Origin of the sequence: Bacteroides sp., assembly GCA_036351255.1 — a bacterium.
In the GTDB taxonomy this organism is placed as follows: domain Bacteria; phylum Bacteroidota; class Bacteroidia; order Bacteroidales; family UBA7960; genus UBA7960.
In genome coordinates this window covers 1-47,143 of record JAZBOS010000102.1, presented here as the reverse complement: position 1 = coordinate 47,143, position 47,143 = coordinate 1, and the positions used below count along the sequence as shown (strand labels likewise).

31 protein-coding genes and 3 tRNA genes are annotated in these 47,143 nt (G+C 47.9%); 14 read left to right on the top strand and 20 right to left on the bottom strand.

All coding sequences use genetic code 11. The features are described from left to right. The first annotated feature begins 55 nt into the window (after positions 1-55). On the top strand, positions 56-2,791 hold the full coding sequence (locus V2I46_10145; GenBank protein ID MEE4177858.1) for a TonB-dependent receptor: 2,736 nt from the start codon (positions 56-58) through the stop codon (positions 2,789-2,791). A 320-nt stretch (positions 2,792-3,111) separates the two neighbouring features. Here V2I46_10145 and V2I46_10140 read toward each other — a convergent pair whose 3' ends face one another. Beyond that, positions 3,112-5,541, bottom strand: coding sequence for a prolyl oligopeptidase family serine peptidase (locus V2I46_10140; GenBank protein ID MEE4177857.1), 2,430 nt, complete (start codon positions 5,539-5,541; stop codon positions 3,112-3,114). An 81-nt stretch (positions 5,542-5,622) separates the two neighbouring features. Continuing rightward, positions 5,623-6,414, bottom strand: coding sequence for a hypothetical protein (locus V2I46_10135; GenBank protein ID MEE4177856.1), 792 nt, complete (start codon positions 6,412-6,414; stop codon positions 5,623-5,625). A 196-nt stretch (positions 6,415-6,610) separates the two neighbouring features. Here V2I46_10135 and V2I46_10130 point away from each other — a divergent pair, with 196 nt between their 5' ends. From V2I46_10130 to V2I46_10100, 7 genes are all read left to right on the top strand, one after another. Continuing rightward, entirely contained in the window at positions 6,611-7,927 is a 1,317-nt protein-coding gene (locus V2I46_10130; protein ID MEE4177855.1) for a pyridoxal phosphate-dependent aminotransferase, read from the top strand. 216 nt (positions 7,928-8,143) lie between these two features. Then, a tRNA-Ser gene (locus tag V2I46_10125) sits at positions 8,144-8,230 on the top strand. Positions 8,231-8,251: 21 nt separating this feature from the next. Further along, positions 8,252-8,326 (top strand) — tRNA-Pro (locus tag V2I46_10120). A 127-nt stretch (positions 8,327-8,453) separates the two neighbouring features. Further along, on the top strand, positions 8,454-9,353 hold the full coding sequence (locus V2I46_10115; GenBank protein ID MEE4177854.1) for a cation diffusion facilitator family transporter: 900 nt from the start codon (positions 8,454-8,456) through the stop codon (positions 9,351-9,353). A 329-nt stretch (positions 9,354-9,682) separates the two neighbouring features. Further along, positions 9,683-10,384, top strand: a complete 702-nt coding sequence (locus V2I46_10110) for an outer membrane beta-barrel protein (GenBank protein MEE4177853.1) — start codon at positions 9,683-9,685, stop codon at positions 10,382-10,384. Continuing rightward, positions 10,381-10,758, top strand: coding sequence for a DUF4810 domain-containing protein (locus tag V2I46_10105; protein ID MEE4177852.1), 378 nt, complete (start codon positions 10,381-10,383; stop codon positions 10,756-10,758). The genes V2I46_10110 and V2I46_10105 overlap by 4 nt, the downstream gene beginning before the upstream one ends. Beyond that, entirely contained in the window at positions 10,755-11,435 is a 681-nt protein-coding gene (locus V2I46_10100) for a GNA1162 family protein (protein MEE4177851.1), read from the top strand. The genes V2I46_10105 and V2I46_10100 overlap by 4 nt, the downstream gene beginning before the upstream one ends. 229 nt (positions 11,436-11,664) lie before the next feature. On the opposite strand, the gene V2I46_10095 is transcribed toward V2I46_10100, so the two are convergent. From V2I46_10095 to V2I46_10070, 6 genes are all read right to left on the bottom strand, one after another. Beyond that, positions 11,665-13,596 (bottom strand): T9SS type A sorting domain-containing protein, encoded by a 1,932-nt coding sequence (locus tag V2I46_10095; GenBank protein ID MEE4177850.1) that lies wholly within the window; start codon positions 13,594-13,596, stop codon positions 11,665-11,667. 194 nt (positions 13,597-13,790) lie between these two features. Further along, positions 13,791-14,420 carry a methyltransferase domain-containing protein gene (locus tag V2I46_10090; protein MEE4177849.1) on the bottom strand — a complete coding sequence of 210 codons (630 nt, stop codon included), beginning with the start codon at positions 14,418-14,420 and terminating at the stop codon, positions 13,791-13,793. A 4-nt stretch (positions 14,421-14,424) separates the two neighbouring features. Continuing rightward, the gene (locus tag V2I46_10085) at positions 14,425-14,706 is read right to left on the bottom strand and encodes a hypothetical protein (GenBank protein MEE4177848.1); all 282 of its coding nucleotides are present in this window, start codon (positions 14,704-14,706) and stop codon (positions 14,425-14,427) included. 105 nt (positions 14,707-14,811) lie between these two features. Further along, positions 14,812-16,410: a T9SS type A sorting domain-containing protein gene (locus V2I46_10080; protein ID MEE4177847.1), complete on the bottom strand. Its 1,599-nt coding sequence runs from the start codon at positions 16,408-16,410 to the stop codon at positions 14,812-14,814. 44 nt (positions 16,411-16,454) lie between these two features. Then, positions 16,455-18,266: an aldehyde ferredoxin oxidoreductase family protein gene (locus V2I46_10075; protein MEE4177846.1), complete on the bottom strand. Its 1,812-nt coding sequence runs from the start codon at positions 18,264-18,266 to the stop codon at positions 16,455-16,457. 60 nt (positions 18,267-18,326) lie between these two features. Continuing rightward, entirely contained in the window at positions 18,327-19,004 is a 678-nt protein-coding gene (locus V2I46_10070) for a 4Fe-4S dicluster domain-containing protein (protein ID MEE4177845.1), read from the bottom strand. Between the two features lie 217 nt (positions 19,005-19,221). Here V2I46_10070 and msrB point away from each other — a divergent pair, with 217 nt between their 5' ends. Next, on the top strand, positions 19,222-19,827 hold the full coding sequence (gene msrB, locus V2I46_10065; GenBank protein MEE4177844.1) for a peptide-methionine (R)-S-oxide reductase MsrB: 606 nt from the start codon (positions 19,222-19,224) through the stop codon (positions 19,825-19,827). 11 nt (positions 19,828-19,838) lie between these two features. Here msrB and V2I46_10060 read toward each other — a convergent pair whose 3' ends face one another. Continuing rightward, complete coding sequence (locus tag V2I46_10060; GenBank protein MEE4177843.1) at positions 19,839-21,356, bottom strand: family 10 glycosylhydrolase; 1,518 nt, start codon at positions 21,354-21,356, stop codon at positions 19,839-19,841. A gap of 146 nt (positions 21,357-21,502) precedes the next feature. On the opposite strand from V2I46_10060, the gene V2I46_10055 reads away from it, so the two are divergent. Both V2I46_10055 and V2I46_10050 read left to right on the top strand, forming a co-directional pair. Then, positions 21,503-21,579, top strand: a tRNA-Arg gene (locus V2I46_10055). Between the two features lie 176 nt (positions 21,580-21,755). Next, positions 21,756-24,161, top strand: a complete 2,406-nt coding sequence (locus V2I46_10050; GenBank protein MEE4177842.1) for an FtsX-like permease family protein — start codon at positions 21,756-21,758, stop codon at positions 24,159-24,161. A gap of 78 nt (positions 24,162-24,239) precedes the next feature. On the opposite strand, the gene V2I46_10045 is transcribed toward V2I46_10050, so the two are convergent. Next, positions 24,240-30,701: a S8 family serine peptidase gene (locus V2I46_10045; GenBank protein MEE4177841.1), complete on the bottom strand. Its 6,462-nt coding sequence runs from the start codon at positions 30,699-30,701 to the stop codon at positions 24,240-24,242. A gap of 127 nt (positions 30,702-30,828) precedes the next feature. After that, a complete protein-coding gene (locus V2I46_10040; GenBank protein ID MEE4177840.1) occupies positions 30,829-33,318 on the bottom strand; it encodes a T9SS type A sorting domain-containing protein in 2,490 nt (829 codons plus the stop codon). Positions 33,319-33,609: 291 nt separating this feature from the next. On the opposite strand from V2I46_10040, the gene V2I46_10035 reads away from it, so the two are divergent. After that, complete coding sequence (locus V2I46_10035) at positions 33,610-34,443, top strand: aminotransferase class IV (GenBank protein ID MEE4177839.1); 834 nt, start codon at positions 33,610-33,612, stop codon at positions 34,441-34,443. On the opposite strand, the gene V2I46_10030 is transcribed toward V2I46_10035, so the two are convergent. After that, positions 34,437-35,417 carry an alpha/beta hydrolase gene (locus V2I46_10030; protein ID MEE4177838.1) on the bottom strand — a complete coding sequence of 327 codons (981 nt, stop codon included), beginning with the start codon at positions 35,415-35,417 and terminating at the stop codon, positions 34,437-34,439. The genes V2I46_10035 and V2I46_10030 overlap by 7 nt on opposite strands. Positions 35,418-35,505: 88 nt before the next feature. On the opposite strand from V2I46_10030, the gene V2I46_10025 reads away from it, so the two are divergent. Next, on the top strand, positions 35,506-35,862 hold the full coding sequence (locus V2I46_10025) for a DUF3127 domain-containing protein (GenBank protein MEE4177837.1): 357 nt from the start codon (positions 35,506-35,508) through the stop codon (positions 35,860-35,862). A 127-nt stretch (positions 35,863-35,989) separates the two neighbouring features. Here V2I46_10025 and V2I46_10020 read toward each other — a convergent pair whose 3' ends face one another. The 6 genes from V2I46_10020 to V2I46_09995 form a co-directional block, all read right to left on the bottom strand. Further along, positions 35,990-37,255, bottom strand: coding sequence for a prolyl oligopeptidase family serine peptidase (locus V2I46_10020; protein ID MEE4177836.1), 1,266 nt, complete (start codon positions 37,253-37,255; stop codon positions 35,990-35,992). Positions 37,256-37,481: 226 nt separating this feature from the next. Next, positions 37,482-39,338: a hypothetical protein gene (locus V2I46_10015; protein ID MEE4177835.1), complete on the bottom strand. Its 1,857-nt coding sequence runs from the start codon at positions 39,336-39,338 to the stop codon at positions 37,482-37,484. A 392-nt stretch (positions 39,339-39,730) separates the two neighbouring features. Then, entirely contained in the window at positions 39,731-40,258 is a 528-nt protein-coding gene (locus tag V2I46_10010) for a hypothetical protein (protein MEE4177834.1), read from the bottom strand. A gap of 525 nt (positions 40,259-40,783) precedes the next feature. Further along, positions 40,784-41,788: a potassium channel protein gene (locus V2I46_10005; protein MEE4177833.1), complete on the bottom strand. Its 1,005-nt coding sequence runs from the start codon at positions 41,786-41,788 to the stop codon at positions 40,784-40,786. Positions 41,789-42,389: 601 nt separating this feature from the next. Further along, positions 42,390-43,517, bottom strand: coding sequence for a linear amide C-N hydrolase (locus tag V2I46_10000; GenBank protein ID MEE4177832.1), 1,128 nt, complete (start codon positions 43,515-43,517; stop codon positions 42,390-42,392). Positions 43,518-43,724: 207 nt separating this feature from the next. Further along, positions 43,725-44,516 (bottom strand): tetratricopeptide repeat protein, encoded by a 792-nt coding sequence (locus V2I46_09995; protein ID MEE4177831.1) that lies wholly within the window; start codon positions 44,514-44,516, stop codon positions 43,725-43,727. A gap of 113 nt (positions 44,517-44,629) precedes the next feature. Between V2I46_09995 and V2I46_09990 the strand changes: the two genes are divergently transcribed. Further along, a complete protein-coding gene (locus V2I46_09990; GenBank protein ID MEE4177830.1) occupies positions 44,630-44,995 on the top strand; it encodes a hypothetical protein in 366 nt (121 codons plus the stop codon). A 126-nt stretch (positions 44,996-45,121) separates the two neighbouring features. On the opposite strand, the gene V2I46_09985 is transcribed toward V2I46_09990, so the two are convergent. Next, on the bottom strand, positions 45,122-46,117 hold the full coding sequence (locus V2I46_09985) for a carbon-nitrogen hydrolase family protein (protein ID MEE4177829.1): 996 nt from the start codon (positions 46,115-46,117) through the stop codon (positions 45,122-45,124). 491 nt (positions 46,118-46,608) lie between these two features. Further along, on the bottom strand, positions 46,609-47,143 hold a 535-nt coding region (locus V2I46_09980; GenBank protein ID MEE4177828.1), incomplete at its 5' end, for a hypothetical protein.

Here is a 47,143-nt window from a genome sequence, read left to right as displayed (position 1 = left end):
GTTTCTGGTTTCCATAGTTTTCTGTTTCTCTGTTGGTTTACAAAGCCCCGGAGCCATGGCTCAGCAGGCTCAGGATGTGACGATCAGGGGCACCGTGATTGATCTCAGCGATCAAAGTCCCCTTCCCGGTGCCCACGTCACCCTGATTTCGCAGCGCGACACCACGCGCCTGGTACGTGGTATCACCGACCTTAATGGAAAGTTCAGTCTGAGAGCTGTTCGTGGCAATTACTTGTTGCGGGTGAGTTATATGGGTTTTGAAACAGTGGAACAAAACATCCGCGCCAGCGAGGCGGTCAACGAGACAGGGCGCATAGGCCTGGCACAAATCAGCGAGGTGCTGGGCGAAGTAATCATTTCGGGCGTCGCACCTACCACGCACCAGCGGGGTGACACCACAGCCTACAATGCTGCAGCTTTTAAGACCAACCCTGACGCCAATGCTGAAGACCTTATCCGCAAGATGCCCGGCATCACCGTCGAGGCAGGACAGGTGACCGCCCAGGGTGAACAGGTGCAGCGCGTGCTGGTCGATGGCCGCGAGTTCTTTGGCGATGACCCCAACATTGCCCTTCGTAACCTCCCCGCTGAGATGATCGAACAAATTGAAGTCTTCGACCGTCAAAGCGACCAGGCCCAGCTCACTGGCTTCGACGACGGGGAAGCTGAGAAAACCATCAACATCGTCACCCGGCAGGATCGCCGCAACGGACAGTTTGGAAGGGCCTATACCGGCTATGGCGATCAGACCCGCTACCAGGCCGGACTGGTGACCAACATCTTTATGGGCGAGCGCCGCATTTCGATCATGGGGATGAGTAACAACATCAATCAGCAGAATTTCTCCTCCGAAGACCTGTCCAGTTTCTTTGGCAGCTCGGGACGTGGTGGCAGGGGCGGACGGGGCCCGGGCGGCTTCGACCGCAACGAGTTTTTTGTCGGGCAGGTCAGTGGCCTCAACAGTACCAACTCCCTGGGGGTGAATTATTCTGATAACTGGAATGATAAGGCAGAAGTCAGCGGAAGCTACTTCTTCAACCACATGAAAAACAATAATGAAAGCTTCAGCGACCGGCAGTATTTCCTGGGCGATGATGCCTCGCAACTTTACCTGGAAGAGAACCGCTCCGACAGCCGCAATATGAATCATCGCCTGAGCGGAAGAATTGAATATGAGATCAACGAGAACAACACCCTGATCTTTTCGCCGCGCTTTCGTTATCAGGATTCACGGGCCAACAGCTATAACGATGCTTCCAGTTTTCTGCCCGATATGCAATTCCTGAACCAGTCTGTTACCGACTATGAGCGAAACTGGGATGGATATTCCATCAGCAATAACCTGAGCTACCGCCTGCGGCTCAATGAAAACGGCCGTTCCATCTCGTCAAGGGTTAATTTCAATGTCAATAACAACAAGAACCTTTACCTGCTGGATGCCCTCAGTGAATACTACGAAGGCCCCGTGATCGTAGAGGACCTCATCGACCAGCAGAGCGACTCGAAAACCCGTAGCACGGGCGTTTCGGGCAGCCTGAACTATAACGAGCCCATTTCCGAAAAGAGTATGCTACAGGTTTCCTACAACCTTTCTTATTCCGATAACGAATCGAATAAGTTGACAAATAGCTGGGACGTCCAGAGCCAGGGTTACACCTTGTTTGAGAACGAACTGTCGAGCGAGCTGACCAATGGTTACCTGACTAACCGCGGGGAGCTGAGCTACCGTTTCCGCGACGAGAAGTTCAACATCCAGGCCGGGGTATCCTATCAGAATGCCAGCCTGTCGGCCCTTCAAACCACCCCTTATTTTGCCGACCTCAGCCGGACTTACCAAAGCTTGCTGCCCAGCTTCAGGATGACGTATAACCTTTCGAAGACCAGGAACATCCGCATCCAGTATCGTACACGCACCAATGCCCCTTCGGTAAACCAGTTGCAGGATGTGGTGGACAATACCAACCCCCTCTTGCTCAGCACCGGTAATCCCGACCTGGAGCAAACCTACAGCCATTATGCCAACATCCGCTTCAACCTGGCCAACCCGGCCAAGTCGCGCACCTTCCTGCTGTTCCTTTTTGGTAACCTGAGCAACGACTTCGTGGCCACCTCCACCCTCATTGCCCAGACCGATACCATCCTGCCCAACGGGCTGGAATTGCCGCGCGGGGGGCAGTTCAGCCAGCCGGTGAACCTCGACGGCTACGGGAGCATCCGCTCGATGGTGACCTATGGTTTTATGTTCAACCCCATCAAGACCAATATCAACTTCAACGGGGGCGTCGGTTATACCCGGAGCCCCGGCCTGATCAACGGGCAGGAAAACACCGCCAACACCATGAGCCTGTCAGCTGGAGTGGTGTTCAGCAGCAACATCAGCGAGAACCTTGATTTCACCCTCCATTACAGGGGCAATTACAATGTAGTGGAGAATACTCTCAGACCCCAGCTCAACAACAATTACTTCTACCACCTCAGTGGGGCCAAGGTCTCCTGGATCTTCCTGAAACACTGGGTGCTGCGCAACGACCTTTTCAACTATATGTATACCGGTCTGGGTGAGGATTTCAATGAGAATTACTGGCTTTGGAACGTGAACTTCGGGCGCAAATTTCTGGCCAATGATCAGGGCGAGCTGACCCTCGGGGTGAACGACCTGCTCGACCAGAACAAGAGCGTGTCGCGTAACGTCACCAGCAATTACGTGGAGGATGTTCGATCCAATGTCCTCAACCGCTATTTTATGCTCACCTTCACCTATAAGCTGCGCAACTTCGGAGCAGCCCGCTAAAGGGTAGGACGTTTTATCATTTTTAAGCCTTCCAATACCTTGTCATCCTGAGCGAAGCGAAGGATCAAGATTCTTCACTGCGTTCAGAATGCCAGCTCCCTAATGGTTCAGACGTATCAAAGTCGGGGTTTATACGGTTTAAACCGTATAAACCCCGAGGATGGTATGGGCCTGGTAAGAGGCTGGAAGGTCCCTGATTTCTGATGCCTGACATCAAAAACGCGGGTTCAACCCCAAACTCCAAACCTCAAACCTTAAATCCGCTGGTTAGCGGACAAGCTCTTGAACCTTGAACCTTGAATCTTGAACCTTGAACCATCTTACCTTTCCACAACCCGGTTCTTCACATATTTATCCAGCCAGTTAATCCACTCCCAATGCATGTGGAGGACCGATTCGCGGGCTGAATAGCCGTGGCTTTCGTGGGGGAGCATCACCAGACGGACGGTGGCGCCGTGACCGCGCAGGGCGTCGTAATAGCGCTCGCTCTGGATGGGGAAAGTCCCCGAGTTGTTGTCGTCGATGCCGTGGATGAGCAGCATGGGTGCCTTGACCTTGTCGGCATTCATAAAGGGCGACATGGTATTATACACCTCGGGTGACTGCCAGTAGGTGCGTTCCTCGCCCTGGAAGCCGAAGGGGGTAAGGGTGCGGTTGTAGGCGCCGCTGCGGGCGATGCCGGCGGCAAAGAGGTCGCAATGGCTCAGCAGGTTAGCGGTCATAAAGGCTCCATAGGAGTGCCCTGAAACGGCTACGCGATCGGGATCGGTGACGCCCATCTCCACCAGCTTGTTGATGGCGGCTTCAGCATTGGCTACGAGCTGCTCGACAAAGGTGTCGTTGGGTTCTTCATCGCCTTCGCCCACGATGGGGAAGCTGGCGTTGTCGAGCACGGCATAGCCCAGGGTGGCGAGCATTACGGCGGAAGTGGCTCCTACGCGGGTATAGGTGTAGGGCGAACCACTGACCTGTCCTGCTGCGTCGGCGCTTTTAAACTCGCGCGGATAAGCCCATAGCATCGTTGGCAGGGGGGCATCAACGCCCGGCTGGAAGCCGTCAGGCAGGTAGAGCGTTCCCGAAAGGGGAATGCCATCGGCCCGTTCATAATGGACCAGTTCCTTCTGGAGCTCACGCAGTTTGGGCGAAGGATCGGGGAAATGGGTGATCTGTGTGAGGCGGTTTCGCCGCAGGTCGCGCATATAATAATTGGGTTGTACGTCGACCGATTCGCGGCGGGTGATCAGCAGGCCGCGGTCGGCATCCACCAGGCTGACAGGGATTTCATACCATGGCGCCTCGCTCTGCCACAGGCGCTTGGTGAGGCCTGTACGCAGGTCGTATTCATCGAGGAAGGGCTGGTTGCCTTCGGGCGATGCACCCTGGCCGGTCAGATAAAGGAAGCGCTGACGGCGGTCAAATTGCAGGACCCTCCGCCCGTATTCGTTCAGGGTGGTCTCGAAGCGGCCGGGATCGTTGTAGCGGTCTTCCATCGAGCGGTCGAACAGCAGGCTCATCGCCAGGGAAGCGTCGCCCGGATTGAAGGAGCTGAGCTTCATTCTGCGGGTGGCACGCCAGCTTTCGGATACCATTGCGAAGTCGTCGCGTCCCCAGGTGATGCCGCCATAGCGCAGTTCGAGTTGCAGGCTCGGGGTGGGCTCAGCGGTGAAGGGAGCCTCGAGGTAAAAGAGCTGATCGCGGTATTCGGCTTCCACGGCGGGGTCACCACCGTCGAGGGCTTCTACCCACCAGAGCGAAGCGGGTTTGTCGGAACGCCAGGTGTGGCTGCGGGCGCCGGTTCTTACGGAACTGAAGCCCTGGGGCAGGTTGTCCGTCAGGGGCACCTCAACCAACAGGCGGACCAGGCGACCGTTCATATCCAGCAGTTCTATTTTCTGGGGAAAACGATACATAGGCACGATATAGGAGTAGGGTTTCTGTACCGTGGTGGTTAGCAGGTATTGTCCGTCGGGCGAGGGGTTGAAATAATAAATCACTCCGGGCTCGCCGATCTTCTGGCTATTGCCGTCCAGATCGATCTTCACCAGTTGTGAAGTAGCGTAATAGTCGAAAATGGCTTCATCGTAAGGATCTTTCAGGAGGTCCTGAAAGGTCCGCACTGCCGCCCTGCGGCCAATGCTTTCCTGCACCACCGGGCCATCTGCAACAGTGGGACGGGTGGGAGTGGGGCCACGCCCTTCGGGAATGGCTGAATAGACGATGGTCTTGTTGTCGGAAAGCCAGGAGAAGCTGTTCCCCAGCACATCGTTGATCACCTCGCCGGTGAGTTTGCGGGCTGTAGAGGTTTCCACATCAGCTACCCAAAGTTCAATGCCTGTGCCGGTGGTGTGGGTAAAGGCCACCATCTTTCCGTTGGGCGACCAGGAAGTGTTGCTGATCTTGGGGCTTTTGGGCAAGCCTTGAACAGGACGCTCATTGGTGCCGTCGAGGTTCATGAAACGTAGTCCGGTGCCGAACCTTCCGCGGCTTCCACCGTTGGTTACCGGGTTGAACCTGAGGCCGGCCAGACGATATTCAGGGGCGGCCAGGTCTTCAATGCCGGGCAGATCGGGGTTGTCAATCAGCAATACCGTTTGGTTGTCGGGGCTGATCACCATCGAAGGTGTGGAGGGGGCATCCACCAGCTCAATGATCTCCTCAGGAGGAAGCTGATATTGAATCTGGGCGAACGTCATCCCTGACAGGAGCATCAGGGAAAGGGCAAACAGAAATACAAAATTGTTTTTTTTCATTTTAGTTTGTTTGGATGGTTGAATTTTAACACGCCAAAATAATAAGAAAAAGCTTACCCGCAAGGGCTTTCGGCGCTTTTGTTATTTGCTTCGGTCAAAGAGGGGTTTTAAAAGCCAAACCCACAGGGAGGCAATGATAAAACTGATGATCGAGCCCCAGGCAAGTCCGATTCGCGGAAACAACAAGCCGGTAAAATGGCCGTAAATGATGATGTTGGTAGATGCAAGGAGCATGATCTTTCCGAGGGCGCGCGCAAAGGCGGGGCCTGCCGAGAGGGTGAGGATGACCATAGAAGATAACATCACGGCGGGGAAGGTGGAAAAGATGCCGGTCCAGAATGCCGACCCGCTGCGGCCGATGAGCACGGCGGTACCCACGACCGATCCGGCAAAGGCGGCCCGGATCAATACCTGCCACCAGGTATAGCGCCTGCCCGTTTTGGGAGCTGACTGGATCTTCAGGACCCTTTCAGCGATGAGCCAGCTGCCGATGGCTACTGCAAAATAGATGAGCGTCCAGGTGAGCCTGCCGGTGTCCTGGAAAAAGGAGGAAAGGATGGCAAAGCCCACCCAGGTCGTGATGCTTCCTGCCAGGGCCCAGCCCAGCCCCAGGGGGATCAGCAGGATAAAGGCAAACAGGAAAAGCGTGCTGATGGTCATCCCCAGCGGGACGGTCACTGTGGCTTGGGCGGCAAATTCAGGACTTTGGGTGATGCCGATAAACAGCAGCGACACCAGGATGGTGCTGGGCAGGTTGCTGATCATCCCGCCCAGGCGCGAGCCCAGGCGTTCGGACAGAAGCGTGACCCCGCCGATCCACAGACCAGCTATCACCACCGACAAGATAAGTTGCTGGAGAAAAAGTGCGCCCATCTTATTGACTTTGCTGGGGCAAATATAGAGGGAATTTATTTTCCGCTCAGGTTTTTTTATACGCGCGGAATTTCTTATTTTGCAGCGCAATCAGCCCGATGATCAGCCGTCATCACAGATGGCTGGGAAACATACCTAATGGAGCATCTTACAAAATAAAATAAGCATATAAACACCAAAAAAACATTGACGCATTATGAAAGATACGCCAGTTCCATATGAGAAGGTACAGGAAGAAGTAAAGCGAATGGGCCTTCCCAGCGTAGGGAAGGCCTCTATCCGTGAGATCAAGCGGCTGATTGACAACATTGAGCAAGCCACCGGCATTCGTTATGTCAGGATGGAGATGGGCATCCCCGGGCTGCCTCCCACCCAGATCGGTGTGGAGGCCGAGATCGAGGCGCTGCGCCGGGGCGTGGCCGCCATTTATCCTGACATCGATGGTATTAAGCCCTTGAAAAACGAAATCTCACGTTTCGTGAAAATGTTTATGGATGTTGACGTGGATCCCCGCGGCTGCATCCCCACGGTGGGCTCGATGCAGGGGAGCTTTGCCGCCTTCACCACCATTAGCAGGATGTATAAGGAGAAGGACACCATCCTGTTCATCGACCCGGGCTTCCCGGTACATTATCAGCAGTGCAAGGTGCAGGGCATCCCCATCGACCGCTTCGATGTTTACGACTTCCGGGGCGAGAAACTTCGTGAGAAGCTGGAAGAGAAGCTTTCGAAAGGAAATATCGCCGGGATGCTTTATTCCAATCCCAACAACCCGTCGTGGATTTGTTTTAATGACCACGAATTGCAGATCATCGGCGAGTTGGCCACCAAATACAATGTGGTGGTGATGGAGGACCTGGCTTATTTTGCGATGGATTTCCGCCAGGACTATTCCAAGCCCGGGGTGCCGCCCTACCAGCCCACGGTGGCAAAATATACGGGCAACTACATCCTGTTCATCTCGAGTTCAAAAGCCTTCAGCTATGCCGGTCAGCGCATCGGGATGATGGTGGTGAGTGACCATCTGTTCGAGAGCCAGGCGCCCGACCTTTGCCGCTATTACAACTCGAGCAAGTTTGGCAATGCGATGATCTTTGGCACGGTCTATGCCCTGAGCTCAGGTACCTCTCACTCGGCCCAGTATGCCCTGGCTGCCATCCTGAAAGCAGCCAACGACGGGACGTTTAACTTTATCGATGTGGTGAAGGACTATGGCGAGAAGGCCAAAGCGATGAAGAAACTCTTCACCGAAAACGGCTTCCACATCGTTTACGACAAGGATGAGGACAAGCCCCTGGCAGACGGCTTCTATTTCACCATTGCCTATCCTGGCTTCCAGGGCGCAGAGCTCATCGAAGAGCTGGTTTATTACGGCATCAGTGCCATCTCACTGGCCATCACCGGCAGCGAACGCCTCGAAGGCCTCCGCGCCTGCGTATCGCTGGTGCAGCGTGAGCAGTTTCCGGATCTCGAAGAACGGCTGAAAAAGTTTAAGGCAGACCACCCGGTTTAATGGCATGGGGCATGGAGCATGGAGCAGACCCGAAACCTTAAACCTTAAACCTTAAACCTTAAACCTTAAACCTTAAACTTTGAACCCCTAACCTTCTTCCTTTTTTTTCAGGAATTATTTGGCGTGAATGATGTTTTGACTATCTTTGCACTCTCAAAAAAAAACGATCTTTCTATTTCTTGCGTTTTCAAAAAAGAAAGATTCAGCACAGGACACGGAGAGGTGGGTGAGTGGCTGAAACCAGCAGTTTGCTAAACTGCCGTAGGGGTAACCCTACCGGGGGTTCGAATCCCCCTCTCTCCGCTCTTTTTTCCATACGATTTTCGGGGTGTAGCGTAGTCCGGTTAGCGCGCCTGCTTTGGGAGCAGGAGGTCGGAGGTTCGAATCCTCTCACCCCGACAGAAATAAAAAAATACTACTGTATATCAATAGATTGCAGTAGTATTTTTTTTAATATCAGGCACTTTCCCTTAATTTTGTATAATCCTCAGCAAGGCGGGAATCGTTTTTCTGCTCACTTAAGATTATGATGGCACATTCAAACGGACATGCGGATGAAAGGAATGGAGGCTACCGAAAGGCTTTTGCGCTGGGCATTGGATTAAATGTGAGCTTCATTGCGGTTGAAGTCATATTCGGTATAATGGCCAATTCCTCGGCCCTGCTGGCGGATGCCGGACATAATGCCAGTGATGTGCTTGGGCTGGTGTTTGCCTGGACGGCCATATGGCTGGCTTCCATAAAACCCAGGGGCAAATATACCTATGGGCTTCGGAAAACCACCATTCTTGTTTCCATGCTGAATGCCTTGTTGCTGTTTGGCGCTGTAGGATTCATTGCCTGGGATGCCATTGGTAAATTCAGAAGTCCCGAACCTGTTGCCGGCAGCCAGGTGATGGTGGTGGCAGCCATTGGGGTAGTGATCAATACCCTTACAGCCTTGCTGTTCATGAAAGGCCAGAAAGCAGACCTGAACATCAGGGGGGCTTTCCTTCATATGGCCGCTGATGCCGGTGTATCGCTGGGGGTTGTCGTGGCCGGCTTGTTGATCAAGCTGACCGGCAAGCAATGGATTGACCCGGTAACAAGTTTCTTCATCATTGCTGTCATCGTTTGGGGCACCTGGCGTTTGTTCACCGAATCGCTGGATCTGGCCCTGGATGCCGTGCCCAAACACATTGAGCTTGATAAAGTCAGGGAATTCCTGCTGGCGCAAAAAGGCGTGGAGAGTGTTCACGACCTGCATATCTGGGCCATGAGCACCACCAAGGTGGCCTTAACGGCTCATTTAATCATTCCCGACGGGAGTGATGACCATTTTATTTCCAACCTGCAGCATGCACTTGACCATCAATTTGGCATAAACCATACCACGCTTCAGATAGAAAATAAGCAGATTGAAGAAGGGTGTAAGACAGATTGTTAGAACTGTTTTTTTCTTCAAGGAGAATAATTTTTCAATCCTTATACTTTCATACCAATTTATTCGCTTCCCCATTCCTAAAATATTTGGAGATGCGTTTTTTTTCGTAAATTTCCGTTTTAAATTTATGTTTAAAAAAACTGCCCGGGAATGACTTATCTTTTCGTGAAAGGAAGGGAGGTAAGAGGCACGAGAATGTCTGGCTAAATAAGGCTTTGATACCGGCGGGTTCTTTGTTGCACGTTAAGCCTGGTGCACCCGGGAATTTTTTGAATGGTGCAAAAGTGAAAGCCGAAAAACTAAAGAGTAGGCACCATTAAAAACATTATGTGATGAAAAAGTTGTTGGTCCTGGTTTTAATGCTTGGGCTGCTGCCCGTTACCTCCGGATTTGCACAAACCACTAAGGGAAACACCCTGCTGGGCGTTTCTTCGCAGTTTAGTCTTCTTCCCTTGGAAGAAGGGATATCCATGTCTGGTCTTTTGGGCATTGGGTTTGGCAATTTTAAAGTTAAATCAGATGGTGGAGAGGAAAATGACAATGAAACGAAACTAAGAAGTTTCAATTCCTCACCCAGGCTTGGATTTTTTGTTGTCGATAATCTTGCCCTGGGGGCTGATCTCAATTTTTCCAGTGTAAAAATGAAGAACTCTTTTGACGAATACGAATACGAAGGCGAAAGTGAAAACACTATGTCGCTGTTCGGTTTCGGGCCGTTTGCAAGGTTTTATTTCCCTACCGGAAAAATGTTTCCATTTATTGAAGCAGGTGCCCTGTTCGGGCAGGTTAAAAACAAATACAAATGGGAAAGTAACTGGGGTGATGGTGAAGAGGAAGAAAAAATAGGTGTCAGTGGTTTTAACGCGGGTGCCGGGGTTGGATTTCCTCTGGGTGAAAAGGCCGTCCTGGATCTGGCCCTGGGTTACCAGTCAATGGCTTTCAAGGGCAAGGAAGACAACCCGGATAACGAAAGGACCATCGTGGGGACCTTTGGATTAAAAGTTGGCATCGTGGTTATCCTTGGGAAGAAATGAGGCGGTTCATCATTCTGCTGGTGGGGTTGCTGCTGTTTGCCTGCATGCCTCTGAGAACCGGGAGCAATTACCAGGGGGTGCACCACAAAATTCCCTTGTATTCAATGGAAGGGTTGGGGAAAACGTATGCCAATTATCTGGAGAAGGCGGATGGGAAAGCCGCTGCTGAGCTTACGGGGGCTTTTCAGAAGATCATTCAGAGCCAGACCGGCGTCCTGGGCAGAGTGCCCCCGGGCATTTATGCCGATTACGGGGTGCTGATGATGGGCCAGGGAAATGAGGCTGCGGTCAGAACCCTGATGGAGAACGAAATGGGTCTTTATCCAGAGGCCCGGACCTACATCCGGCAATTATTAAAACCCATTGAAGAATGAGAACAAATCTATTTTCTGCGCTTGCGGGTTTTTTTCTGGCGGCCTGTACTGTTCAGCCCCCGGTACCGTTACCCGACAGACATGCCACCTATCCTGAGCTTTTTGAAGAAAACCCAACGACCATCGTAGTGCTGCCGCCCGCCAACTTCACCAATTATCCGGAAGCCACCCATGCCTTTTATACCACCCTCTTTGCCCCCCTGATCAATGCAGGCTATTATGTCATCCCGCCCCTGGCGACGATGCAGATCCTCAGGCAGGAACAGCTCGACACTGTTGACCTCTCAGAGCGGTCCGCCGAGATGAGAGAACTTTTTGGGGCCGACCTGGTGGTGCATACCTACATTCAGCAGTGGGGAAAATCGTTCGGGCTGGATACGGGCGAGATCGTGGTGGAAGCAGAGTACTTTATCGTTTCAGCCGAAACCGGCAGCACGTTGTTTTACCGCAAGACGATGGGCTACTGCCAGGTGACGGCCGAGGTGGAGGGGAGTTGGGTCCTCACTTTGGCCGCATCGACGCTGCGTACCGCCGCCATCAGTCCTGAAAGGATCGCTGCCCTGTGCAGTGAAAGCACCTTTTTCGACCTGCCTTTGGGCCCTTACAGCCCGCAATACCGCACTGACCAGAATATGAAGGCAGGCCCTGCGGAAATGTTGCTGCGATGGGGAGAATAATTCACTAGTTTTTTCTTGAGGGTGATATATTGTTTAAGGTTCAAGGTTTAAGGTTTAAGGTTCTGGATCAACCCCAATAAAACCGGACAATTTTCCTTGGTTGTTAATCAGGTTACCTCCTTTGAACCAGCAGTTTCCGTGGGCTATTTTTTTTGAAAGAAAACAAAATCCCCCTGACCAGATATTACGGCCAGGGGGTTGATTTTATGCTGGTAAGGACTAAAGGACCTTATTGGATGATGAGGCGGTGGACGATGACTTGTCCGTAGGTGTATAGGTGCAGGAAGTAGTATCCTGAGGGCAGGCCTTCGACGGAAAGAGTGGAGGCAGGGCTGTCCCAACTGCGGACGAGGACACCCTGGAGCTGACGCAGCTCAGCTTTTTGTATGGTCTGGCCTTCGATCCTTACATAGGATGATGCGGGATTGGGGTAGATGCGGAATCCCTGAAGTTCGGTAATGCCAACGGTGCTGGTGATGGTCACCGGGATGGTGAGATCCTGTCCGTCAACAACCACATCGCCTGTGGCAGTGGTGAAGTCTGTGGCCGTGACTTCAAAGGGATAAGTGCCATTGGTGAGGGCGATGAAAGCCTCTCCATTGGCATCTGTGGTAAGGGTTTGTCCTGAAATGTCGATACTTGCTCCTTCGACCGGGTCTGTTCCATCGGTCACCTCAAAAGTGACGGTATAGGTGATCTCACTCATCTGGATGGGGATTTGGATAGCTTCCGTGCCCAGGGTGAAGGAGCCGCTGAAGTCTTCATAGCCTTCGAGGGAGGCGGTGAAGGTGTATTCGCCCTGCATAGTGATGAGATCGGCCAGGCCTTCCACATCGGTGCTCAGGAGTGTTTCCAGGCCATCCACGGCTATGCTGACGCCTTCGAGGGGGGTGGTTTCGCTGTCAGTGGCCTCAAAGGTGGCCTTTTGTGCAGCGGGCCAATAGTAGACCAGTCCGAGGGTGCTTATATCCGGCTGGTGGGTGATGACGGTTTCGATGCTTGCCTCATCCTGGACTGCCACATCCCAAAGGTTGCCCATGGCATACTGGGTCACCGGCCCATTGTTGTAGAGGTCGTAGGTAACGCCCCCGTTGCCGTTGCCGCTGAACACGTTGAGGCCAGGGTTGTAATCCTCGGGGTCATTGTTGCCCATATTCACCACGGGGTAGCCGATGATTGTGATGCCCCAGAGGTTGCCGGTGATGATGTTGCCGGTGACCATGGCATGCTGATAGGTAGAAGCAGATGAACCGGTGAAGTTAAGGCCGCTGCCCCCCAGGTTGGGTTCGTTCTGGATGTTATTGTCGATCACAGTGTTGTAGCGTATCCAGGCGTTCATTCCTGAGCCGGTGAGGGCGATGCCATAGCGGTTGGCTTCTACGTAGTTGGAGTCGATCACCACATCGCCTTCCACCCCCAGCAGGGAGGAATAGGCGATGCCACCCGAAGAGGTATTGCCATTACCGATGACGGTGTTGCCGACAATGTAACTGGTATTGCCAGGTCCGGAAGGTCCCAGGTTGATCTGTGGGCGGTTAGAGTTCTCAGCTGTATTGCCAAAGAGGTAGTTGTTGCGGAAGATGATGGGGCTACTGGTGTTAGAGGCTGTGCCAATAGCAGCGCGCTGGTTTTCGTATATCTCGCTGTTGATAATGGTTGCTGGTCCCGTGATGTCGAGTGCACCGCTGGAAGTAAAGGAAGCACCTGACTGGTAGTAGTTGTAGCGCAGGGTGCAGGCGTCCATATAGAAGTTGCCTCCGTTGCCTACTTTCAGTCCACCGCCATATTCAAAAATGGCGTTGCGCAGGTAGGTATAGTGGCCTTCGTAAAATCGGATGCCACGCCATTTATCCGTTGCTTGGTGATCAAAGGCTGAGAAGACCATTTGATCAGGCGCATCCACGATCAGCGTTCCATAAGACTCAATATAAGAAAGACCCATAAAAAGCAGGACTCCGTCAGAGAGGATTTCAAGGGTGTCGTTGGCGCTGATCACAACGCTGCCGCCCATTACATAGTTGGCGCCGATCAGTGAAATGATCCCTTCAGAATTCGCAGCAAGGGTTTCCAGGTCCCATTTTACACCCGTACCAGGGGTGACATACTGGGATTGTGCTACCAGGGCTGAAAAAATGAAAAACAAGGGTAAAAGTCTTTTCATGATAAAAAATTTGAATGATAATTAGGGGTAAAATGGGTAGGTTTTAAATTCCTTCTAGAAATGTAAAGTTAGTCATTGTTTTCCAGATTAAAAAGAAAAGAAAGGTGGGAAATGCAGTCTGGAAGCCTGTTTGCGGGTAACTTCCAGCTCATAAACATCGGCTGGTTTAGGTGGTTCGCAGATCAGAGCTGGTCTTATGCTCCAAAGCGGAACAGCAGGGAAAGGATTCGGGGAATGTTTCCCTGGTCGTTTTCATCGAAATATTCCCGGATATCCAAAATGGAAAAGCCATGGGATTTGGCAACCTGTGTGAAATCGGAGATGTTGTGAGTAAAGCAGCTAAGCACCGTTGTGCCTTTGGTGTTTTCAAAACGTGCCTTTGAGCCGGTGTACTGCTTGAAGGGATGGAGCTCGCCAAGGTAAAGGAAGCCATTGGGTTTCATTCTCAGGCTGGCCTCGCTGAAAACGTGGTTCAAGTCTTCAATGTGTTCGAGGACCAGGCTGAAGGTGATCAGGTCAAAGGCCTGGGTAGCGATATTCCAGGGTTTGGCGATATCAGCCTGGATGAAGTTCACGGGCTGCTCTCTGAGTTTCTCCCTTGCGATGGCCAGCATTTCCTTAGAAAAGTCCACCGCCACGACCCTTGATGCCCGGGAGAGCAGGAAGCGGGTGTTCTTGCCGGTTCCGCATCCCAGTTCGAGGCAAGAATCAAACTTTAGCTTTCCGATGGCATTGCTCAAGGCAAAGGCTTCCAGATCGCGGGTTTTGTTTTCGCTGCTGTCGTATTGCCAGGCCCAGGCATTATAGTCCTCTTGTACAGGCATATTGTCAAGAAGGCTTTTCTTTCTTTTTTAACCATTCACGGTAGCGGTCGTCGTTCTGATACCAGAGGATGATGGAGAAAAGGGATCCTGACACGAAACTGCCAGCCAGCACAGGCCAGGTGTTTCGCCAGATATTGATGTCAGGGTTTCCGCATAATTTGATCAGCAGGCTCAGGATGGTCACCCCCAGGGCGAAAAGCAATCCGGAGGTGATGCAAAACAGGAATATGGGCTTATTTTTCCACCAGGCCCATTTATGGATGTTTTGTTTGCTGTATAAAATCATAATGTCATGTTTTTTATTGAATGTCATGAAGATTGCGGAAAAACATGCTTTTTATTTCTGACATTTCAGTCATTTTTCGTGACATTACCTGACAAAAAAGCCCTGTCATTGTTTCAGGATTTTTTTTGTCACGAAAAACCTGTGTTCAAAGATCAGGGTGATAAAATACAATCCGGGGTTCCCTTCCAGCGGCAGTGTCTGAAGGTTATTTCCTGCAGCCTGATTTGTAAAGAAGCCTTTTTTGATGATCCTGCCATCGGTGTTTGTGATAAAATATTCAGTTGAAACGGGGGAGGGCAGTTCATAACGGATGTTCACCTGGTCTTTTGCTGGCTGAGGAAACACTTCCACCTCATACGGGTTTTGCCCGTTAACGGGAAAAACCCCGGTGGCGGAATCCCTGATCAGCCATACTTCAAATATGGAATAATCGGCTTCGGTTTCCCCGGTCTGGTTAAAGCTAAATGGGTTTGCTGAGGAGCTGAAGATGCCGCCCACCACGTGGCCGAGCAGAATGGTGTCGGCCTTGATCTCGCTTAATTTGATCACTTCATTGGGGAAGTGGGGCAGCTCACGGTTGGGGATAAATTCAGCGCTGGCGCCCTGAAAAAAAGGCATATCAAAGGGGAAGCGGAACTCGTGCCAGGTGCCGTTGGATAAACGGGTAAGTCGGCTAATGGTTTGCACAAAAGGCACCAGGTCATCCTGCATCATTTCGTCGCCTTCGTAATAATACTGGCTGATTCCCCCAAAGAATAAGGAATGCATTTGATTCTGCTGGCTGTCGTGTAAACTAACCTTGGCTCCGTGGTAGTTGCTCAGGTATTGGTTAAAGCTGGTAATGGGTGTATAACCATCTTTCCTGATTTCAACAGGGTAGAGGAAGGGCAGGTCGAAATTCAACTGGAAGACTCCGGAGGAGATGGTGTAACCCAGGGTGCCATCTTCAAAAACCTGGGGCAGCAGGTTGTAATCCCTCCGCCTCAAATGAACAGGATCTGTAATGGCTTCGTAATGACTGAAAACGGGTGAGCTGCCGCTATTATCGATGGTGAACTTGCGGATCTGGTTGGTGTATTCCTGAATAAAGGTCGGGTTGTTCATGGGGTTGTATCTACCATCGAAACGCTGGCCGCCCACAAGGTAAAAAGTATCGTCAATTTTCCCGAGCTGGCCGCCCGTCACGGCAAAGACCTCGTCACTGGTTTGTTTGAAAAAGCCCTGGATGGGTTCGTCGTTTATGATGGCATTGATTAGCCCTGAGACTTCCACAGTGGTTAAGTCAGGGAATGTAATGTGATCGCCGGCGCTTTCAGCATAGGCATAACCGCCGATGAGGTAAAGGGTATCGACATCCTGGAAGAAGTTCATATTCGTTGATTGCAACTGTTCACGCAGGCCGATGGACAAGGTGTTAACGGAGGCAGACCAGGTTTCAAGGCTAACCACATCAATCACCAGCAAATCGGTGTTGTTAGCCTGTGCCGGAAAGCTTGCCCAGGGCTGGCGGGCATGGATGCCTTCACTTCTCCCACCAATCAGCAGCCATTTACCGTTGTGCTGGCCAAAGGCGTAAGAATGCAAACCCGAAAAATCTGGCACATCGACAGGCACTAGACTGAGGGAATAATCGAAATCGCTTTGGCCGGAGATCCCGCAGCTGAACAGCAACGCAAGGAGAAAATACAGTAGTTTTTGTTTCATGTCAGCTTAGATCAGCCTAAAAAGTCAAATTCATTTGGTTTCTGTCAGCCCAAAAGAAACCCCAGATCCAGTTCTTCCATTTTTTCTTTTCCCGGGGATGCAGTATCCGTATTCCAGCCGCGCTGGGTGTAGTATTCATCGAGCATTTTGTTAAAAGCTTCGCGATCCACGGTCATCCCGTTGGAAGGTCCGCTGGTAGGGGCGTCCTCGAAGAAACGGTCGGGGATCCAGTCGTCGTGCCGAGAGAAGCCTTCCCTATGGTTGAAATGGCGTTCGAGGTTGATAATGCGTTCGCCGGCTCTTTCAAATGACTCTGCAGTCCAGTCGATGCCGGTGATGGCATTCATAAAATGATGGAAGGCCAGATCTTCGCGGAACCAGCTGCTGGCGAAGCTGCAGGCGCCGATGGAGTCGCGAAGGGCCAGTTGGTTCTGAGCAGAGGCATTTCCACCGTGCATGTGACAAGCCCCCCGGTTACAGGTGGCGTAGGAGATACCAAACCAGCCGGGGTTCTTATGTACGTTCCAGGCAGCCAGCTCGTGACCTTTCACGTGGATGGCAAACTTCTCAGAATCTTTTCCGATAATGCCTGCAAGGTGTTTGACCCCTTTCGAGGCATCCTTGCCGATGCCTTCCATTTTGCCCATCCGGTGGATCATTTGAATGGCAGCATCTGCATTGCCCCAGTTCAATTCAATGCCTTCAAGGAAATTCTTGTCGATAAGATTTTTCTCATAGGCTTCTGTCAGGAAACCGATGGCGTTGCCCACCGAGATAATATCCATTCCATAGTCGTCGGTAATGCCGATGGCGTAATTGAGGGCGTTGAGGTCATCTATCAGGAGATTTGCGCCCAGCATGGTGCCGGTTTCGTATTCGGGGCTGTCGTGGACCAGTCCTCCATATGCGCCTTTGGCGTTGCCGCTTTTCTTACAGGCAAGGGGGCAGCAGTAACAGGAAAAATTACGTTTCCACACCTGCTCGCGAGCTGTTTTGGCACCAATTTTGTGGATGTGTTCGAAGGAACCTTCCTGGTAATTTTTTACAGCCTGGGTGCCATTTTCGCTCGATGAGGTCAAGGCCCCTGCAGTGCCTTCCTCCCTCCAGTTGTCGCGCCTTTCGGTGTTCTCGGCAAAGGCTCTTCTGGATTTCTGCAGTAGTTCCTGAAAGCGTTTCTGGTCTGCGATATTTGGCATACCGGTTCCCCTGACAGCGATAGCTTTAAGGTTTTTGGATCCCATCACACAGCCGGTGCCTCCCCGGCCTGCAGCACGGGCAGCGGTGTTGATGATGCAGGCCATGGGGTTGAGCTGCTCGCCGGCGGGACCTATGTAACAGGTGCGAAAGCGACGGTCGCCAAGGTGCTCAATGAATTTTTTGTCGAATGTATCGGTGCCCATTCCCCAGAATTCAGTGGCATCGCGGATTTCTACCTTGTCGTTGTTGATGTAAAGGTAAACCGGATGATCGGCTTTACCCTGGATAATAATGCCATCGTATCCTGCAAAGCGGATCTCGGGACCAATGAAGCCACCCATACTTGAGTAACTGATGGAGGATGCGTTGGGGTGGGGTGACTGGATGGGGGAGGTGCGGGGTGATTTGCAGATTACAGTGGTGCGTGAAGAAGAGGGTATGGGCAGGCCAGAAAAGGGTCCGGGCATGATCATCAGGGGATTGACCGGATCGAGGGGGTCGATGCCTGGTTCCGGGAGTCTGTCCCACAGGATCTTCATCCCCAAGCCTCTTCCGCCCACAAAGAGCCTGAGGTCTTCCTCGGGGACCTGGAAACGGTTTATCTGGCGGGTGGAGAGATTAACATCCAGTAAAATTCCGAAATATCCTTGGGTGCTCATAAGTTCTTTGATTAGTTTGATGAATGAAAAGGGGACATTGAAACATCCGGCGAAATCGTTCTACAAGTCCATATCGTAGAACTGCTTGATGAGGATGCGTGCAATGGCATCTGGCGGTAAGCCCCTGAAATTCTGGTTGCCGGTGTATTCAACATACTGAAGGGCATCGAATGGGCAATGTTTCACGCATTGGGGATCGCCGTTACACAAATTGCACATGCCGAAAGGCCTGCGATTGGCACTCATCTGGATAACGCCGGTACGCTGCGAACGGCAGGCCCTGGCACAGCGTCCGCAGCCGATGCAGATTCCTGGGTTGTTGCGCACGGTTCGGGTCAGCGGGTCATGATACATGGCTTTACGTCCGGTTACCGCATCGGGTTCAACGGGACAGGCTTCGATGCAGGGGGCGTCGTCACAAAGCGCGCAAACCATGGGGATGTCGACGTCGGGATTGAACCAATGGACTTTGATGTTTGACAACCAGGGATTACCCAGTCCCAGAACGGTTTCGCCATCTAAATCTAAGGGGTGGTTAAAGGCTGAGCATACGGTTTCGCAGGTTCGACACCCGGTACATTTGGTGAAGTCGACCACAATGCCTTTGATCACGTTGGACGTGGCACCCTGGAGGCGGAAAACCACCCCGAAGTTGCCCAGCAGCACCAGGCCGCCTGTTCCAAAGGCCATTTTTCTAATAAAATCACGCCTGGTTTGGGTTTCCTTGATTTCATTCATTTTCTGGCGATTTTAAGGATGATGGGAAATGACCACCATTGGGAGTTAGGGTGCAAGAGGAAGGAGCGTTTTCAGCAACTCCCGATGGTAAATTTAAACAATTCATTGGAACCCTGAAAATATGCCTGTGGATTTCTTTGCCAATGAAAGGAGGCTTATGAACAAGCTTTTCATTAGCGTGTTTAATTTATAAGACGTTTTTATAAACTTAAAGGATATGAGTCGCATAATAACCCTGTTGCTGATGATGAGCATTCCCTTGTTCGTTCATTGTCAGCAACCAAACCGAACGAATGATATGACCGTTAAGATAAAAGACAATGACCCCGGGAGCTATGATGTAAAGCGAACGGAAGCGGAATGGAAAGCACTGCTGGGCCCCGATTCGTATTATATCCTCCGGAATGCAGGCACTGAGAGGCCCTTTACGGGGGAATATTTCGACAATAAGCAAGCCGGCATTTATTATTCGGCAGCCACCGGACAACCCTTGTTTATTTCGGATACCAAATACGATTCTGGCTGCGGCTGGCCCAGTTTCTTTGAGCCGATAGTTCCCGGTGCCGTGTTTTATCGTACCGACCGTTCTCACGGTATGATACGCACCGAAGTGGTCGATTCGCGCAGCGGGTCACACCTGGGGCACCTCTTTAACGACGGACCGCCTCCTACCGGGTTGCGCTATTGCATGAACAGCGGGGCAATGATCTTTGTTGGCATTGAAGAAGAACCTCCAGCACTGGTAAAAGAATATATGGCCTCGCTTGCCTCCGAGGAGGAGAAGAAAGCGGTGGATGCCTTTATTAAGAGAGGTGAGAAGTGAGAAGTGAGAAATTAATATCTCACCTTTAGCCGTTCACTTTTTGGGCTGGTGTTGCTCAGGCGGTCCACGGCGATGATGCTAAGGTCAAAACGGGTGCGCTGAAAGAAGGGGCGACGGGGTAGGGTCAAATTTTTCTCGCCGGTTATGAACCATACCGGACCACATGCCTGGCCTTTTTTGGTGAGGGGCTCCAGATAGATCACGTATCGCTGGCTTTCATTCAACAAATCTTCTTCTTGCTGAGTAAACCAATTCAGATTGCGTCTTTGTCGCTGTATGTTGAAAACGGGCAGGGGAGGCAGGGTATCGATCCATTGCATACCGGGTGTCAGGGCTTGTCTGCAATAGAAATCGCTGTGGATGCTGTCGCCTACCCCCAATAAGTCGCTGCGGCTGAAATGCTTCTGGCTGAAGAAAACACTGCCCAGAGTAGATTTAAGGCTTCGGGTCAGGCGAATCTGATCGGGGATCTCGGAGGCATTTTCCCAATAGGGTACGGCAGGGTTGATCTTATAGAGGGCGTGGCCGATGTAAAGATGGCGGTTATGGATGGTCTGATCCCACCAGTGGATTAGCTTGGTGAAATTGGCAGGAACATCCTGCGTGGTCCAGTAAATCTGGGGTAAAACATAGTCAACCCAGCCCTGGTGCTCCCACAAAAGGATATCAGCATACAGGTCGTCGTAGCATTCAACCCCTGCACGGGTGTCTGATCCCTTGGGATCACTGGCCTTGTTACGCCATACCCCAAATGGGCTGACGCCGAATTTTACCCAAGGCTTCAGATGTTTTATGGTGTCGTTGAGTGAACGGATTACCTGGCTCACATTCCCCCGGCGCCAGTCACCCCGTTTTTCGGGAATATCTGATCCATATTGTCTGAAGGATAGGGTATCGGGGAAATCAATCCCTGCAATTGGATAGGGATAGAAATAATCGTCGAAATGAATGCCATCAATATCATATCTTGAAACCATGTCGGCTACTACCAGTTGTAAATGCCTGCGCACTTCAGGGATTCCCGGATCAAAATAGTAGCGCTCGCCATATTGCAGCAGCCATTCGGGATGCTGATTGAAGACATGGGAGGGGTGAAGATATTCTCCGGGACTAAAGGTGGCACGAAAGGGATTGAGCCAGGCATGCAGTTCAAGGCCCCGTTTATGGGCTTCGGTAATCCAGAATGCCAGAGGATCGTAAAAGGGTTGTGGTGCATTCCCTTGCTTGCCGGTCAGGAAACGTGACCAGGGCTCAAGAGAAGAGGCGAAAAAGGCATCAGCGGCGGGGCGCACCTGGAAAAAAATGGCATTCATTCCAAGGGCCTGTTGCTGATCAAGAATGGCAAGGGCTTCTTTTTGCTGGGTCTCAACATCCAGTCCGGGTTTGGATGGCCAGTCGATATTGGCTACGGTGGCTACCCACACGCCGCGCATCTCCCTTGGAATAAGTTGTGCCTGGACAGCCTGGTTGTTAACGAAAAACGACAGGAGCAGAAAGGCTGCCCCAATGAATAGCCTCTTGAGGTGCATTGTTTTTTTCTCGAAAATAATGTTTTTTTCTGAACGGGTTTGGAGAAATGATATGATTGTGAGCCTTAAGATGCATTCTATTCGGTTTCCTGTCCGAAAAAAACAAGAAATTGTGTAATTTTGCAGACGATTTCAAAGTTATTTTGGGTTCCGTAGCTCAGTTGGATAGAGCAACAGCCTTCTAAGCTGTGGGTCGCAGGTTCGAATCCTGCCGGAATCGCCAGAAAAGCCGCATTTTGCGGCTTTTTTTGTTTCCCGTTTGTTCCATTACGAACAAGGCATGTCCGTATGCGTACAGGATTTTTTTCCCTGAAAAGTCTTACTGGTTTGTTTATCAGCGACATGCTATTCATGGTATTTAATTTGTTAGATCCTTATCCAATAATAAAACCATTGGATATGGTCAGGTATTATTTTTCCATGGCGTTGCGTAACTTGAAAAAACGACCGGGCTTTAGCCTTGTTAACATTCTTGGTCTTTCATTGGGTATTGCAGCCTGCCTGATGATCACCCATTACGTTAGGTTTCACCAGAGTTTTGACAAACAATCGGAAGAAAGCCACCGCACATACCGGATACAGTACTCCCGTTGGTCAGAGACGGGCGACTTGGTGCAGTTTGGCTCCGCTTCCCCGACAATAGGCCCTGCCATGAAAGCTCGGATCCCGGAGGTAGAGACTTACGGAAGGATGTATCGCGTCGATGGGGTTTTTTTCTATGAGGATCGATTCTTTGAAGAAGAGCAGGTGTTCTGGGGCGAATCTACCTTGTTTGACTTGCTGGGCCTGGATATCCTTCAGGGGGATGCCCAGACCTGTCTCGATGAGCCTAACAGGGTGGCTATTTCTGTCTCAACAGCACGAAAATATTTTGGGGATGCCGATCCCCTTGGAAAGGTGCTTAGCAGAAATAAAAGAGAATTGTATGAGGTGACCGGGGTTTTTGCCGATATGCCGGAAAATATGCACTTCAGGGCAGATATATTCCTGTCGATGAGCACTTGGGCTAAGCAGGTCCCAGATTTGTTTTCCAGCGGATGGTTTAACAGTGGGTTTTACACCTATGTCCTGCTGCAAGAGGGGACTGACCCCAAAGCAGTCGATAAGGCCATTGAAGAATACATGGAAGCGGAGTTTGGAGAGACCCTCAGACATTACCAGATGGGGATGTCATTTAAACTGCAACCTCTTGAAACCATACACCTCGGGTCGCATTTCATGCATGAACTCCAGGTGAACGCTGACCGAAAATCCATTGAACTCCTGGCTGTTGTGGCTTGGTTTATTCTGATCATTGCCTGGGTCAACTTTTTTAACCTGACCACCATCAGTTCCATCAGGCGGTTGCGCGAGATCGGTCTGCGTAAGGTAAACGGGGCATCGCGCAGGCAATTATTGGGTCAATTTCTGACCGAATCGGCTTTAATTAATTTATTGGCTTTGGTTGGGGCACTGGTGATTTTTGAGATTACTTCCCCACTGTTTAAGCAGCTTGCCGGGCTTCCCCAAGATCAAAAGATCTGGCAGTTTCCCTGGTTCTGGACTATCATAATTATTGCATTTCTTGGGGGTACCTTTTCAGCAGGAATTTATTCAGTTACCAGCATAGCTTCAAATAAACTGATGCAGATATTAAAGGGTAACCGTTCAGCTGCCTCTGGGCAAAATATTACCCGAAAATTGCTTGTGACCCTGCAATTCGTCATAGCCCTTGCCTTGCTGTCAGCCACCATGGGCGTTTACCGGCAGTATCTCTTTATGTCGAAACGTGATTTGGGCTTCCAGATCGATGGTATGATGGTGGTAAAAGCTCCTGTGGTTGGCGATAAGACGCTGGTGCAGAAATTCAGCTTATTTAATCAGGAGGTGGAAATGATTACGGGTGTCCAAGGGGCCTGCTTTTCTTCGATCATTCCCGGTAAACCCAATATGTTCAACCGCGGCGGAATCCATCGCTTCGGAGATGACCCCAACAATAGCAAGAACTTTCGGGTAACGGAAACCGATCATCGATATTTTGACACTTATAAGATCCGGTTTCTGGTTGGGGAAGGATTTACAGGAAATGACTCCATTGATAAGGGACGGGTTGTACTCAACCAATATGGAGCCTTATGGCTTGGTTTCAGCTCGCCTGAAGAAGCCGTGGGTCAAAAGCTGGTCCTTGAGGGGCAGCCTTTCCTGATCTCAGGCGTAGTGATCGACTTTTTTCAATTGAGTCCCAAGGAAACCATTGAACCTCAGTTGTTTCGGTTGCCGGTCCGCAATCAGGGTTATCTGACCGTTAATATCGGGCACAATTTACCAGCAGAGGCTATTCCTTGGATTCAGGTTCTATTTCAGTCCTTTTTTCCCGATAATCCCTTTGAGTATTTTTTCCTGGATGAATATTACCACCTGCAGTTCTCACAAGAGAAGCGTTTTGGTATGGTGTTTGCCCTGTTTTCCGTGCTGGTGATCCTTATCAGTGTGCTCGGCTTGATGGCCTTGTCGGCTTATTCTGCCGAGCAGCGGAAAAAAGAAATTGGAATCCGCAAGGTGCTTGGGGCATCCAATCCACAGGTCTTCAAAATGTTATTCCACGATTATTTGCTGCTCTGGTTCATAGCAGGCTTACTTGCAATCCCAATAACCTATTACCTTTTGGATAAGTGGCTGGATCATTTTGCCCTGCAATCCAGCCTTTCCTGGTGGATCTTTTTTATTCCCTTGATAACGGTACTGTTCATTGCCTTGTCCACGGTGTGGAGCCAATCAAGGAACTATGTAGCGCAGAATCCGGTGGAGAATATTAAGTATGAATGAAAATCCGGTTAAATGATTTAAACAAAAACAGGGCCCCAAAAGGCCCTGTTTTGTTTTTAAATTTCAAAAAAAAGGCAATTACATTTTAACAAATCTGCCCAGGGCAAAATGCTTGCCATCGGTGATACGGACCAAATAAATGCCCGCAGGGAGGTTAGCAATTTCAAGGTTCATCAAGTTTTCAGCAACAGGCTCTTTACGTGTCATTGCCTTATTACCCATGATGTCAAAAAATTCCACCATCAATTCACCAGTAAATTGATCACCGATCAGGATATGGATGGTGTTTTTCCCTGGATTGGGGTAAATGTTTTGCTTTCCGGGCAATTGGAAGTTTTCTGTTCCCACGGACATTTGCACCGTAATTGTATCAGCCGGTCCCATAATGCCATAAACAAATTCGGCTGCATAGATATTGAAATGGCTGTTGAAGTTGGCTGTGATGGTGAGGCTGGTCCCAGAGCCGATTTCCTGGGTAAGGGCGGCATCAGCATACCAGCGAAGGGAATCACTTCCCAAGGCAGTCAGAGTTATTTCCTGCCCAAAGTCAATGATATCTTCCACGGGGAGGATATCGGGCTGGGCGATGATCACCAGGTCATCCAGAATGGAAGAGCCCTGTCCCGCCAGGCTGAATTGTTTGATGCCGAAATAATGCGGCCCTGCCATCACAGGCTCAAAGATTCCGCTGACAGGAATATAGTCATTGTGTTCAGGTACCGTAAGATTGGTGGCTTCCCAGATGGTCTCTTCCAGTGCTTCTGGAACTGGCTGTAGCCCCCTGGCAAGGCGCATCCTGTGTACTCCCGACCCCAGACGGTAAAAGAAACCAGCAGTATATTTTCTCCCGGGCTCAAGGAAATAGCAGCCGCTGACTAACCAGTCATTGGCAACTTGAGTTGTATTGCCAGTGAAGTACACCAGGTAATTGTGTCCGCTGTTTGCCAATGAGGGGTCATTTACCCTTAAGCCCCAGTAACGGTTGTCCTGGTTTAAATTGAAGATTTGCCAACCTATTTCGCGCATCGCAAAAATGGTTTCAAAATCTTGGATGTTCCACTTCCCGGGCTGGTCAAGCTCCAAACGAGTATTGAACAAGTTTTTGTACCCAGAATTGTTTGCGGGTTGCTGATCATCCGGAACCTGCAAATTATAGGAAATGGTATGCTTCCCGTAAGCGGAAAGGTCTGCACTGGTATTCAGTTCTATAATGCCCTTTACCTGAATCTGGGGGGTAGGAATTTCAAAAAACTGGTTTCCTTCAGGCCTCTGAATATTTAGCTCCAGGATCCCTTCTGGTAAGGGTTCACTTCCAAGGTTGGCTAATTTAACCAGCAATGGTGTTTCCTCGTTAAAATTACAACCCTCGGCCGCAGCAAACAGGTCGTGAACAGTGCCATCCAATGCCTTGGCCTTTTGCAATGAGAAATCATCCACAAACAGGAACCGCATAAATTTCTGGCTCTGTGCATGCCACGCAAAATAGTATTGGCCATCTTCTTCTACACTGAAGGAGTAGATTACCCGCCGGTACTGGTAGTTAACCAGTTCTTCCTGGACCTCGAGAAATTCGATGAGGCTTTCAGGATTGGGTTCACTGGCAATTCCAAAGCTTATTTTTTCAGGGTGGTCGCCACTGTAAACCCGATAATAGAATCCAACGTTGTAGATGGTGTCAGCCTTCAGGTTCGCGCAGCCTGAGAACAACCAGTCATTGGCATCATTAACAGAACTGTAAGTGTAGTACATAACTCTGTTTCCCGAGAAAGAATAGGTAGTATAGTTTATACCGAGATCCCAGGTATTGCCATCATTATTAACATCATAAACTGACCAGCCTGTCTCTTCAAACTTTTCGAACTGTTCAAAGGTCAGGTAAAGATCTCCGGCTTCCGGGTTCAGGGAGCTGTTTAGGACTTTTTCTTCTTTGCTGTTATTGCCTGTTTCGGGTTCTGTTATCCCTTCAGGCAAGCTTACTGACGCCTGGATGGTATAGAAGCCGTACAAGCGCAAATCAGCAACCAAGTCCACGAAATAGGCCTCATTAAGTCCAAGTGGTTCCTCAATCAGTATTTCTCCCTGGCCTGCCTGGTTACCTGAAGGATCGAGAACCTGCCAGGAAAGGGTGACGGGATGGTCAAGAGCCAGGTTTCCTGAATTCCGGATAGAAACGCGAACAGGGGTCTCCTCCGAGAAAGCACAAGGCTCAGCCAGTACATCAATTGCCTCCAATGAAACATCTACATCATGATTTTTCATAACTTCAAAGTCATCCAGGTATATCCAGCCCTGATTGGCCTCACTTTCAGCGTGAAATCCAATATAATAAGTCCCGTCGGCAGGCGGAGTAAAAGCTACCACACCTCGCTGATAATCCAGACCTAGCTTAAATGTTTCAGACCATAGGAACTGTCCCATGGATGCCGAAGTTTGATCTGTTCCAAAAGCAACAGACATTTTTTCCTCACTGGAAGAGGTTCTTCCGGTATAATGGAATGAAAGGAGATAACTTTCGCCTCCCTGCATGATCAAACAGTTTGAAAACAACCAGTCATCCGCTGGTTCCGTCAGGCTCCTACCACTGCGCATGGATATCTCTCCGCTGTGGGCAAAGGATTCATTCTTACGGATGATCCAAGTGATGGACTCTCCGGTTTCATCGATGTCATCGTTGGTGTTCTCATACCACCATCCAGAGGTGGGATCCACCATGCCGGTGGTACCGTCAATTTGCTCCAGCTCAAAATCATTATAATAAACATGGCCCTGGGTAAGGTCAACGGTGGTATTCCGAATGAATTTCGATTGGCTGTTGTTTGTCAGGTCCTGATCTTCCGCCAGAATGACTTCTGCAGTGAGGCTGTAAATTGTATTCAATTGCGAAAGATCTACCAGGAAAGTAAGCGTATCACGTTCAGTGGTGGTTAAAGTTGCCGTTGAATTCAGGGGATAGGTGTTCAGGATCTCCGGTTCCGCCTCAACGGTCAGTTCCACCAGGACATTTACGAGGGGTTCCAGCCCCTTGTTCTCGATGACCACCTTAACCGGGGTCTCTTCAGTGAAGGTATTGCAACCCCATGTCGTCTGCAGAATGGCCAAAGCTTCTGCATCGCGGTCCAGCAAGGATTCTACGGTAAAATCATCTACAAAGATCTGGAAGGTATTGAGCCCCACAAAGTCAGTGAATAATCCGATGTGGAAATTTCCTGTGTAAGGTGCCTGAAATACAAACTCTTCCCTGACGTAATCCACACTGTTGACCCAAACGTCGCCGAGAAGGGTCAGGGAGCCTTCAGGACTGGGTTCATCCATGAGGTGGACGCTAAACATTTCTTCGGAGTCGCTTCCCTGGGTTGCGGTATAAAATTTGACCCGGTAAAACGTTCCTTCAACCATTTTAAGGCAATTGGAGAAGGCCCATTCATCCACGGGATCTAGCTCCCCCCGGTACATATTGAGGCTGTTGGGGGGGGAGTAAGCTTGCCCCGGAACCGAGTAATACCGCCAACCGGTTTGATCTTCGGTTCCGCTGTATGCGCTCCAGCCAATCTCCTCCAGCCCGGAATAACCGTCAAAGTCAGTGAAATAATTTCCTGAGGCAAGGTTTACACTGGTATTGTTGGCAACAATGTTGAGGGTATCGTTTTCAGGCCTTTCATCACCCTCAAGCTGGGTGATCAACTGCAGGTCGTATTTCCCATAGAGGTCCATGTCGGCCAATAACTCCACACTAAAGGTTTGATCAGGTTCGAGGGTTTCCTGAAATTCATAAGGGATAATCTGTTGTGCAGCAGTACCTTCATGTGTAATGATCAACTCCACGCCAAAATTCCCCTGTGCTTCCATTCCGGGATTAGAAAAGGTAATGGTCACCGGGGTCTCATCCGAAAATTCACATCCCTCAGCATTTACATCTATCCCCGCGGCTGCAATATCGGTGAACACCATTCTTTCCACGGTAATGTTGTCGAGGTAAACAAAATTGTGATCTGGCGGGCTGTTTACATGGAAAGCAAGGTAATAAGTGCCGTTTTCGGGAACTGTAAACTGGATCTGTTCGGTTTCGTAGGCATCCATGGAAAAATTTTCCAGGAAGATGAGTTCAGTATCCAGGTCTTCTGGGCTGGTTCCAAAACCCATCATCACCCTCATAGAGGCGGGTGAATCAATATTCCAGGATCGGTAATCAAAGTTCAGGCGGTAAGTCTCGCTGGCATATAGGTAAAGGCAAGTCGAAACCAGCCAGTCATCGGCCTGCACCGGTACCTGAAGCTCTCCGCTGGTGTCGAAAACGCCATAGCGGATTGAATTGCTTCCGTCGCTTGCCCATTGCGAGGGTGCAGTAGCAAGGCGCAAGCCCCAGCCGGCCTCATCCTCATTGTTATTAATAGTACTCCAGCCAATGTCTTCAGGATAAAGGATTCCTTCAAAGCTTGTATGATAGCTTTCGTCACTTACCACCCAGTTTTCGCTGATGATTTCCCTGGTGAAGGTGTTGTTTGCCGGTAACTGATCTCCGGGATAATTAACAGAGGCCTCAAATTCAAACTGCAATCCCTGGCTGAGATTGATTTCAACTTCTACTTCCGCGCTCAATCCGGCATTCAGTTCCGAGATTACTTCTGATCCGCTATCCAGGGTTTCTCCTTCCGGATTCCTGACCAAAAAGTTAACTTCGATATCGGTTGCGTTTTGCTGTCCCTTGTTTTTGATGATGATTTTGGCAGGGGTATTGACACCTAAATCGCAACCAGAACCTAATACAAAAGCATTGTTTACTGCCATGTCAATGGCGCGCTCGGCAACGCCCGAAACCACCAGCGAAAAGGGCTGCCTTTTGTTGGTAGCATTCACCGGATCAACCAGGGTGCCCTTATGGGAAATCACTACCTGGTACTGGCCGGGCTCAGGGGCTAGGATTTGAATTTTTTCTACATTATCAACAAGATTGTCTCCCTGGGTTGCAGGTGCTGACGGGTTATCCGGATCCAGTTGCCAGGGATAAAAGACCTGCCCGTCTGAGATACGGGTCAACCTGACATCCAGATCATTGACCAGCAGGGGTGTCCGGTCGTTCAGTGCTGGCTCCAGCGGTACGCCCGGGACATCACTCCAGACAAGGGTCACCACCAAAGGTTGTTGCCCTGTAGAATAAATGGTTTTTGAATAGGTTGGCACCGTATTCTGCACCAAATTTCTTTCTTCAATTAAAGTATTGTTTCCCTTTTCCGGGATGATTTTCGCGGCAGCTTCAATATCTGCCAGGCCCCAACCATACTGATAATCTGGTCCGGGATGTGGTCCTGCCTCATGGGTGGTGTGAATGACCAGAGCCTTGATGGTGGCTGCCCGCAGAAAGCTCCCTGTAAGCCTTTTATTCAGTTGCTGCAGCAAGCCCAGGGAACCCGTAACCGAGGGAGCGGCCATGGAGGTTCCTGTCAGCCCTGCATAACTGGTGTTGCTGTCCACCCAGGTGGAAAGCAAACCTTGACCATTGGCCACAATGTCAGGTTTAATCCGGCCATCATCAGCAGGACCGGTGCTGCTGAATTCACTCAGAGCCACGCTTTCCGGACCGGTGTATTCTATTACATCGGCCACTGATCCAATGGTCAGGACATTCTTTCCCAGCACCAGGGTAGAAATACAGTCTAAGCCTTCCTCCCCGCCATCGCGTTCCCTGATGTCGGTTGACTTGATCCAAATCCCTAGGTCGTTGTCAAACACGTTGTGCTCCTCGCCGGGCGCCGGCCCGATATCCAGGCGGTCATTCCCTGCCGCATGCACCTGCAGGTAATAGGGGGCCAAATAGGTAATTTCATCCCGTACCCTTGTTTCCTCACTGTAGAATCCAAAATTATAGTCAGTGGTGTTGCTGATCCGGGTGTCGCCATACCACCACCACTGGTTGGTATGAAAGCCCCAGCCCGTGGATCTCCCGTAGGAATGATTAGAAACCAGGGCGCCGTTGGCGGCTGCCTCGATCATTTCTTCCTCATCGTTACTAAAATCATAAACGTGCAAACTGGCTGATGGCGCCATGCCCCTGGCCGTGGGCACAATTCCTGCGGCAACCATTGTTCCTGCAACGTGGGTTGCATGCCCATTCATGATCGGGGTGCCGTCCATTTGCGTAGTCCTGCCTTCAAATTCCTGGTGGGTAGCCCGGATGGAACCGCCATCCCAGACGTTAAGCGTTATCCCTTCCCCATTGAGGTTCAGTTCAGACAGCCCACCGGTCCAGAGCCGGCTGGTGCCAATGGAATTGGCTGCATCCAGGTTGTAGGTCTGATAATAAATGGGCGCCCCGCTTTTACTGAAACCCATAAGTCGGATGACCTTCAGGGAATCCAGAAAAGTACCCATGCCGCTTTGGCGCTGGTTGAACCGGATTACCTGTTCGCCAAAGATCTCCCATTTGGCGCTTTGCTCAACCCACAAGCGTTCCAATGGTTTTTTATCGATGGCTTCCAGCACTTCCTGTTCGCCCATTTGGGCCTGCAAAGATGGGCCGCTGAACAAAAGGAAGAATAAGCCCATCCATGGCAAGGATTTTTTAAAACGTTTCATCACGGTAAGGATAAAAATTTTTATCTGAAGGAAAAATGAAAGGGCAAAAGAAAGATCAGGCTGTGAAAGTCACTCTTTCACAGCCTGATCCTGAAAATTATCGCTTGATAACCTTGATGACTTCAACTTTGCCATGGTTGTGAACGATGCGCAGCATATAAATGCCCCCTGGCATATCCACGAGGTCTATTTGGGCTGAACGATCTATTTCAAGGCTGTTCCAAATGATTTGGCCTGTAATATTGTGCAAACTGATGGCTTTTACTGTATTCGAAATTCCCGTAATATTGAGTAAACCGATAGTAGGATTGGGGAAAACCCTGAATTCCGTTGAACCAGGGTTGTCGATACCTGTTACATCCCGATCGAAAACGATGGTATAGGTTTGCGAATAATCCTCATCCTCGGCGGTGACTACAATGGTTGCGGTCCTTGCTGCCTCATCTCCGAGCAGATCAGTGGCCTGGGTAATGTCTACGCTTGCATTTTCATTGGCAGCCACTGCATCAACCACCGGAACTTCAGTAGAACCCAAAGGAAGGGTCACCTCGTAATCCAGGATTTCCGGATCGAAACCTTCCAGGGCCACCTCGTCAAGGGTGATCTCCGCCAGGTTGGCATTGGTTTCCATGTATCTGAACGATACGGTGTAAACCGAGCTGTAAAGCGGGTCTTCTGCAGTGACCTCAATTTCAACCACCCAGTAGATCTCTTCACCGGTAGGTTCAATGGGTTCGCCTATTGTAACTGTGGCATTTTCGTCAGTAGGAAATGCCGTCACTTCCGGGATCTGCTCATCGTTAGCCAGCGAAAAATAATATTCATACACCTCTGAATCAAAGCCTTCCACCGAAATGCCGTCAAGCAAGATATCCGTCAGGCTGGCATCACTGCTCATCACCCGGAAAGTAACTGTATATTCGCTGGTAAACTCGGGGTCTTCAGCAACCACGCTGATCACAGCGGTGCGTTCAGCCTCTGTTCCGTCAATGTTAACAGCCTGAACAATGGTGACCTCTGCTGTCTCATCTGCAGCAGTGGCGGAAACCACTGGGATCTCAGAAGAAAAGGCAGGAAGTGAAACGGTATAGGCAAACGTTTCCGCATCAAAGCCTTCCAGGGCGACCTCATTGATGAGGATTTCCGAAAGCAGGGCATTATCGCTCAGGTCCCCCATTTTGATCAGATAGAAGTCAAAACTGCCCGCCGAGTTATAGCTCTCTTCGCCGGCCACCAGTTCATTCTGGAATCGCCCGAACAGGTAAATGTCATTGTTGGGCGAAATGGCCATATCGCTGCAGATCTCGGCGCTTGTGCCCCCGAAGGTACCCGCTTCAATGGCTATGCCTTCAGGGGAGAAGGCAGCCCAGAAAATATCATTGGCATCTCCATTGGTGGTGATGCTCAGGTTCTCATTGAATTCAACAGTTCCTCTGACCACGCCGGCAGCATAAATTTTCCCTTCCGGCGATATCTTTACGGCCGAGAGGTTGTCATTATAGTCTGGGTTCCCGAAAAAGTTGGCCCATACGATTTCCCGCTCTGCGTTGAGTTTGATGACAAAGGCACTCAGATAGGAAGCGTTAACAGGTTCAAAGTCCGTTTCCGTATCCCAAGTGAGGGTGGTCCGGTTTTGCCCGCCTATGTATACGTTATTGTCGGCATCGGTTTCAAGGGCCGTAATGATCGATTGACTTGCTATGGCAGAAGAAGTCAGGATATGGTGATCCCAGACATAGGTCCCATCGGCCTGCACTTCAATGATAGCCATCCCACCGGTAGCATTTTCGGTGGTAACCCCATTGACAGTTAATGCACTTGCATATTTTACCGAGAAAATGACATTCCCCGAAGGAGTAATGGCAATGTCCTGCCCCCTGTCGTCACCCGTATGCGTCGAGTTCCAATGCCACTGATAAGCACCCAGGGCATCAAATTTAGCCGCCAGGTAGAAATAGTTGGTATTCAACCCTTCCGGATCTGGTATCACCATTGTTCCGTCAAGATTGATGTCGCTCTTAAAGTGGGTGCTGAAATAAACTGCTCCCGCATCATCCACGGCCAGGTTATTGGCGCTCCCGGTCAGGATAATGCCAATGGAATTGCTCGATTCCATTTTACGGACCCATTCCAGGATGCCATTCTCTGTATATTTTGCAATAAACAGGGCACGGGTCTCTGATACCAGGGTGGTTTCCGAAAAATCAGAGGAGAAAAAGGTGGCGTTGCCCCTGAAGTCACCCATCAGGTATACATATCCGTTTTTGTAAACGGTTTTAAATCCACCTGCCCCTGTGGTTCCGTCAGCTTCGGCTGTAACGGCCCATGCCAGTTCCTTTTCAGGGGAAACCTTGGCCAGGAACATGGTGTTTTGCTGACTCACAGGCACAATTTCAGTACCCAAAAGGTTCATCGAATAGCGAAAAGTACCGGTAATATAGGCATTGCCTGTTTGATCGGTAGCAACACCCTCGCCAAAATCAGCCGAGGTTCCGCCTGCGGTCGTGGCCCAGCGGAATTGGTTCTGCTGACCGAAAACACTCGCGGAGATAAACAAAACGACAAAAAAAGTAAAAATTCTCTTCATTGGTTATGTTTTTTTGGTTAATAATAATGGATTCTGGTTGATAATAAGTTGAAAAGAAAAGTCGGTTGATTGGAAATTCCTTTTAATAGGGCAAACAATCGCTTGGAATTCTCCGATACTCAAAAAAAGCCAAGCATGAAGAAAAATGCATCTGCAATAATAAAAAAATTAATAAACTTAATGGGGATTAATTTTCATTAATAATTCTATCCTTGAAAGTAATAGCATTAAGCTTCTTTACTTGTGGAGAAGGTTTGTAAATTCCCTTACCTTTGCCGCAAAAATCAGGCCATGGCTGAATGTCTCGGCAAATACTTTTTACGCAACGGGCAGTTGCTTGAAGCCACTTCCTTCGCCTGCGACTTTCTATCCAAACCCCATTATGTCTATGAGGTTTTCCGGGTGATTGAGGGGATTCCTTTGTTTATTGACGATCACCAGGAGCGGCTCAGGCAGACCGTTAAATTGAGCGGCCTTTCTGTAGATATTGTTCCCGGTGATTTTATTAATCAGGTGAAGAAACTAATTGATGCCAACCAGTTGAATGAGGGCAACATCAAGGTTGTTGTGCTTCCGGATGAAGGGGATGAGGTTGGCGCTTTCCTGATCTATGTGATGGAGCACCAGTATCCAAGCGATGAACAGTTTGAGCATGGGGTAGCCCTGGCACTTCACCAGGGCATCAGGAACAACCCCAATGCCAAGGTGATGGATGTTGGCCTGCGCAGCGATACCAATGCCATCAAGCAGGAACAGCAGGTTTATGAGACCCTGTTGGTTGACGAGCAGGGATGCATTACCGAGGGCAGCCGGTCAAACGTGTTTTTTGTCTGTGGCGATGAGCTCATCACCCCGCCCATTGAGGATGTTCTGCCCGGAGTCACCCGCAAGCATGTGGTGAAGCTTTGCCGCGACCTGAATATTCCGCTGAAGGAACAGAAAGTTCCCGAAAGCAGCCTGGCCGAAAAGGATGGGGTATTCATCACCGGTACCTCACGCAAGGTATTGCCCGCATTCCGCATTGACGAATGGCTGTATCCGCCCGACCTTCCCATGATCCGCAAGCTGCAGGCCGCTTTCAACCATGAAGTGGAGGAATACCTGCGCCGTGCAAGGCTTCAGTAGGTCGTTTTCAGGGTCGCCAGAGGTGCTAGAAACTCCAGAAGGATCTTGTTGAATGCATCCGGATGGGTTTCCATTGGGTTGTGCCCGGCCCCGGGAATTACTTCAATTTTTATCCCTGGCATCTGGTCAAGCACCTTGTGCCTGCCCTCCAGTGGCACCCAGGTATCGTTTTCGCCCCAGATGCCCAGCAAGGGCCCTTGCAAATCCTGTGCCTTCAGGTCGGTGATATCATAACTACCGACGGAGCCGGCAAGGATAGCCCTGGCCGTCCCCGAAATTTGCAGCGGATGGTAATAGGCCATGATGGCTTCGCGTCCTGGCGGACTGCCGTAGGCCGATTCCAGTAAACCGCCAATGCGACGGGGGGTGATAAACCAGGCTTCGGCCAGGTTACCCATCAGGGTCTGGACTGGTTTGAACCTTAGCAGGGACTGACGCTGCGGTTCAGCGGCATTTACTTGGCCGAAAACTGCCCCGGCCACAAACACGGTGCTGAGGGTTTGCTCAGGATACATCAGGGCCATGGCCTCCACGATGCCAGCCCCCATGCTGTGCCCCACCAGGTGCCATTCCCTTCCGGGAAAAAGGCTGTCCTGCCATTGTTTCAGCAAGACTGCCCTGGCCGTGACCGAGGCATTCAGCCGGGGCGATTTGTCGCTGTAACCAAAGGGCGGGATGTCGATGGCTACCACTTCAAAACCTGCTTGTTGCAAAACCGGTGCAGTTCTTTCCCAAGAAAAGGTTGAACCGCTGAAACCGTGCACTAGTAATACCGTCCCCCGCCGAATGTCCCCTTCGGCAGACCAGGTCCGGTAATGCAGCCGAACCCCATCAACTATGCTGAATCGACTGTTTGAAAAGGGTAGAGTGCTCCTTTGGGTTGCTTTTTTACCCGGCTGGCAGGACACCATCATCAGGAAAAGCAATAAAGAAAAAACCATGCAGACCCTTTGAAACCTTAATAATGTTAACATATCCGGGCTTTTTTTGAATAAGATTTGCCGGGCCCTTTGCGAAATAAATTGTACTTTTGAGCCTTTTGATATTCAAAATTAATGAAGAATGGAAATCACCGGCAAAGTAGTTGAGATTTTAACCGAACAAAGCGGGCAGGGACGTAACGGAATCTGGCGCCGACAGGAGTTCATCCTTGAGGTGCCCGGGCAGTACCCCAGGAAAGTATGCATCGCCCTTTGGGGTGACAAAATAGACCAGGTAGCCCTGAAAACCGGCGAAGAGGTCACAGCCTCCATCGATATAGAAAGCCGCGAATACAACGGCAAATGGTTCACCTCGGTGAAAGCCTGGAAAGTGGACAAGGTGCAGGCTGCTACCGGCAGCAATGAAGCCCCCGATTTTCCCCCTCCGGGTGAACCCCCGCTGGAACCCTACGAAGGCCAGGACGACCTCCCGTTCTAAGCCCGTCGTGCAAAAAGTTTAGCGGCTGCTCCCTTAAAAAGGGACAGCCGTTTTTTTTCTCAGATTTTTTTACCGTTTGAAAAGTTGTCGATTGCGGGCGAATTTCCCTGCATGTTATGGACTAGCATTATCTTATCCTTTTTGCACTTATTTCTTTAGCATCGATGAAAAAAGTCAATCCATTTACTTGTCCATTTTCATTTCTAATAAAGGTAAACTGAATATTATCATCTCTCAAGTAGAAATCATCTTCTGATTCTGGATGCATCTCAGCTTTAAACCCATTTTGTTCATCTACAATAAATAAATGTTCATTTTCTAAAACAATTTTTATTTTCCCTCCTTCAGATTTATAAATACCTTCATATTGGATCATGATTAATGGATCTGGCTTAATATAAGACCTGTGATATTTAGAATTATCAATTGTTAAAGCATCAAAACAACTGAAATCTTCCTTATTAACTTCGGTTACAAGTGAAATACATGAATTACATAAAACACATTTCAGGAAACATCCGGTTTGTTCTGCGATATAATATTTTGAAATGCCTTCAGTATGTCCCGTACCGCTACTGGTGTGAAGCTGGTAACATCCACCAAGATTCTTAAATCGATTAACCAACTGTAAGGCTTTTTCATAAGGACTTTGCGAACTGTCAGCTGTACTATGGAATATAATTACGGGAATATGGTGGGCTTCTTCATGAGATATGAATGAAGTATCCGCAATTTGTCCCCACATATTAATCACTCCCCTGACAGAAAACTTTGTATTTAAATCATTTGTTGAATTATCGATTCGTCCAAGTTCCCGAGTAATCTCCGGGTAATGATTATCAAAGTCAGTTTGATTCATATAACTTATCCCCATTGCCGTGAGAGCTCCTGCGCTTACTCCACCAACAAATATTGCAGTGGTATCAATACCATATTTTTGTGCATTGGATATTAAATACCTTAAAGCAGCATGGGCATCCTGCACTGCCCTGTATGCTTCTTTTAAAATCTCAGATTCCTTATTGTTCTTCCTGCCTTTCCTTCGGTTGATATTACAGACCACAAATCCTCTTTGGGCAAAAAGCGGACAGTACTTTTCTGTCCTTGAGTTATCTCCTTTGCTCCCTCCATGAACCAGCATAATCAGGGGCTTTTTTTTCAGAGAGTCAACAGCCGCAGATGGATAATAGAGATCCAGGTCAAGGATTTCGGTCTGTCCCTTGTAATTTTCGGCCTGTCCATAAATTATATTTTTGTCAACCTGAATATCACGGCTTCTGAAGTAATAATTGTCAACAAAGCGATGCGGTATTGCGTAATCCTGTGCATTTAATGGAATGAAAATCGAAGAAAGTAATAGAAGTATAAGATTGACTTTAATTATACTTTTCATAACCTTATGTTTTTTGATTTGGAATGCTTGCCCATAACAGTCCTGGTTTTGCCTCAGTGGCTGACCTGCCTGATTCGGTATTACCAATCATGGCAAAGTCCCAGGCGGATCAGTCCCGCATGTGTGGGATAAAACGACCACCATGCCCGATATTTTTGGCTATACCATGTTGTGTGGCGTTTTGTATGTAGTCTAATGCTTCTTTACCGATTTCAGGTTTTACTTATTAATTCCGTTCATCAGAAATATCGGATAAAATTTTAATTCCGCTCTTTTTCATTAGCTCACTTGCATTAAAGTCATTGCAAATACCGGGTTGAAGCTTATAACTGAAATGCATTGAATCATTTTTAATCTCACTATTAAAACTATAATTTGTAACTAACATTTTATTCCCCGATAGTTTTGCAAGTTTAATATCGTGTGTTGCAATAATTCCTGACGTTTTGAGCTTACTTATTTGATTAATCAATGAAAAACCTCCTTTATGTCTATCTTCTGAGTTTGTACCCTTAAACATCTCATCCAAAAGAAAAAATACATTGTGACTACTTTCTATCAGTTTCAGCATCTTTTCAATTCTGCTTAATTCTGCATAAAAAGAAGAGATTCCTTTTTTCAAATTATCTTGGGTTCTCATACTTGTATATAATCTCAGGTTCGTAACCTGCCCAAATTTTGCACAACAAGGAGCCCCAGCTAAAGCCAATACTAGGTTCACGCCTACAGCCCTTAAAAAAGTACTTTTCCCTCCCATATTGGAACCGGTAATCATAACAATATTACCTTGTCCCTCAGAGTGAAAATTATTACAAACACGTTGATTGGAATGTATTAAGGGATGTCCCAACGACTCAAAATTTAAAAAGTTGTTTTTATCGGTAATTTCCGGAAATGTATATGATGGGTTTGAATAGCAAAAACCTGCAAAACTATTTATTACTTCAAACTCACTAACTACTTCAGCCCATGATTTTAAAAACGCCTTATTTTTTGATTTCCATTGTTCTGTTCCAATAATCAAGTAAATATCTAATAGCAGGAAATTATTGAATAAGGGATACATGTAATTTCCACCTATTGGTATCTTTTTTATAGGTCTTTGCTGAGAGAATTCCAGTAAACTGCACAGCCTGTTAATTTCATGGGATGCTGAATATTTGCTTTGTTTGAGTACTGATTGTAATTGGCGTAGTTTTTTTGACTTGAAACTTTCACATTCAATTTTATTGATAAGTGCCCGATAACCTTTTAAAGTGTTAAGATTTTCTTGTGAGGTTTCAACGATTTCTTCTACTATGGGTTTTACTTTTCTTAAAATCATATTGTTGATTAACAAAATAATAATCAAGAGCGAAAGCGATAAATAAATATACCTGTTTGGTGAATTCAGGGTTACCAAAAAAAAGAATAAGCCAAGCAATGATAGAACCGATAGGATTATTGCAACGGCTATATATATACGTCGATATTTTAATAGAACCACAGGTGCTTCTACCCAATCTAACAATTTATAATAATCACTTTTCTGATTTTCATAGTGCATACCTGAGGCCTGGAAATCTTGCCTCCAATCCAATTTGGGAGATAATTCCTTTATGGCATTTTGTCTGTCAAGTATTTCATTATTGGGTGCAGGTTCCGACAGCCAATCAGATAAAAGTATCGTGCCAGACTCTGTAGTTGTTCTATTCACCAATTGAAAAATGGAGTGTTGTCCAAAAATATCTAGATCAGAGGTATAGGGGTGATTTTGATTAATAAATTTATTTCCGGTATTAAATTCTTCCAGATTACCTTTTTCTCTTAAAATCTCGGATTCATTTATACCTTTCAGGAGTGCTGTATGCTTTTTCAGGAAAGCTTTTTTGTTATGATGCGAGATTGTAACACCAAAACTTATTATCAATAGTGGGAAAACAATCAGAATGGCAGTTAATAAATTTAAACTAAACAAGTATATAAGAATGATACTTGAAATAATAAAAATCAATAACCTGAGAAATGAAATACGATTTAATAACTTACTTAGCTTAAGTAATTTGGCATCAAGCTTTTTTATGTTATCGCTATAAATTTTCATGCTTTTTATATTTGAAACACCCCAGAATATTTCAAAATCGTGATAGCTATTCTTCAATAAGGCAAAGACCTCGTTTTTAACGATGATAAAATCCTACTAATACACCCAAATTCCGGAGCATTCGTATGACAAGATCATTACGATCCATTTCATGCTAAAGCTTTTCAAGCCTTAAATATAGAGAATTGTTATAAATTCCCAAGAGGCGAAATTATATTCATTGGTTTTTTCTTTTTCACCCCCCGGGGGCTTAACCCCAAACTCCCTCTTGAATAGCAAAAGCAGCATGGTAAAACCACAAAAAAGCACCTCAGCAAGGTGCCATAGCGATAGATAGCCGTTCCCCCTGCCCAGCATACAGCTTTTGCGGCCCACTTGTTTTTGCCCGTTTTTCAAACTTTTGGGTCAAGCCGGTTTCTGAGTTTTGAAAACCCAAACCTGACCCCTACAGTCAACACAGGGAAAGTGTAATTCCTCACAGAAGCATAAAGGCTATAGCTGATCGGAAGAGATAAACTCAGGTAAGGTTCGATCAGCCTTTCCGGTACATTCTGAAATTTATAGTTAATTTTTAATCCCGGGATGATACCTATACTTGACAGCTGAAAATTCGTGACATAAGCAGTTCCGAGGTACCCGCTGATGAAAAATTTCCTGAATGCATGGGCCTCAGAATAGTGCCTGAACTCAACGGCACCCTCAAGACCCAAAAAAGGATATGGTAAGAAAAGAAATGAACCCACCATACCTCCTCCAGCCCATAAACAAAGCGTGTTGCTGGGGTTCATGGCTATTTCATAATTATAGATTGCTTCGATTGAATAACACAAAAATGCATATTGGTAAGGGAAGTAGATCACATCAGGTTTTGCTGAAAATGACTGGAATAAAAAAAGGAATATGATAATTGCTTTCTTCATTTCATGGGTTTAAATTAACTGCCTTTCAGGCTGTTATTTTAATTGATGGTGCGCTCTAAGAAGGTTTTATGAAGAGCCAGAAAACTTGTCCAGGCGCCATACCCGTTCTTTACGCTGAGAAATCAACCCTATGCTCCCAGAGAACAGAGCAGGGGTTTGAGAAAGCAAAATGCATTCAAATGTTTAAATTTATGGAATTGATATGAATTATCAAAGGATATGATCATTTTAATGGGTTCTTTTCCAGGGATATGGGTTGAAAAAATTGGCCAGTATAACGAAAGCCTTACAAATCTTGCAGAGTAGGAGGGGGGCATTTTTCTGTAACGCTATTTCACCCTCACGGACCGTAAAGCCAAACCCCTAATGATCCATCCAACCCAGGATGGAAAAACCCTAAAAAAACACCTCAGCAAGGGGCCATAGCGATAGAAAGCCATTCTCCTGGCCAGCATACACTCCGAGCAAGCTCCAAAGAAAGATAAAGCCATCCCTGGTTTCAATACCTGTAAACGACTGTTTTCTTCAGTTCAAAAGGCTTTTCAGATGCCCAACCTGCTCTTTATTCCCAAGAACAAAGAGCATAATGCCTTTTGTCAGGACGGTATCCGCCGATGGGTTAAGGATATACTGGCCATTCTCTTGTTTAATTCCCAGGATGCTTACCCCTGTTTTTTCCCTGATCTGAAGTTCCCCGATGGTTTTGTTGGTGTTGACGTTTATCCCCGAGCACGATATTTCGAAAAGGGAAACATTGCCCAACCGGTGGAGCATAATTTTTTCGACAAATTCATGGATGTCAGGTTGAATGACGAGTTTGGCCATCTTCTGTCCACCCACCTTGTCGGGCAATATCACATTGGTGGCACCCGCCAGCTTTAACTTTTTATCGTTGGCAATGGCCGAGGCACGGCTGATGATGATCAGGTCAGGGTTGATTTCACGGGCGGTTATCACTACGAACAGGTTGTCAGCGTCGTTGGCCAGGGCACTGATAAGTGCTTTGGCATTCCCTGTCCCTGCCTTATGAAGCACGCTGTCGTCGGTGGCATCGCCATCGATATACAATATTTTGGGATTTTCCTGGATGTACTGAATGACTTTTGGCCGGTTTTCAATGACTACCACCGGGATGTTGCTGGAAAGCAGTTCTTCCACCGCCTGCGAACCATTCCGGCCATATCCTACCACAATCACGTGGCCCTTCAATTTCGATATTTGTTTTTCCATTTTTTTCCTGACATTATAAATGCTAAGCAGTCTCTCGGAGAAGTGCCGGGTAATCGATGAAATGGCAAAGGCAAAAAGGGCGAGGCTAAGAATAATAAGCGCGATGGTAAACCACATCCCCTCCTGCGAGAGGGGGCGCACCTCCTTGAACCCTACGGTGCCAATGGTAATGATGGTCATATAAAGCGCCTCGGTAAAGGAGTAGTCCTCGAGGTTCATATAACCAACGATACCAATGAATATGATGGTTAGCAGGATTCCAAACGCAATGTAGAGGGTACGATTCCCGTGCGACTCCATAGAAAACAACTCAGAAAATGTTGCATAAATATATGGCTTTTTGGCTGCACTGGCGAAGCTTTTCTCTAAAAGTTGCCGCTGCGCATTGCCCGGAATCTTGTTCTTTGCCTATGAAACCATTGCTTCTCCTTCTCTCCGGGCCATTTTAAAAAAGAACCTTCAATCAAAAAAAGCACCTCCTTTAGGTGCCGTATCCATTAATCGCTTGAAAAAAGTGGATGCCTGGCAGAATGAAAAAATGCCAGTTTTGTTAGAAACGCATATTGATTTCAGTTTTACCCTTTAACAACTCCACCAGCCTTTTTGCTTTATTAACCATAGCAGGATCGGTAAGCCATATGGTAAGCTTTGTACCTCTGATTTGAAGGACGAGATTGGCTTTCTTCGAAATCTCTCCCACCAGGGGAGCCCCGTTGACCACCCAAGTAAAATTCCTTAACCATTTAACCAGCCTGGGGTATCAAAGCTTATTCAATTCAATGGACTGTATATCAGAATAAGCATAAAAGTCGGGGTTTCCTTCCGCTTGTCCTCAATTATTTTAAATCCCTCATCAAAAAACTGGAATTCCGTTCTCGGATTATTTTTCGGGATAATATTTTCATTCATTTTTCTCATCCTTACAAACAAATGTCTCTGGATATTTGGCCAGGTAATCAATTTGCTCTGAACTCATATTCAGGTCAAATCCCCAATCCTTGAAAAATGTAAATGCTTCTGTAATGAATGCTTTATTTATTTCGGTTGAGTAATTTACGAACTGATTATCAACTGCCCCAGAAAAATTTTCATTAAGATTGAAAACTTTAACATTTTCCGAACAATTAAAATCGAAATTTCTGAAATCAACAAATTTCATTTCTGCTTGTCCCGCTTGTTTCAAAAATATTTTTTGTGCTCCGGCAATGATGGGTGTTTCAAAAATCTTGAAATAGATTCTCATATTAGTGATATCGTAAACAATACTCCATTTTGTTCCAAGTCCTTGATTTACTGAATTTAAAAATTCAAATGCATCGTTCACTATTGAGTCACTTGATAAATGCTGTTTTTTATCAATCTTTTGAGCGACTGTACAAAAGTTATAAAGGGACCGGTTGGAATCAGTGTCCCCCTTGGTTTCGTAACATTCTAAAGAACTTTCATAAGTGCTGTTTGCCAGCGCTGGGATGGGAAGAGAATGTTGAAAATGGCTTACCATTTTTCCATCCAGGAATTCTATGGTTGCTGCATTTCCGAATTTATCACTAATGAGAAAATGATATTTTGAAGTTGCATCAACAATTCTCAACAATGTATCACTATGAATAACTTCTTCAATGGTCGAACAATTATCTAACTGAAATTGAATCCATTGGTTTGCACTAATAGCATAGCGGTCATCCTTGGTTGGATACTGAGTCTGCTCCAGGGTCATATGTTCAACTACCAGTCCAGTTTCATTGATTCCGCCATAAGGTAAATCTCTTCCAATCTGGTTAAAGGTTATACTACCATATTTGGCTACCCATTCAATGGCCTTCTCCTGGGGGTCAACAAGAGCAGTTTTTTTTAGATCTCTTGGATTGGTCATCATTAATCCTGAACCAGTAATCCAGTCGAGATTACGTCCCAAAACGATCTTGTTGCCTTGATGAAGGACAAAGGTTGTGCAGGGATAAACGGAAGGCGAAATCAGGCTCAATAAGATGACGACAGCTAAAATAATTACTGGTTTGCCATTTTTCATAATCAAAGGCTTTGGTTAATGGGGGATAAGTCATTGAGCCGTTACGCTTAAAACTACATAACGGCTGGGGCCTTTTAAGTGCAGGCGCTCGAAACGATTCCTTATCCCTCGATGCGAATCTACGAAAAAGAAGTAGGGTTTCCTAATCCGTTAAATCCCTGCAGTTTTAAAACCCCTTGTCAAAGCCGGATTCAGGGCTGGTTGTTTTTAATCCCAGAATTCCTTGCACCTTTCCTGTTCTGCGATTCTTAAAACGGAGAAACCCAGTTCAATGGCTTTGCTGAAGTCTTCACATCCCTGCTCGTGTTCGCCCAGTTCGTATCTTGCCAGTCCGCGAAGGAAGTAGGCATTTTTATTGGCGGGGTCGAGGGTCAGGGCTTTATTGCAGTCAAATACCACCCCTTCCAGGTCGCTGGGAAACCTGGTCCCGGCCCTGTTTACATAAACCCTTGCGTCCAGGGTGTCGGTCAATAGATAGGTGTCAAGATCCGCTTTTGCCTGTTGGGTCATCCCCGTGGCCAGGTATATTCTCGCCCGGTTTAAATACAATTCAGGCCTTGGCGTTTTGGCTATTTCCCCATCCAGCGCCTGGATGAAATCATTGAATTCAGGGCGTGTCCAGAATCCCATGGTCGTTTTGATCCTTCCGCTGCAATCGTCATCGATCAGGTCGAACGATACATAGTAATCGGTTTGATAAACCTTGTACAGCCCGTATCCCTCGCACATCTGACCTTCCTCATCAATGAATTTGATGGTGTCGCCAGATAATTTATATTTTGCCACCACGTCAATGGTCTGGTCGTTGCCAAAATCCCCTTCCACCAGTCCGTCTTCCTTAAAATCAAAGCTGATGGGCCCGCTCTGACTCATTCTTACCCATTTGCCGGTAAGGGTTTGATCAGGGGGCGTGGTGGCTTGGTCGTCGTGCTGTTTGGCGGATTGGCAGGCGCATAAGAATATCAGCAGCAAAATCAAATAAACGGGTTTGTTTTTCATTTTGGGGTCTGTTTTTTAGATTAAGGTTTCTGTATTGTTTGTATGGCTGAGATTGGTTCATCCATTCAATAAAAAATACCAAACGAGTCACTCATTAACCCTTGCAGGAATGTTTGGACTCCCTGTTTTTCAAGAGAGGTGGAGGTTTGTATTTTTCAAAATTAAGGTTTTTTAAATATATCCGTCTTGATCATCCAGGGTTTTTTAAATTCATCGTTAAGGTTAAGCCTGCCTGTCGGCAGGCAGGGTTGAGGTTCAGGTATAAAAGTTTGGACATTAAGGGAATAAGGTCAAACCAGCAGGTCTGTCTAAAACCTTATTACCTTATGGGGCTGGGGTGGCACGGTATTCCTCAGGCTAATTTCACTGCCACCCCTGCAGGGGGAAAGGGGGAGGGGTGCATCAGGATGATTGAGCCATTCCTGGTGCTGTTTCAAGGGTGGATGGGAAGGGCGGGATACTACGGTATCAGTGTTTGATGTCGTTGGCGTTGCAATGCATTTAGTTTGATAAGCAAGATACAAAAAAGCGACCGACACTCATAAACCGGGCGAAAATATAGCCCATACATTATTCACCATGTTAGTGGCATTAAAATATGTGATCTATCTTCTATTTTCAGAGAAATCAACTCCTAGTCCGGTCTTTCTACCCTTAAATGGTTCATTAACTATAGTATCTGTTAGCGGTTTATATAATGCTGGATGACGAAAAGCGTTTCCAAAATAAGATTCATTTCTATATCTCCTGATCTCCGTTAAGTCAAATTCTGAAATAAAGATCCCCTCTTTTTCATCTGCCTCAAAAATCTGGTATTCACCCCAGTACCATGGATTATAAGCTGTTGATCTGCCTGTATGGCAATATGCCGGGCATTCTTTTTCACCTGGAAAGTTTACTAAGGCAACACCAAAAGAATTTTCAACAGCTCTTGATTTTAACATAGCTAATAAATGGTCATTTAAAGGGGCAGCATTGGGTACGATAACGATCTCAGCTCCGTTTAGCATTAATATCCTGCCGCTTTCAGGAAAGTAATAATCGGAGCATATCATTGCACCTAATTTAAATGTTCCATTTTTAGTGTCCAGGTTATATACATTAAATTCCTTTCCAGATGTACAAACAGCCTCAACAAGGGAAGGCTCCCATAAATGAACTTTTCTGTGTTTTAAACAAATTTCACCAAACCTGTCAATTACACAAACCGAATTATAATATTCCATGTTTTCCTTTTCAAGAAAAGTCACGGCAATTGCCATCTCCAGCTCTTTTGCCAAAGCAACAAAATGTTTGATAAATGGATCATCTATGGATATTGCCTGGCTTAACCAGTCTTCGATTACGGCAGGCTCGTCATAACCACAGCCAATACTATACATTTCAGGAAGAACTGCCAGATCAGCGCCAATAGAATCGGCTTTCCTGCAATATAATTCTGCCTTCTGCATATTTTCCTCTATATTATTATTGAAGGCAAATAACTGCAGATGTGCAATGGTTATTTTATTATGGGAATCATTCTGAGCATACATACTCGGAATCGTTGCTATTAAGATGAAGCTAATAGCAACAGACAGTTGTAAAAGTTTCCTTTTCATAGCATATCCTTTTTTTAAAACATTCACGACAGAACTTACTTATTTCATGAATGAAAATGGCATTAATCTCCACTAAGGTGTTATTTACCAATAAATTTAAGAAATTTTCATAAATGCCCGGTTCAAAATTCCCGTTTTTTTTCATCGGTAAATCCCTATCAGCTTCATTAACTTATTGGTTATGTGATTGATAGGTTTTGTTTTTAATAATTTCTGCATGCACCAATGTTTTTTTCCCAGGGCATTGAAACCCAATGATCTGATCCATGGATTTTGAGCGTAAGAGGATCACTCAGGGATAGGACCAAGGGGGATCTTCTGTTTCTTATGAATGCCACCCATGCATGGGGGAATGGGGGAGGGGGGCTGTTATTCTACCATACTGTCGCCGGTACGCGGCTTTGCTTAGGTTAGGTTAAGGTTTAGAAGGGGCATGGGGCTCCGTCTCAACCTTAACCTTAACCTTAACCTTAACCTTGAATTTCCTGCCATTAATTATTTCTTGCCATTTTAATCCTTTCCCTGGTCGATCGAATGACAGGGGCTTGTTTTATGGATTTGAAAAATTTCCTGACCTTGTACCTGCGCATCCCGGCCTTAGTGAACCGGTATTCCATCCCTTCATTCATCGTGTAATTGCAGGGACTGCACCGCCCGCAGGGCTCGTCCTTTACGGGCTTATGGCAAAACCAGGTCTTGTTCATGATGTCCAGCAGACCTGTCCCTTCGGCCCATGCCTTCATGTCCAGCTTGCTGGTGTTCAGCAGGGGAAAGCGGAAATGACCGAAGACTTTCACCAGGTCATCCGACGATCTTTCAGGGTTCACCACGTGGTAGTCCCCCGTCAATTCATCCGCTGTCTTTACCAGGGCCCCGTGGTTCCTGAGAAAATTGGCCGTATCATCCGTATGCATGCCCAGTTCCAGGTGCTCTTGCCTGCTGGCAAACCTGGCCAGCCAGTCATACTGCGAACCGAAGAAATTGGTTTTCCGGATATTCTGGTAAGCCTGGGTTATTCCCGCATCT

Excerpts from the sequence above, each read along its gene's own strand:
- V2I46_10145 (MEE4177858.1), top strand. The coding sequence starts at position 56 with ATGGCTCAGCAGGCTCAGGATGTGACGATCAGGGGCACCGTGATTGAT.
- V2I46_10140 (MEE4177857.1), bottom strand. The coding sequence starts at position 5,541 with ATGAAAAAAAACAATTTTGTATTTCTGTTTGCCCTTTCCCTGATGCTC.
- V2I46_10135 (MEE4177856.1), bottom strand. The coding sequence starts at position 6,414 with ATGGGCGCACTTTTTCTCCAGCAACTTATCTTGTCGGTGGTGATAGCT.
- V2I46_10130 (MEE4177855.1), top strand. The coding sequence starts at position 6,611 with ATGAAAGATACGCCAGTTCCATATGAGAAGGTACAGGAAGAAGTAAAG.
- V2I46_10115 (MEE4177854.1), top strand. The coding sequence starts at position 8,454 with ATGATGGCACATTCAAACGGACATGCGGATGAAAGGAATGGAGGCTAC.
- V2I46_10110 (MEE4177853.1), top strand. The coding sequence starts at position 9,683 with ATGAAAAAGTTGTTGGTCCTGGTTTTAATGCTTGGGCTGCTGCCCGTT.
- V2I46_10105 (MEE4177852.1), top strand. The coding sequence starts at position 10,381 with ATGAGGCGGTTCATCATTCTGCTGGTGGGGTTGCTGCTGTTTGCCTGC.
- V2I46_10100 (MEE4177851.1), top strand. The coding sequence starts at position 10,755 with ATGAGAACAAATCTATTTTCTGCGCTTGCGGGTTTTTTTCTGGCGGCC.
- V2I46_10095 (MEE4177850.1), bottom strand. The coding sequence starts at position 13,596 with ATGAAAAGACTTTTACCCTTGTTTTTCATTTTTTCAGCCCTGGTAGCA.
- V2I46_10090 (MEE4177849.1), bottom strand. The coding sequence starts at position 14,420 with ATGCCTGTACAAGAGGACTATAATGCCTGGGCCTGGCAATACGACAGC.
- V2I46_10085 (MEE4177848.1), bottom strand. The coding sequence starts at position 14,706 with ATGATTTTATACAGCAAACAAAACATCCATAAATGGGCCTGGTGGAAA.
- V2I46_10080 (MEE4177847.1), bottom strand. The coding sequence starts at position 16,410 with ATGAAACAAAAACTACTGTATTTTCTCCTTGCGTTGCTGTTCAGCTGC.
- V2I46_10075 (MEE4177846.1), bottom strand. The coding sequence starts at position 18,266 with ATGAGCACCCAAGGATATTTCGGAATTTTACTGGATGTTAATCTCTCC.
- V2I46_10070 (MEE4177845.1), bottom strand. The coding sequence starts at position 19,004 with ATGAATGAAATCAAGGAAACCCAAACCAGGCGTGATTTTATTAGAAAA.
- msrB (MEE4177844.1), top strand. The coding sequence starts at position 19,222 with ATGAGTCGCATAATAACCCTGTTGCTGATGATGAGCATTCCCTTGTTC.
- V2I46_10060 (MEE4177843.1), bottom strand. The coding sequence starts at position 21,356 with ATGCACCTCAAGAGGCTATTCATTGGGGCAGCCTTTCTGCTCCTGTCG.
- V2I46_10050 (MEE4177842.1), top strand. The coding sequence starts at position 21,756 with ATGGTCAGGTATTATTTTTCCATGGCGTTGCGTAACTTGAAAAAACGA.
- V2I46_10045 (MEE4177841.1), bottom strand. The coding sequence starts at position 30,701 with ATGGGCTTATTCTTCCTTTTGTTCAGCGGCCCATCTTTGCAGGCCCAA.
- V2I46_10040 (MEE4177840.1), bottom strand. The coding sequence starts at position 33,318 with ATGAAGAGAATTTTTACTTTTTTTGTCGTTTTGTTTATCTCCGCGAGT.
- V2I46_10035 (MEE4177839.1), top strand. The coding sequence starts at position 33,610 with ATGGCTGAATGTCTCGGCAAATACTTTTTACGCAACGGGCAGTTGCTT.
- V2I46_10030 (MEE4177838.1), bottom strand. The coding sequence starts at position 35,417 with ATGTTAACATTATTAAGGTTTCAAAGGGTCTGCATGGTTTTTTCTTTA.
- V2I46_10025 (MEE4177837.1), top strand. The coding sequence starts at position 35,506 with ATGGAAATCACCGGCAAAGTAGTTGAGATTTTAACCGAACAAAGCGGG.
- V2I46_10020 (MEE4177836.1), bottom strand. The coding sequence starts at position 37,255 with ATGAAAAGTATAATTAAAGTCAATCTTATACTTCTATTACTTTCTTCG.
- V2I46_10015 (MEE4177835.1), bottom strand. The coding sequence starts at position 39,338 with ATGAAAATTTATAGCGATAACATAAAAAAGCTTGATGCCAAATTACTT.
- V2I46_10010 (MEE4177834.1), bottom strand. The coding sequence starts at position 40,258 with ATGAAGAAAGCAATTATCATATTCCTTTTTTTATTCCAGTCATTTTCA.
- V2I46_10005 (MEE4177833.1), bottom strand. The coding sequence starts at position 41,788 with ATGGAGTCGCACGGGAATCGTACCCTCTACATTGCGTTTGGAATCCTG.
- V2I46_10000 (MEE4177832.1), bottom strand. The coding sequence starts at position 43,517 with ATGAAAAATGGCAAACCAGTAATTATTTTAGCTGTCGTCATCTTATTG.
- V2I46_09995 (MEE4177831.1), bottom strand. The coding sequence starts at position 44,516 with ATGAAAAACAAACCCGTTTATTTGATTTTGCTGCTGATATTCTTATGC.
- V2I46_09985 (MEE4177829.1), bottom strand. The coding sequence starts at position 46,117 with ATGAAAAGGAAACTTTTACAACTGTCTGTTGCTATTAGCTTCATCTTA.